A 55,938-nucleotide genomic window follows, 5' to 3' on the forward strand; every position below is an offset into this window, starting at 1 on the left:
CCCTTCGGACCGGAGCGGGCAGGCCCGGCGTCGCGGAGCATCACGCGGTCCGAGCGCAGTCTGCCGACCAGCACGACCGGCAGGTCCGCCAGGGCATGGGAGAGGTAGGCGACGTCGTAGCCGGAGTCCATGACGACCCAGATCTCCGGATCGCCATCGTGCCACTGCCCGGCCTGCACCAACCTGGCTACCACGTCGCGGAGTTGGTCGACGGTGACCGTGGTCGCGTCGTACGCCCGCCCCAGGCGCACGGCGTCCAGCAGGGCGGTCCAGGAGGTCCGGCCGGTCTCCAGGGCCGCGACGAAGGAGTACGGCCAGCCGGGCACGAACTGGTCCTTGCTGCGGTCCCCGCGCCCGTAGACGTGGCAGAACAGCCGGTCGTCGCTGGTGGGGGCGTCGGGCCGGAGCCAGTTGCTCACGTCAACGGCCAGCACGATCCGCCCATCGGCCGCGCGGGGCAGCGGCAGGTCGGCCAGGGTGCGGCGCAGGCGGGCGGGCTCGCACCAACCCCGGTCCAGCGCGGCGTACAGGGCTCCGTGCCCGCGCCGGTGCTCGAGGGCCAGCGACAGTTCGACCAGCGTCTTCACCGGCCCGTCCGTACACAGCACCGCGTCGGTGAGCTCGAAGAGCGCGTCCTGGCGGGCGTAAATGCAGTCGTAGAACTCGACCCGAAAGCGGGACAAGACATCCAATGCCGCACTTTCGGGCGCATCCACCCGGAGACTCATAGGCAGCGGCCGTTCTCTCGTGCTTCGTGACCAGACATCTCGAAGCGTGGAGAACGGCCGCCTCCGCTGTCCCGGGAAGAACCGCAGATCAGCAGGTCGGGTGACCCGCGGGGTTAAACGCCAAGCTTAGTACTCGAGTGTGACTTTGCGATCTCGCACATCCCCCTCGGCGTAGATCACAACGTGGGTGCGAGGCAACTGCGGCCGAGGCTGCCCGGCGGCTGGCGCCGGCCCGCCGTTCCAGGGGACAGCGCGGGCCTCCTCGGTTCGGAGTCCCGCGCTGTCGTCGCCGTCGTGGTGGGCTAGGTGCTGGTTCCCTCAGTGGTGGTGGTCGCAGTGCGGCCACCAGTGGCCGTGGTCGCAGTGGTGCCATCCCGAGCCGCGAACGACCGTGGTGGGGTCGGTGGCGGTGTGCGTGGCGGTGTCGCCGCCTCCGGTGACGGTGGCGGTATTGATGACGTGCGGTGCGGCGGAGCCCAGGGCGCGGACGGTCAGTGAGATGGGCGGGTAGCTACTCCCGTTGGCCAGGACGTCGCTGCGGGTGCAGGTCAGGCTGGACAAGGTGCAGGTCCATCCGGGACCGCTGATGCTGAGGGCGGTGAGTCCTCTCGGAAGCGTGTCGTGGACGGTGACTCTGGTGCCGTCGGTGGGGCCAGTGCCGTTGTTGCCGACGGTGATGGTGTAGGTGCCCGGCCTTCCTACCGCGAAGTTCCCGGTGTGGCTCTTGGTGATGGTCAAGGAAGGCACCAGGCTGACCGGGCTGATCGCGACACCGAACGGGCCGGTGACGGGGATGCTGGTGGTGACGGTGTTGGTGCTGGTGTCGATCACCGACACACTGTTCGAGGAGAAGTTGGTGACGTAGACATGCTTGCCGTCGGGGTTCATCCCGAGCTTGTAGGGGCTGGTCCCAACGGTGATGGTGGTGGTGACGGTGTTGCTGGTGGTGTCGATCACCGACACGGTGCCATCGGCGACGTTGCCGACGTAGAGCTGGTGGCCGTCCGGGGTGATCGCGTTGCCGTACGGGCTGTTGCCGACGGAGATCGGGGGGCCCACCACGGTGTTGGTGCTGGTGTCGATCACCGACACGGTGTTCGTGGCGAAGTCGTCGACGTAGGCGTGAAGGCCGTCCGGGGTGATCGTGATACCCGATGGCGCTACGAAGCCGGTGATGGTGGCGGTGATGGTGTTGCTGCTGGTGTCGACCACCTGCACCTGGCCGAGCCCGAGTTCGGTGACGTAGACGTGCGCGCCGTCCGGGGTGACCGCGAGGAACCGCGGATCGCTGCCGGTGGGAAGGGGGATGTCGGCGGTGACGGTGTTGGTGGTGGTGTCGATCACCGACAGGTCGTTCGTGAAGGAGGCGACGTAGACGTGCAGGCCGTCCGGGGTGATCGCCAAAGCCTGCGGGTCGTCACCGACGGGCAGCGGGATGGTGGTGGTGACGGTGTTGGTGGCGGTGTTGATCACCGACACGTTGTGCGAGTTGCGGTTGGCGACGTAGACGTGCTGGCCGTCCGGGGTGACCTTGACGTCCGACGGGGTGGTGCCGACGGGGATGCTCGTGGTGACGGTGTTGGTGGCGGTATCGAACACCGCCACCGTGTTGGTACCGATGCTGTCGACGTAGCCCTGCTGGCCCGTAGCGGCCATCGCAGGGGACGAAGCCAGCACCGGCAAGGCCAACCCGGCCGTCAGGACCAGTCCCGCCGCCAAGGCCCGCACCCGTGCCCACGGCCTGTGCCGAGGCCCACTGCTTTCGGCCTCCGGGCCGCACCGTGCGGACTCACCCGCGAAGTCGTGTTGACCGGCCAGACGCATCGCTCTCTCCTTGCAACCGGCGCCACGGTCCCGCGCCCCAACAGCGAGCTGCAAGGTCTGGGATCAGCAAAACCGTGAGCAGTGAAGAATCAGGGACAAGCGATGTATACGACGCATTGACGAAGAGTCAGCATGACACGCCCCCACTACGGCCGAAGGGGGGGATCACTCCTGAATTCAAGAGCGAGTGTCCGATCAGATCCGACGCGCACCGGCCAAGGGCCGAGCGCGCTCGAAACGCGCGGTTCACCCTGCGTCGGCCAGTCACCGGGTCGAGCTGGTAAGCCCGGACGATGAAGGCGGCCATCCCGTCATCGATGACCAGGGGCTGACCCTGGACGTCACCGGGTCCGTGGGACAGGTAGGCCTCGATCCAATCGATCGCGGTGAACCCCAGCGAGACGAACGCTTTCGGCTCAGCCTTCCGCCTGGCCATCGACGACCTTCAACACCCGGTCCCGCCGGGACGACGCCGCCCGGCTCTGCGCGGCCGGCCGACGCTCCGTGGCGTCCTCGGCCTCGGCCACCGTCCACCGCAGCCGGGCCCGGTCCACCGCGGTCGCGCCGAGCGCGGCCTCGTTCTTCGGCTCCTGCCAGTACTGCTTGACCAGTTGGGCCAGCATGTGAAGCCGCTGCCAGTCCGTGACCAGGAAGGTCGCGGCCTGCGGCACTCGCCAAGAAGACCGGCGCGACTGTGTCAACCGAAGAGACGGAGATTGGATGAAGTACGTCGGACCCGTGATCTTTGCTCTGCTGACCGGCGCGGTGGGGGTCATCCTGCTCTTCAACCCCCGTGGCATGGCGGACAGGTTCTTCAACCGTGTCTCTCCAGGGAGACGGGTTACCACTTGGCCCGGAGGTGTCACGTTGCTGATCATCTCGGCAATTTTTTGGGTGGGGATGCTGTCGAGTTGAGAGCGGGCCGCCACCGGGGCAGGTGGCGGCCCCGCTGGTCTACGAGGCTGCGGCGAGCCGTTCGCGGGCGATTGCCGCGTAGGTCTGGGTGATCTCGCAGCCGATGAACTGGCGCCCTTCGGTGAGGGCGGCGACGCCGGTGGTGCCGGATCCGGCGAACGGGTCGAGCACGGTGCCGCCGGGCGGGACGATGCGTACGAGTTCGCGCATGAGGTGGAGCGGCTTCTGGGTGATGTGCCGCCGTTCGGGTCCTCGAGGTTGCGAGCCTTCGAAGTGGCCGGGCAGGTAGACCGGGTTGTTCTCCGTGCTCATGGGGCCGTTGCTGCCCCAGACGATGAACTTGCAGTCCTGCTTGAGCCCGCCCTTCTGCGGGCGGGCGATGGGCGGCGGATGAGGGCGTCGCGGGTCTGTTCGGCAGCGGGAGTGATGCGGGTGCGCTGGGTGGAGACTTCGGCGATGGCTCGATCGAGCATGGGCAGGTAGTACGGGTCGAGCGGTGCCCGGGTGCCGAGGGCGCTGTAGGGCGACAGCGCGCTGTACGCCTCCTCGCGCATGGCGTCCCATGGCGGTGTGATCGGCGGCCTGGGCGTGGCGGCCGGTGCGGGCTCCGAGGGTGATCCGGTCGGGCTGCATGCCGGTGCTGAAAATACGCTGGACGGCGGAGCGCTGGTGGCCGTCCAGCGTGGTGGACAGCACGCCGTTGGCGAGGAAGGTGCCGGGGCCGGCGGTGCTGGTGATGGCGAGGGGGCCGCTCAGCGGGCCGGTATGCCTCCGTGCGGGCTGTTGACCACCAACGGCAGAGATCCCTCCGGGTCGTGCCCCGAGGTGTCGTTGACGCGGTACGCAGTCGGCGGCGATGCCAGCCGTGCTGGATCGAAGCGTGTCGAGGTCACCAGAACCGCCATGCGCTACATACGGTACCAATGGGATCACGCTAAGTGATCTCTGGCTTGTCGCCTCCGCCGTCGATGCGGCTGGCGCAGGCTGCTCCTTACGTGAGGTGGAGGTACCAGTGCTCAGGCAGGGGAGACAGCAGACCGGCTCGCATCGCGATGCGGGGCCCGAGGAGGCACATCGACCGCGGCCATGGACCTGGGCGTGGGTGCGGATCAGCATGGCGGGGCTGGCCGTGCTGGCGGGAGTGGCCTTGCCGGCCGCCGTCTCGTCCCCGGCCTGGGCCGCGCCAGGCCCGAACGCGTACGTCGCCAACTTCGAGTCGAACAGCGTGTCGGTGATCAATACCGGCACCAACACGGTCATCGCCACCGTCGGCGTCGGCAGCTCCCCCTTCGGTGTAGCGGTCACCCCGGACGGGATGCACGTCTACGTCGCCGACTTCGGATCGAACAATGTGTCGGTGATCGACAGCACCACCAACACGGTCATCGCCACCGTCGGAGTCGGTGGCGGGCCTAGGGGTGTCGCGGTCACCCCGGACGGCGCGCACGTCTACGTCGCCAACCAGAGCGACAACACGGTGTCGGTGATCGAGACCGCTTCCAACACGGTCATCGCCACCGTCGGCGTCGGCGCCGCCCCGACCGGCGTCGCGGTCACCCCGGACGGCGCGCACGTCTACGTCACCAACGCGCAGTCGAACACGGTATCGGTGATCGAGACCGCCACCAATACGGTCATCGCCACCGTCGGCGTCGGCGCCAACCCGGAGGGTGTCGCGGTCACCCCGGACGGCGCGCACGTCTACGTTACCGACGCAGGCTCAACCGTCGTCTCGGTGATCGAAACCGCCACCAACACGGTCATCGCCACCATTGGCGTCGGCACCAGCCCGGCTGGCGTGGCCATCACTCCGGACGGCGCGCACGCCTACGTCAGCAACGAGGGTTCGAACACCGTGTCGGTGATCGAGACCGCCACCAACACGGTCATCGCCACCGTCGGCGTCGGTGCCAATCCGCTGGGCGTCGCGGTCACCCCGGACGGCGCGCACGTCTACGTAACCAATGTGAGCTCGAACAGCGTGTCGGTGATCGAGACCGCTTCCAACACGGTCACCGCCACCGTCGGCGTCGGCGTCAGCCCGACCGGTGTCGCGGTCAACCCGATCAGCCTGGCGCCTTCCTTGACCATCACCAAGACCCACACCGGGAACTTCGTGGTGGGAAGGCCGGGCACCTACACCATCACCGTCGGCAACAACGGGTCTGGCCCCACCGACGGCACCAGAGTCACCGTCCACGACACGCTTCCGAGGGGACTCACCGCCCTCAGCATCAGCGGTTCCGGATGGACCTGCACCTTGTCCAGCCTGACCTGCACCCGCAGCGACGTCCTGGCCAACGGGAGTAGCTACCCGCCCATCTCACTGACCGTCCGCGCCCTGGGCTCCGCCGCACCGCACGTCATCAATACCGCCACCGTCACCGGAGGCGGCGACACCGCCACGCACACCGCCACCGACCCCACCACGGTCGTTCGCGGCTCGGGATGGCACCACTGCGACCACGGCCACTGGTGGCCGTACTGCGATCACCACCACTGAGGGAACCAGCACCTAGCCCACCACGACGGCGACGACAGCGCGGGACTCCGAACCGAGGAGGCCCGCGCTGTCCCCGTGGAACGGCGGGCCGGCGTCAGCCGCCGGGCAGCGCCTGGGCCGCCCCGCACACCCACCGCCAATCGGGCGTATCTGAAATTCGTAGGTATGCGCCTGAATCGGTTGGTGTATCTCGTGAACCATGACAGACCCCGAAAAACCCACCGAGGCGCGGGTTACTTGGCAAGGGCTGCTGGCTGGCGCAGCCGCCGCGCTCACACTGATTGCTGTACTGATCTATTTCGCAGGTGGGGTGGCGCTTGCTGCTCGGATGCAAGCAAGTGGCTTCTGGTGGGGGCTGGTGATCAGCCAGATGCCACGTGAGGTGTTGCAGGAGATCGCGGTTTCATCGGTCCTTCTGCCCGCTGTGCTCTTCGCCGGGCTTGGCTACCTGCTCCCGCAGACTCTCTTGGCGGGGAAGCAGGGGAAGCTGCACCAGAAACTCAGGGCGTTCTACGACCAGTTCCCCAGACTTGCCTTTCTCCTGCTGGCCATGGTGCTCACAGTGCCCGGCATCGTCTCCTGGCGCCTCCACCACGGTCACGCGCCCCATGTGTGGGTGCTCACCGTAGCGGCGATCGTCTTCGTCGCGTACGCGGTCGTGCTCGGCGCCGCAGTTCGGTGGATGTGGCGCTACCGGGAGAAGCATCGCGGTGTCTGGATTGCGGCGCTCACTGCCGCAATAGTGCTGGTGGCTGTGCCCGGAGCGGTGGTTGGAGCCGCGAGCCTCCCCCTGCTTTACGCCCGAGTCTGCGGGACAGGTTATGAGGTGGATGCCCGTTACATTGGCGCGGCCAGCGACTGGACCTACTTGGGGGGGGTACTACGTCAACGGCGAGGGACAGGTGACCGGCACGGTGCTGACACTGGTCCCGACCAGCCGGGTCGACGCAGTCGTTGTCGCCAAGACTCCGCACAACTGCACCCCGGCCACAGGAAAGCTCGGCACCAGCTCCGCCCGGTCCTGAGCCACCGCCAGGTTCGATACCCAGTAGGGCCTTGCGCAAGATCGCCAGGGGTCACTCGGGCATGCGATGGGTGCCAGACTGCAGCCATGTCGAACGAGGATCTTGATCCGGGCTGTCAGTGGGCACAAGATCCAGGCAATGGTGAAGATCCGCGCTGAGTTCGGAGTCGGTATCCATGACGGACCCCACCTGCTCGGGTGGCGCTACGAGAAGGGTGTGAAGCCGGGCGAGGTCGGACGCCCGTTGCCGCCGACTGGCAACGCCCGTTCGCCCGTCCCGGGTAGCAGGCGCCTGAACGACGTGTATTACTGGCGGCATGGCCGCTCAGGATTCGTCACAGAGCCTTCCGTCGGAAGGGGAGAAGCGACTTCGGAGCAATAAGTTAAGAAGTTGGCTCACGCCGACTTTGATGACTTTGGGCCTGGTGGTCAATGGTGCCGTGCTCGGCTCGCTTGGATTCGGCGTCGTGAGTGAGGCGCTGACTTATGCTGGCCGCCTGAGCGGCTTTATCGCGCTTGCCGTCGCTTTGATCTCATTCGTGGCCGCACTTGCGGTGGTGGACTACTGGCGAGAGAAGAACATCAGGATATCGGGCATTGTTGTTCTGCTTGGCGCCATGACGGTGCTGATTACCAACCTGGCATTGTTGGCAGTACAGGCGGAGGGGCACGAGCTCACGCCTTATCTGATCGTCTGGGCCGGCTTGACGGCCTGGTCGGTGTGGGCTTTGTGGATACTGCTGCACTGCAAGAAGGTGTGGAAGGACATCAGGGCCCCTCGAACGTTCGCGATCGGCGTTCTGGCGACGACACTTATCGCCATTGGAAATTTCGCATATTCGGAGATCTATAAGCCCTACGCCGAACCTGTCCTCGTTACGGTCGATGCCGAATTTGAGAAGCCGGTTGGAAGCTCGGCAACCGGCGGTACTGCAGTTCCGTTGCGGCTGACTGTGAAAAATGATGGGAAGATTGGCATGTATTTCGTTCACAGCCTCTTCGTCGTGTGGGGAGAGACTGTGCAGCCGAGTGGGCGCGAGCGGCTTGGGGCTGATTGGAAGAGGGATGCCGAGAATGGTGAAGCAGATTTCATGAAAAACTTTGACAGTCGCCAGAGACACTTGATCGATTCAGGTGTCTTTGCTTCCGCTGGTCGATGGATCGAAGCTGGGCAGACTGCCGTCACGAAACAGATTATCCAGTTGCCGAAATCGTATCCGTATCAGGTTCTGGCGGCCGAAGCGCAAGTATTCATGATCAGAAGGGATCGCGTGACGCTCGGGGTCATCGGGGCTCCGCAAATATCCTGGGATAGAAAGACTCTTCAGCATCAAAGGAGCGCTCCCGCATGGGTGTCCAACGACCCTGGGAGGGACTTTATTCGACAGGATATCAATTTCAAGGAGAGTAACTCGCTGTTGGCATCAACAAGGAAGCCCAAGCATGTGACTACCTGGATGGTGATGCCTGATCCAGAGCATTATCCTTACGTTGCGACGACCGTGGCCTCGGAAGGCGAGGAGGGTGTCAATCCGCAAAGCAAGGCAAACATGCTCAGCACTCGCTATGGCTTCACCTCGGCGGGTAGCGGGGTGGCCGAGGTGCCGGTGGGATCGGCCGCGAGCCCATGAGGCCATCCTGGTCAAGTACGGCCGAGAGCACGATGTCGGCTGTCTCGACTGCGAGTTCGCCTGCCCAGTGGGTGCGTTCGATGGCCAGCACGGTTGATCCCAGCGGGACGCCGAGCTGGCCGGCCTCCGCTTCGAGCACGGGCCGGGCCGTGACGTCCTCGGCCACCCTGGTGGCCGAGGATTCCGCACGTACGTGCCCGATCCCGGGCGCCCTTCGATCAGGCATTCATTGGTCAGCACCCGCAGGGCCTGCCGAACCGGTTGCTCGGAAAGGTCGTGAAGTCCGCCCCCGCAGTCGAAGTGACCTCGCGGGCTTCACCATGCTCAGTGACGGCGCCATGCGGCTGGTCGAGCGGTTCCATCTCGCCAACTGGGGCCAGGCGTTGAAGCGCGAACACGGGCCCATCGCTCTGATCCGGGAAGTCCGAGCCGCTGAACTCGGTGACGCCGAAGTCCGGCGCTGGCCCCGAGGCAAGGCCCACGACGACACCCGGCCGAAGATCGCGCCAACGCTGCCGTTCACACGTTCGCTCTCCGCCCACGATCTGCGGCCAGGGCGCGGTCACTCCGGGTGAGCCAGCCCGCTGGAGTACGCCGACGCGCAGACCGGGCCCTGCCGGGTGACGCTGGCACAAAGCAGGGGGCAACTGGAAGGAACAGCAACGATGACTAACGAGCACGACCTTTACGCAGTGGACCTGTCCAAGGTCCACTGGAAGAAGAGCAGCAAGAGCGCTACCGCACCTTATTCCGTGGAGGTCGCGTTCTTCGGGGATGACGCGGTCGCTGTGCGCGACTCGAAGGACCAGAAGCGTCCGCCGCTCCGCTTCACCAAGGCCGAGTGGATTGCCTTCACACATGGTGTGCGTAGTGGCGAGTTCGACCGGTAGTCCTGGCTGCCACGAAGCATAGGTGCCATTGGGGCCTCGGCTTGTCCGGGGCCCCATCTGGTGCTGTCCGTGCCCCGAGCGGTGCCCGATCGAGCGGGGAGCCACGGGGGAATCTCGGCCTCGGAGGCAATTCGGACCGCATCAGGCCAAAGGCGTAAGATCACCGCGCTTCTCAAGCGGTACAGGTCGCTGAAGCGTTAGAGGTAGACGGCGTGCTGCAGCCGTGCCAGATCGCGCGGTACATGACGGTCGCTCAGGGGTGTTGAGAGGTAGAGGCTTGTGACTGGCCCAAGGTGGGAGAGGCCGAGGTCAGTCGGGGTGCCTCACGTCCGCATGGACTGAATCATCTGCGCGACATCGCCATCTGCCGGCACGCCCCCAGCGGGGTGCGCCAGGCGCTCAAGGGCGAGCAGCGGATGACCGCCCGCGTTCTGCCCCGACAGCACGGTCACACGAAGAACGATGCAGCGCGCTGTCCCGGCGTCCACGAGCGTGGTCCATTGCCGGGTCACCCCGGCCGCCTGACCCGCCTGCACGGCCCGGGGCGGAGAGGACCGCACCCGCCGCCCCGAGCGAGCGACCAACCAGCACTGAGTAAGGGAACCCCTTGGCATCGTGCCAGGGGTGCGACCGAGCCGGCATGGGTCGTCTGACTGACAATCAATAACTCGTCGAATACGTGCTGTTGAGGATCTGATCCAACTGCGCGGGTGACGGGCCGCCAAGCGTCTCGCCGACCTCGCGCAGGGTTCGACCCACCCGGAGCCGGGCGGCTCCGCCGTCGTATCAACCTCGTCGTGGGCAGTGTAGGCAGTCTCTTCTGTGGCTTCAGCTCCGCAAGTGGGACTGTTTGGGGCATTTCAGTCCCGGGGTGGGGCTTTAAGGGGGAGGATCATATTCCGCTCAAATTTGCTGCACATCGGAATCATTCGTGTGAATATGTTTCATCAGGGCAAGGGCGGCACTCCGACAGGCAGAAGTTGTAGCGGGAGCGCGCGAATAGCGGGCGACCTCGTTCACCTCTTCCGGTCGTAGGCGGCGCAGTTCAGGGCGTTGTGGGAGAGTTGAGCCCCTGTGGTGCCCCGGCTTCCGAGGGGGAGGGCAAGAGTGGAGAAGGTGGAATGATCACCATCGGTTTTGCGATCCTGCAGTTACTGACTTTCGTGGCGGTTGCGGCAGCTCCCGTGCGCCACCCCATCGGGCCTCGTGCGCAGTACGTCAGACGATGGGGCATCTCCGTCTCCGTCACCGGAATCCTCGCCTTCCTCGCGGCTCTTGCACTCGACTGCACCGGCGTCGAGACGCTCCTGTGGGTTTCACTCTTCTTCTTCTGGATGGGAACCACCATCCTCATCTTCAGCAAGTGGTGGGCGGTTGCCAGGCAGCCGTCACTGCCGCAGAGGTGACCTCCGCCAGGTTCTGGTCGCAGGTGTGACGGGTCGGGATCATCCGTGCGGTGGACATCCGCAAGGAGACCGTCAGGACGGCCCTAAGCTTCCGGTATGGCGAAGCAGGAGTTCATCGTGGTGACCACCACCCACGACGACGAAGGCAAGGCGCGGGAGTTGGCCGCGAAGGTGGTGCGGGGGCGGCTGGCGGCTTGTGCGCAGGTGTATCCGGTGCGGTCGGTGTACTGGTGGGAGGGGGAGGTGCAGGAATCGGCGGAGTGGCGGGTGGATTTCAAGACTCGGGCGGATCTCGGGGAGCGGCTGGCGGAGTTCATCGGCGAGCAGCATGACTACGAGACGCCGGAGGTCATCGGTGTTCCCGTGGTCACCGGGAGCGAGACGTACCTGGGCTGGGTGGCGGCCGAGACCGCAGGCTGAGCGGAGGCCCACGCCGTCCCCTGAGCCGGCCCGGGCCAGGTCGTCAGGCCGGCGGCAGGTCGAAGGGCTCCAACGGCTGTCCCGACCAGATGCGCAAGGAGGCCTCCTCATGGCCGACACCATCCGCCGCAGCTGGGTCCGGCGGCGCACTCCATCGGAAGCAGGGTCGCGATGGAACCGGAACCGGCCGACTGCCCGCAGACCGTGACCCGGTCCGGGTCACCGCCGGAGCCGCGGATGTTCTCCCTGACCCACTCCAGCGCGGCGAGCTGGTCGAGCAGCCCCCGGTTGGTGGGAGCGTGGATCCACACCGGCACCGGCAGCCCGGCGTCGCCCAGGTCGGGGGACCAGACGTTGAGTGCCGCGTAGGGGATGCCGCGGAAGACGGCGAGACCGTTCCTCCGCTCGCCGCGGACCGTTCCGGTGGTGGTGCGGACCTGCGGGGACCCGAGGGCGAGGCGTTGCCGGCTCAACTCGACCGGGCGGCATCCTGCGTCGGCTCGTCCTTCCGGGCGGGCCCGGCGAGTGCGACCGTGAGTTCGCCGTCCGCGACATCGGCGCGAAGGGTGTCGCCCTCCTGGGCGGTGCCGTCGAGCAGCAGGTTGGAGATCCGGTTGTCCAGCTCGGACTGGATGGTGCGGCGCAGCGGCCGGGCGCCGAACTCGGGTCGGTAGCCCCTGTCGACCAGCCACTGCTTGGCCTGTGCCGTCACCTCCAGGCCGATCCCCTGGGCCTTGAGCAGGCGTTTGCTGCGGGCCAGCAACAGGTCGACCACCTTGAGCAGTTCGTCCCGGCTCAGCGCGTGGAAGACGATGATCTCGTCGATCCGGTTGAGGAACTCGGGCTTGAACTGGAGCCGCAGGTCGCGCATCAGGTCCTCGTGGATCTCGTCCACGTCGCCCTTGTGCTCCAGGATCCGCTGTGAGCCGATGTTGCTGGTCAGGATGACCACGGTGTTGCGGAAGTCGACCGTGCGGCCCTGGGCGTCGGTCAGCCGGCCGTCGTCCAGCACCTGGAGCAGGATGTTGAAGACGTCGGGGTGTGCCTTCTCCACCTCGTCGAACAGCAGCACGCTGTACGGTCTCCGGCGGACTGCCTCGGTGAGCTGGCCGGCCTCCTCGTAGCCGACGTAGCCGGGCGGGGAGCCGACCAGGCGGGAGACGGTGTGCTTCTCCTGGAACTCGCTCATGTCGAAGCGGATCATCCGGTCCGGGTCGCCGAACAGCAACTCGGCCAGGGCCTTGGCGAGTTCGGTCTTCCCGACGCCGGTCGGGCCGAGGAAGAGGAAGCTGCCGGTGGGACGCTGCGGGTCGCCCATGCCGGCCCGGCTGCGGCGGACGGCCTGGGCGACGGCGGTGACCGCCTGGTCCTGGCCGATGACCCGCTGGTGCAGGTGCTCCTCCAGCTTCAGCAGCCGGTCCCGTTCGGTCTCGTTGAGCTGGGTGACCGGGATGCCGGTGCGCGCGGAGAGCACCTGGGCGATGTCGTCCACGGTCACCTCGACCACGCCCTCGCGCCGCTCGGCGACCGCCGCCAACTCGTCCTCGACCTGCGTCAGTTCCTTCTTCAGGTTGGCTGCCCGGACGTAGTCCTCGTCGGCGACCGCCTCGTCCAGCTCGCGGCGCAGCTTGGTGCGTCGCTCCTGGGCCTCGACGGCCTCGCCGCTGCCGGAGAGGCTGCGCAGCCGTACCCGGGCGCCGGCCTGGTCGAGCAGGTCGATCGCCTTGTCGGGCAGGAACCGGTCGCTGATGTAGCGGTCGGAGAGGGCGGCCGCGGCGTCCAGCGCCTCGTCGGTGAACCGGACCTGGTGGTGTGCCTCGTACGCGTCCCGCAGGCCGTGCAGGATCTGGACGGTCTCCTCGACCGACGGTTCGGGCACCAGGACGGGCTGGAAGCGGCGCTCCAGCGCGGCGTCCTTCTCGATGTGCTTGCGGTACTCGTCCAGCGTGCTCGCCCCGACCAGGCTCAGCTCGCCCCGGGCGAGCGCCGGTTTGAGGATGTTGCCGGCGTCCATCGAGCCCTCGCCGCCCGCGCCGGCACCGACCACGGTGTGCAGTTCGTCCAGGAAGAGGATGATGCTCTGCTCGGTGCCGATCACCTCGTCGATGACGTTCTTCAGCCGTTCCTCGAAGTCGCCCCGGTACTTGGAGCCGGCCACCAGGCCGGTCAGGTCGAGGGCGACGACCCGCCTGTCCTTGAGGCTGCTGGGGACGTCGCCGGAGACGATCCGCTGGGCCAGGCCCTCCACGATGGCGGTCTTGCCGACGCCGGGTTCGCCGATCAGCACGGGGTTGTTCTTGGTGCGGCGGGAGAGGATCTCGATGGTCTGCTCGATCTCCCGGGCACGTCCGACCACTGGGTCCAGCCGGCCCGCGCGGGCCTCCTCGGTGAGGTCGCGGCCGTACTCGTCCAGGGCCGGGGTGTCGCTCCCGCCGGAGCCGGGCGCCCGTTCGCCGCCCGGGCCGCGGCTCTCCATCGCGGTACGCAGCGCCGCCTCGGACGGCGCGGCGTTGCGCAGCGCCTGGCCGGCGCCCGAGCGGTCCTCCCCGAACAGGGCGCCGAGGATGTGCTCGGGGCCGATGTAGGAAGCGCCGGTGCGCTGTGAGCGGGCGTGGGCGGCGAGCAGGGCGCGCTTGGCGGCGGGGGTGAGGGAGGGCTCCCCGCCGGGCTCGCCGCCCGTACCGGGGCCGGTGGGGAGCGCGTCCCGGAGGTCCTCGGCGAGCTGGCCGGGGTCGATCCCGGCGCGTTCCAGCAGGTGACGGGACTGCTCCACCTGGGTGGCGGCCCAGAGCAGGTGGGCGGTGTCGAGATCGCTGCTGCCGTCGGCGGTGGCCCGGTCGGAGGCGACCCCCAGCAGGGTCCTGGCGGAGTCGCTCAGCATCCGGCCGATCGGCACGCGCTGCACGGCGGGCGGCGAGGAGAGCGGGCTCATGCCGAAGAACCGGCTCAGCAGGTCGGAGAACGGGTCGTCGGAGCCGAACGGAGGCATTGTCACGGAGGATCACCTCTCCCGGGAGGGAGTTCGCGGGACGGCCGGGGCCGATGCTGTCCACACAAACACACCGGTCGGGCCCGCGCCCGCCGAGCGTTCCGCCGTGTGGGCATCCAACCGTGCGGCTCCCGATTCCTGCCGAGCGTTCCGCCGTTCGGGCGTCCGGTCGTGCGGCTCCGCGCGCCGCCGTACGCCTCACGCCGCACCGGGGCGTCAGCCGGTGACGGCGTCCCGGGGCGGGCGGCCGGCCAGGTACTCGGTCACGTTCCGGACGGCGGCCAGCGCGATCCGGACCACGGTCTCCCTGGTGACGCCGCCCACGTGCGGGGACAGTACGACTCCGGGGGCCCGCAGCAGCCGCAGGCCGGTGGTGGGCGGTTCGGGTTCGAAGACGTCCAGGCCCGCCCCGGCGAGTGCGCCGGCCGTGAGGGCGTCGGCCAGCGCCTCCTGGTCCATCAGCGCGCCGCGCGCGGTGTCGACCACGAAGGCGGTGGGCTTGAGAAGGGCTAGCCGCTCGGCGTCGAGCAGATGGCGGGTCTCCTCGGTGAGCGGCGCGTGCAGGGAGACGTGGTCGCTGGTCCGCAGCAGTTCGTCCAGCTCCATTCGCCGCGCACCGAGCTGGAGTTCGACCTCGGCGGGGGCGGGCCTGGGCCCGGCGTACAGGATGGTCATGTCGAACGCGGCCGCGCGCCGGGCGACTTCGCGGCCGATCGCGCCGAGGCCGATGATGCCGAGGGTCTTGCCGGAGAGTTCGGTGATGGACGGCTGGAGCCGGGGCAGTGCCCGGTCGGCCCGGGTGAGCGCGGTGTGGGCGGGGATCAACTGCTTGGCCAGGGCCAGCATCAGGGCGAAGGTCTGCTCGGCGACGTTCTTGCGTTCGGCGTCACTGGAGCCGATGGTGCAGACCGTGATCTTCCGCTCCCGTGCCCCGGCAAGATCGATGTAGTCGTAGCCGTGGCTGGCGCACTGGACCACCTCCAGCTCGGGCGCGGCGGCGAGATGCTCGGCGGTGACGGGGGACAGCGCGGTCTGACCGGAGCCGGTCCGATCCGGCCGCTTCGGCGCCGGCCGACCCGGTCGGGGCGGAGGCTTTCCGGCGGGGCGACCGGGCGCGGCTCAGGAGACTCCGCTCTGCCAACTGCTCTGCCAATCGCATGTCCTGACGAACCAGCTGAAGCAGCGTGGTGACCGTGCGTCCGGCGCCGCGCGCCGGAGCGGGCCCCTGCGGCCGAGGATGCGGGAGAAGTCGTGCGGGCCCTGCGGGGTGCCGCTGCAGTCGGCGATGCGCACGCCGTCGGCGGGGCAGGCGTTGTCGCGGCCCATCGACCAGTAGGCGATCAGCTGGATGCCCTTGTCGTCGGCGAAGTCCGCCAGGGTGGTGGCGTCCGCCAGTGAGAAGACCTCGTTGGTGTGGTCGTTGACGCCGATCATCGGGGTGTTGCCCTGCATGCGCCAGAGTTCCTCGGGGGTCTTGTGCGGCCAGATGGCGGCCATCTGGCGGTGGAGCCCTTCGGCGGCCGTGATGGCGATCCTTCCCATGTCGAGGTCGGGGCCGTAGTTCATGGTCATGATGTTGACCACGCTGACCTGCACACCCCGGTCCCTGGCGTTCTCCAGCAGCGCGATCGCGTTGGGTGAGAGGCCATTGGGGTTGACCGGGAGGGTGTAGTGCACGGCCAGCCGCCGCCCGGCGGCCGCGAACTCCCGCTGGAGCTCGGCCAGCGCCTGGTTGCGGCGCTCGTTGGCCGCGGTGTCGTCCAGGGAGGCGCCCTCGATGTCGAAGTCGATCCTGGTCAGGTTGAGGGCGTCGACCACTCTGCGGTACTCCACCTTCAGCGCGGCCACCGAGTCGCAGGCCCGGGCGAGTTCGGTGCCGGAACCACCGCCGAAGGAGGTGATCACGTCGCCACCGGCCGCCCGCAGGCCGTTCACGGCCGACTGCCAGCCCCGGTGCTCGACCGGGATGGTGCCGTCGAAGGCGCCGTTGCAGCCGCCGCCACTGATCACGAAGGCCAGGGTGAAGTACTTGAGCCCGGTGGTGCGGTGGAGCTCGGTCAGCTTCTCGGGGGAGCGCCAGGTCTCCAGGTACGGGGCGGTGTAGTGGGACGGGAAGCCGGGGCCGGGAGCGGCGTCGGCGTGGCCGGGTGCGGCACCGGCGAGCAGGGTTCCGACCGCCAGGGCGATCGGCGCAAGGGTCGAAGTCAGGCGGAGGGGGCTGAGCATCGGCGTCCTCGTGGTCGGACCGGACGGGGCGTCGGTCCCCCGGAGGCCGACCGCTCTGGGGTCGCGCGTTCCGCGGCGGCCCGAGCCTGCTGTCCCGTCGAATGGCTGATCAGGTGCTCATGAATATGAGATCCGTACCGGAACAGATTATTGACGCCTTGTCCTACCTGATACTCGAACGGTAGCCACGGGTGAACGCTTCGCCCATTCGGTCCACGAGGGGCCGGACGTCAGGATCCGAGTTGCCAGATGGTGCCGTGACCGGCCAGTACGGTAGCCGCGAGCACGGCCAGATCGGCGATGCCGAGGACCAGTCCGAGCAGGGCGCGGCCCCGGCGGCGGGTCTGTCGGGCCAGGGCGAGGACGGCGAGGGTGGCGGCGAGCGGGCCGAGCACCAGGTTGAAGATCAGCAGTCCGGGCAGGCCGAGGATGAAGGAGGCGACGGCCATCTGGTCGGCGTTCTCGGTGCGCTCGGAGTTCGCGGTGGCGGCCGGGGGGCGGGCGGTGAGCTGCTTCAAGGCGGTTCTCCTGCGGGAGAGGCGGTTTCCGGTGTGCGCGGGTGGGCCGCGTCCGTTGCGCCTGCCCGGGCTCGGGTGAGCGGCGGTTCCGGTGTGCGGGCGCGTCGCCCGATCGGCTACTCGTTCAGCTCCGGTGCGCGCGGGTGAGTCGGGTGCGGGCGAGGTGTTCCCGGGCGGCGAAGACGAGCAGCCATGCGGTGATCGCGGTGGAGGCGCTCAGGAAGACCGGCAGCGAGGTGTGGATGGCGGCGCCGGCCAGGAGGCCCATGGCGACGATGACGGCGAGGAGCATGGCCAGCCCTTCACGGATGGTCGGCGGATCCGGAGTCAGCTAACAACTGTTCGCTGACTTCTCCACTCTACGCTGGCGCGAGTCAGCAAACAGTTGTTTACTGAATGATGTGAGTCACACCGTGGGGGTCAGACAGGCCCAGAAGCAGCAGAGCCGCCGCGCGCTCCTCGATGCCGGGCTGCGCCTGCTGGAGCATCAGAACCTCAGCGGTCTCGGCGTACGCGAGGTCACCCGGGAGGCGGGCATGTCGCCGGCCGGTTTCTACCGGCACTTCCGGGATCTGGCCGAGCTGGGCGTGGTCCTGGTGGAGGAGTCGCTGGCCAGTCTGCACGGCCTGGTGCGGGGCGCGCTCGCCGAGCAGGCCGAGGCCGGTGAGCTGATCGACCGTACGGTCGAACTGATCGCCGGGCACGTCCGGGAGCGCCGGGCGTACGTCCGATTCCTGGCGCGCGAGCGGCACGGCGGGGTGCAGCCGGTGCGGGCCGCGATCGCCGCCGAGCTGGCGCGGTTCGCCGACGAGGTGGCCGAGGCGCTCGGCGCGCAGCCGGAGTCCGAGGGGTGGAGCGCGGCGGACGTGCGGATGCTCGCGGAGCTGTACGTCGACCACATGGTGGCGACCGCCGTCGCCTTCCTCGATGCCGCGGGGCCGGCGGACCGGGAGCGGATCGCCGCGACGGCGCGGACCCGGTTGCGGCTGATCAGCGTGGGGCGCAGGCATTGGCGCGAGGGCTGACAGGGGTTCGGGCGCCCGGTCATGGGCGTCCGCGGTCGGTCGCGGACTGACTTTCCAACAATGCTCCGGTCATCGCATCGTATTGACAACTCAACATGCCCACGCCAGCTTGGGAGGACCCCCACACCCGAGAGGCATGAGCATGAAGAAGCCGCTCATCGGAGCGTTCTCCGCACTTCTGCTGGCCGGGGCGACCACCCTGGCCGGCGCCTTACCCGCCTCGGCCGCGAGCTCCGCGCCGGTCGCGCCCGGCGCGGCCTCGGCCAAGGCGCCAGCCGTCAAGGTGGACTTCGCCGGAACCGTGGCGCTCAGCGACTGCTCCGGCTCGCTGGTGCGGATGCCGAACTCCGCGGCCAGCGACCCGGCGCTGGTGCTGACCAACGGGCACTGCCTGGAGACCGGGATGCCGGCCGCCGGCGAGGTGATCACCGACCAGCCGTCCAGCCGCAGCTTCACGCTGCTGAGCTCCACCGGTGGGCGGCTGGGCACGCTGCGGGCCACCAAGGTCGTCTACAGCACCATGACCGACACCGACGTGACCTTCTATCAGCTGAACACCAGCTACGCGTCGATCAAATCCCGGTACGGCATCAGTCCGTTGACGATGTCGACGACCCACCCGGCGGCGGGTGAAGCGATCAAGGTGGTCTCCGGCTACTGGAAGAAGACCTACTCCTGCAACGTCGACGGCTTCGTCTACCGCCTCAAGGAGGGTGACTGGACCTGGAAGGACTCCGTCCGGTACACCCCCAGCTGCAACACCATCGGCGGCACCTCGGGCTCGCCGGTGGTGGACACCAGTACCGGGCAGCTGGTCGCGGTCAACAACACCGGCAACGAGGACGGTGAGTCCTGCACCGTCGACAACCCGTGCGAGGTCGACGAGAACGGCAGTGTGGTGGTCCGCCAGGGCATCAACTACGCCGAGGAGACCTACTTCATCCCGTCCTGCTTCGCCGCCGGGAACCGGCTGGACCTCACGCTGCCGGGGTGCGCCCTGCCCAAGCCCTAGCCCCCCCGCACTCGCCCCCCGCACTCGCCGTCCGCCGAACGGGCCGCCCTCGGGCGGCCCGTTCCGCCTTCCGGGCGGAGGCCCTGGCTGAAGTTCTGAATCAGTGCTTCAATTCTTGGTGTGGCATACCGACGCACACCCGCCGTCCAGGCCCGGCTGGACGCCCAGCGCGAGGCGGTGCTCCAGGCCGCCGTCGAGCTGCTCGCCGAACACGGCTACGGCGGCTGCTCGGTGGCGGCGGTGGCGCGCCGGGCCAAGATCGCCACCGGCAGCGTGTACCAGCACTTCGGGGGCAAGGCCGAGCTGTCCGTCGTGCTGTTCCGCACCGTGGTCGAGCGCGAGGTGGCGGCCGTCGGCGAGGCCGTCGCTGACGCGGTCGACCGGGGCGAGGGGCCGCACGGGCGGGTGGCGGCCGTGGTCCGCACCTTCGCCGCGCGGGCGCTCAAGGCTCCTCGGCTCGCCTACGCCCTGCTCGTCGAACCCGCCGACCCGGTGGTCGACGCCGAACGCCTCGTCTTCCGGCGGGCGTTCCGCGATCTGTTCGCCGAACAGATCAGGGCCGCCATCGCCGCCGGTCAACTGCCGTACCAGGACGCCGAACTGACCGCCGCCGCACTGGTCGGCGCGGTCGGAGAGGCACTGGTCGGGCCGCTCGCCGCCGGATCGGACCCGGACGACGTGATCCCCGCCCTGGTCTCCTTCGCCCAGCGTGCCCTGGGCACGGGGCAGGGAGACGAAGCCACTCGGAGTTCCTGAGGAGGACGTGATGCCGTCCACGCACGAGGTCACCAACCAGGTGCCGGACCAGTACGGCCACGACGTTGCCGCCGACCCCACCCTGCTCGCCGCGCTCCACCGGGCCGGTGCCGACTGGGCCGAGCCCGAACTGCACCGCCTCGGCGAACTGGCCGGGACGGAACGGGCCGCCGAGTGGGGGCGGCTGGCCAACGAGTACGAACCGGTGCTGCGCACCCATGACCGCTACGGCCACCGGATCGACGAGGTCGAGTTCCACCCCGCCTGGCACGAGCTGATGCGGGTCGCGGTCTCGCACGGCCTGCACGCCGCGCCCTGGCGCGACGACCGGCCGGGCGCGCACACCGCGCGGGCCGCGAAGTTCTACGTCTGGGGCCAGGTCGAGGCCGGCCACACCTGCCCGATCTCGATGACCTACGCCGCCGTCCCCGCGCTGCGGCAGACGCCCGAACTCGCCGGTCGACTGGAGGCGTTGCTGGCGGCGCCCGAGTACGACTTCGGGCTGCGGGAGCCGAGCGGCAAGCGCGGACTGATCGCCGGCATGTCGATGACCGAGAAGCAGGGCGGCTCCGACGTCCGTGCCAACACCACCAGCGCCGTGCCGCAGGCGGACGGCAGCTACCGGCTGACCGGGCACAAGTGGTTCACCTCGGCGCCGATGTCCGACCTCTTCCTCACCCTCGCCCAGGCGCCCGGCGGGCTGAGCTGCTTCATGCTGCCGCGCGTCCTGCCCGACGGCAGCCGGAACCGGATCCTGCTGCAGCGGCTCAAGGACAAGCTGGGCAACCGCTCCAACGCCTCCGCCGAGATCGAGTACGACGGCGCGGTCGGCTGGCTGGTCGGCGAGGAGGGGCGCGGGGTCCCCACCATCATCGAGATGGTCAACATGACCAGGCTCGACTGCACCCTCGGCGCCGCCTCCTCGATGCGGCTGGGCGCCGTGCGGGCGCTCCACCACGCCACCCACCGGCGGGCGTTCGGCAAGGAGCTGGTCGACCAGCCACTGATGCGCAACGTGCTGGCCGACCTGGTGGTGGAGTCCGAGGCGGCGACCATCGCCGCCCTGCGGCTGGCGAACGCCACCGACCTGAGTCTCGCGGGTGACGAACAGGAGTCACTGGTGCGGCGGTTGGGTCTGGCCGTGACCAAGTACTGGGTCTGCAAGCGAGGTCCGGGGCACGCGGCGGAGGCGCTGGAGTGCTTCGGCGGCAACGGGTACGTCGAGGAGTCGGGCATGCCCCGGCTCTACCGGGAGGCCCCGCTGGTCTCCATCTGGGAGGGCTCGGGCAACGTCGCCGCGCTCGACGTGCTGCGCGCGATGGCCCGCAGGCCGGCCACCGTGGAGGCCTTCCTGGACGAGGTCGAGGCGGCGGTGGGAGCGGACCGGCGGCTCGACGCGGCCGTCGGTGAACTGCGCAAGCAGCTGGGCGACCTGAGCGAGGTCGAGTACCGGACCAGGCGCGTGGTCGAACTCATGGCGCTGGTCTTCCAGGGTTCGCTGCTGGTCCGCCACGGCGATCCGGCCGTGGCCGAGGCGTTCTGCGCCTCGCGGCTCGGCGGGGACCACGGCGGTGCGTACGGCACCCTGCCGACGGGGCTGGACACCGAGGCGATCCTCGCCCGCGCGCGGCACGCGTGAGCCCCGCGCCATGACCGAGGTGGCGGAGGTCCGGCGGTTCCGGCGGGAGCTGGGACTGCCGGGCCTGATCGACGTGCACACCCCTCGACCTGGCCGAACGCCACGACGGGGTGCACCTGGACACCACGATGGCGTTCACCGGGTTCAGCGAGGAGGTGGCGCCCTTCCCCAGGCACGAGCTGCCGCGGCTGGCCGCCCTCGGGGACCGCATCCTGCTGGGTACGGACTTCCCGAACATCCCGTACCCCTGCCCGGAGGCCCTGCGGGCGCTGGCGGGGCTGGAGTTGGGGGACGAATGGCTGCGGGCGGTCTGCTACCGGAACGCGGCGGCGCTCTTCGCGGTGACGGACCCGGGCGAGGACGGACCGGTGAGAAGTGGCGGGGTGTCCCGCACACCTGGAACGTCGCCCGGCCAGGTGGCGGATCAGGAGATCTGACCGAGCACGGCGACGGCGTCGGAGTGCAGCGAGGGGGCGGCGGCGAGGAAGCCGTCGGCGGCGGGCGTCCAGGGCGTGCCGTCGGTGGTGGTGACCCGGGCGCCCGCCTCGCGGGAGATCAGTGCACCGGGCAGCAGGTTGACCGGGTCCGCGCCGTACTGCCAGAAGAGGCTGAGATGGCCGGAGGCGACCTGGGAGATCTGGAGGCTGGTCGGACCGAGGTTGCGGACCGCCAGCACCCGGGGCAGCAGGGCCGACAGCGACTCGCCCGCCCGGCGCAGCGCGACCGGGTCCTCGGCGACGGTCGGAGGCTGGCTGGTGGTGGCGACCGCCGCCGACAGCTCGCGCACCTGCGGGCGGACCGGCCGCCCGTTCAGCCGGGCGCCGCCACCGAGGGTCGCGGTGTAGGTGAAGCCCTGGGCTGGCGAGTGCACCACGGCGAGCACCGGCTCGCCGCCTTGGATGAGCGTCGCGGTGACCGCCCACTGGGACAGTCCGCACAGGTACTGGATCGCACCGTCGGTGGCGTCGCAGCTCCACCACTCACCGTCGACCGGGATGGAGGTGGCCAGCTCATCGGCCAGCCAACCGGCCTGCGGCCTCAGGGCGGTGAGCCGCTCCCGCAGCAAGTCCGAGGCCGGGGCGTCCAGTTCGGCGAAGACGGCCATCGCCCCGGCGAGATCCCCGGCGGTCGCGGGCTCCGGGCGGTGCCGCTCGACAAGGTGGGCGCCCACGGCCCCGACGGCCTCGGTGGCGGCGGGCAGCAGGGCGGTGATCTCGTCCATCACGGGTTCTCTTCGGGTTCGGCGCTCGGGTTCGGCTCTCGTGCTCGGCTCTCGTGCTCGGTTTCCGGGCTCGGTTCTCGGGTTCGGTTCGCGGCCGAGCCATCGTGCTCGGCTCTCGTGCTCGGCTCTCGTGCTCGGCTCTCGTGCTCGGCCGAGACAAGAAGTACCGTGAGGTCAGCGGCTGCGGACGCTTCCTGCTGCTTTGACGGCGGAAATCAGACATGGGGGAGGTCGAAGTGGCGGATCAGGTCCTGGACGAGTTGGACCGGTCACTGGTCTGCGCGCTCCAGGTGGACGGCCGGGCCGAGCCGGGCCGGATCGCCGAGGTGCTCGGGGTCTCGGCGCGTACGGTGACCCGCAGGCTGGCCCGCCTCCAGCGGACCGGGGTGCTGCGGGTGGTGCGGCTGCCCGCGGTGGAGGAGGCTGCGCTCGGCGCGGTGCTGCTGCGGATCCGGGTGCTTCGCGGCAAGGTCGAGGCGATCGCGCACGCGCTCGCGACCCGTCCGGACGTGCCGTTCGTCGACATCATGCTGGGCGGACACGAGGTCAGCGCGGTGATGCTGGCCGACCCGGGCGCGCGGGACCACCTGGTGCACACCCAACTCCCGGCAACCGGCGCGGTGGTGGAGGCGAGCGCACACGCCGTCCTGCACGTCTTCGCGGACGCCGGCCGCTGGCGGGTCGGATGTCTGACGGAAGATCAGATCGCTGCACTTGAACCGGAGCCGCCGACCACCCCGCCGCCGGCGCTGGACGAGCTGGACCGGCTGCTGCTCGCGGAACTCGGCGAGGACGCACGGCGGTCGCACGCCGCACTGGCCTCCGCAGTGGGCGCGCCGGAGTCGACCGTCCGCCGCCGGCTCGCCCGGCTGGCCGCCGGCGGCCAGCTGCGGACGCACGCCACCGTGGACGCCCGGCTGCTCGGGATGGCGGTCGACGCCAACCTCTGGCTGGACGTCCCGCCGGGCCGCCTCGCCGAGGTCGGCGAACGGCTGGCCGGACACCCGCAGGTGCACGGAGTGCTCGCCACCAGCGGGTCGGCCAACCTGATGGCCACCGTGTTCTGCCCGGACCACACCGGGCTCTACCGCTTCACCACCGAGACGCTCGGCCCACTCGGGATCTCCCGGGCCGAGACCGCGATCGTCGCCCGGGCGGTGAAACGGGCCGGCGTACCACTGCGCGGCGAAACCGCGCCCGGCGGGTGGAGGCCCGGCAGGGCGAGTCGCTGACCGGCGACGACCGCCTCCGGCGGCGGCCCTGGGCCGGGCCGCGTGAACGAGTTCACCGCGTGAGGTGAGCCGGGCCGGGGGAACGGCGAAGCCCCCGGTGCGGGCGGGGGGCTTCGATGCGGCAGGTGCTCCGGGCGGACTCTTGCCGCGCGGGGACAGCCGTGGTGTTGGAGGTCAGGCGCCGGTGGTCGAGCCGGGGCGGACCACCATCATGACCGTCACCACGGCCCACAGAAGGTTGAACACCCCGGCGGTCATCGGCAGCAGGCGCAGACCGCCGGTCGCCCGGGTGTGCTCCTCGCTCTCGGGTGCGGCGTCGAGCGCGTCGACGGTGTTCTGCTGGGCGGGCACCACGAAGAGCAGCAGCGAGGCGGCCGCCAGCGCGGTGAGCACGATGGAGACGATCATCCAGGTCTGGCCGAGGATGCCCATCACCTGCGCGGTGCCCATGCCCAGCACCGGCACGGCTATCCCGGCCATCGCGTAGACCTGGGTGATGCGGTGCAGCAGCCTCACCGAGGCGGCGGCCGAGGCCTGGTCGGGGCCGGCGGCCAGGGCGGCTTTGGCGCGGGCCGGGAACATGCTCACGGCGACGGCGACCGGCCCGATGAACAGGACTGCGGCCAGGACGTGCAGGCTCAGCAGGAGCTTGGCCATGGGAGGAGACACCCTTCGCGGACGGTGGCCGGGCCCGGCGGACGGACGGCGGGTGACCGGCGGGGTCCGGTCGACGGAGCCCTCGGCACGCTAACACCAGGTGGTCGGCCGCCCGGTGGCCGGGGTGTCCGAGCACAGCGCGTGAGCAGCCGCTTCCGTCCTGGAAGGCGCCCTGGGGGTCGGTCAGTGCTGACGTGGCGGCTCCGTGCCGGGGTGCGGCCCGCTGAACAGGGAACCCATCTCGGCGACGGCGGCCCGCGGGAGGAGTTGTTCGGCCGTGGCCGGGGGAGGATGTCGAGGGACGCCTGCCGGCGGGCGGCCCCCGGCGTGGGAACAGTGGAGCATCCTCCGTCACCCGATAACCCGATGAATCGGTCACCCGCTCGGGGGGATCCGGCGGGAATCGGTGCGCGGCGAACCGGGCTGTGCGACGATCGCGTCAGGCTTCGTCGGACGGCCTGAAGTGCGAGCTGAGGGGGAAGTCGTGCCTGAGTATGCGGAGTTCGTGACCGTGGGCGGCGCCGTGGTACGCGTCGAGGGCGCCGAGACGGAGGGTCCGGGGGACGACGAGCCGTACGGCATGCAGCCGGTCGGTCGTGGTTCGTCGGCCGTCGCCGCCGGGGTGGAGCGCGCGTCCGCGACCTTCGAGCAGGCGCTCGCGGGTGTCCGGGTGGCTGCCGAATCGGCGCTCGCGGCGTTCCGTGACGGCAGTCTGAAGCCGGACGCGGTGGAGATCGCGTTCGGGGTCAAACTCTCGGCCGAGGCCGGGGCGTTGATCGCCAAGACCGCCACCGACGCCCATCTGACGGTCAAACTCGTCTGGGCGCCGGAGAGAATCCCGGCCGGGCGCGACGAACCCTGATGGTGGGACCGCGGACCCGGGACGACACCATGTTCGACGAGACGGCCAACTGCCTGCCGGACCAGGAGGTGACGAACCTCCCGGCCCCGGCGGGCTACGGCGATGGCTACGGCGATCCCACACGCGGCGAGCCCCCGTACCGCGACCCCGCCCCCGACGTTCCCGAAGCCCCCGCCTACGGCGTGCCGCTCCAGCGTGACCGCGGTGGTCGGCTCGACCCCGGTGCCGACTCGGCCCGGCGGGACGTCAGTTGGCTCACCCGGATCACCACCGAGGGCCCGTTCGCCACCACCGGCGCGGGGCTGCTGATCTCCGACCGCCGGGTGCTCACCTGCGCCCACGTGGTGCAGGGCTGCGTCCGGGCACGGGTCCATCTCGCCGCGCGCCCCGACCACCCGCCGATCGGCGCCACGGTCGCCGTGCGCGGCCCGTGGGTGGAACGGGCCGGCGGCACCGGCGACGTGGCGGTGCTGGAGCTGGACGCCGCGCTGCCGCCGTACACGGCCACCCCCGCCAGGTTCGCGCCGCTGCACGGTTGGAGCGGGCCGCACGCGCCGCAGTTGGCCGCGTACGGGTTCCCCGAGGGGCACGACGGCGGGCTGAGCAGCGAGGTCCGGCTGACCAGGGGCGCGCTGCGGATCGGCGGCGAGCTGGTCCAACTGGAGCACGAGGGCACGGGGATGCCGCTGGCGCCCGGCTTCAGCGGCGGCCCGGTGGTGCTCGCCGGGGCCGGGGAGGTGGTCGGCATCGTGACGGCGGCGCAGGACACCCTCTGGCGGGGCGTGGACGACCGGGCACGGCGGCACGGCGGTGTCCCGGCGGTCCGGCTCGGCCAGATGCTGCCCGGCGAGGCGATCGCCCGGTACGCGCCCGAGGTGGCCGACCGGCTCCCGGGGGCGGCCGTACCAGCGGACGCGGTGAGGGCGTTGCGGCTGCTGCTGGCGGACGCCGAGGTGGCGGCCGATCCGCTGGAGCTGTACCGCGCGGCGGCCGGCCGGCTGGGCTGCCCGGACCCGCCGACCCGGCCGCACAACCTCTGGGAGGCGGCCTGGTACCTGCTCTCCGAGGTTCCGCAGCCGGTCGGCCGGCCGCATCCGGTGCTGGACTTCGTCGGCCGGCTGGCCGAGTCGGCCGAGGACGATCGGCTGCGCGCCGGGCTCTCCCGCTGGCTCGCCGCCGGCACGCCGTACGCCGGTGCGCTCCGAGGCACCGTCCCCGCACCAGGGGAGCCGGTGCCCGCCGCCCCGCGCCGGGAGCGCTGGCGCCCGATCCTGGTGGACATCCAGCCGAGCGGCGCCGGGACCAGGATGTTCCACGTGTCGATCTCCGCCATCCGCGACGGCGTGCTCGGCGAGCCGCACTCGCGGACCATGCTGAGCTCGATGCTGCCGGGTTTCGTCCGGGAGCGGATCGAGGAGGAGATCGGCCGACTGGAGCCGGACGGCGCCGAATTGATCATCTTTGCGCTGCCCCGGAAGTGGATCACCCAGCCCGTGCACAGCTGGGCCAGGCGCAAGGACTTCGGTCCGCTCGGCGCAGACCACGCCGTCGTGGTGGTGGACCAGCTGCGTCGGGCCAACGCCGCCGACCGGCGCCATCTGGAGATGAAGTGGGCCAGGATGCGGGAGGACCACAGCGCCGCCCTGTACCCGATCCCGTGCCTCGCCGTCCCGGACAGCAAACGGCTCTACCAGCGACTGCGCCCGGTGGCCCGCGGGGACCTGCCCGTGCTGCCCGGCCCGCCCAAGGGCACCCCGTACGAACCGTTGCTCGCGGCGGCGCTCAAGGCCGGTGCGCCCGCCGTCATGTGGACCCAACACACCTGTACCACCGACCACACCTACGTCGAGACCTGCCGGAACAGGCGGTTCCTCGACAGACTTGCAGCCGAGCTGGCCGATCTCCAGCCGGACGACCTGCCGCGCCGGGTGAGGGAGTTGCGCCACCAGGCGGAGGAGGGCGAGGACCCGGGCGCGCACTGGTCGGCCGGGCTCGTGCTGCTCTGGGAGGACCCGCAGGTCGTGCCGAGCCCCCACCGGCCCTACGGGGTCGCCCCGACCGCCCAACCACCCCGCCACCCGAGCGACTAGCACGAGAGGGCCGCAGCATGCCGCTCAAGCCGATCTACCGGGGCGTCGAGGAGCCCCACGACGCGCTCGCCGAACTCCCCCCGCCGCCGCCCTGGCGCGCCTTCGACGGCGGACCGCCGCTGGACGGTCCGGCCGGCCGGGCGGACGGCGCGGACCAGCGCTGGGCCACCACCGCGGGCCACCGGGCGGGCACCTTCCGGCCGACCCCAGAGACCGTCGAGCTCGTCAACGCGGCCCTCTACCTGCGCCGCCCGCTGCTGGTCACCGGTCCGCCCGGCAGCGGCAAGTCCAGCCTCCCGTACGCCGTCGCCCGCGAGCTGGGCCTCGGCCCGGTGCTCCGCTGGAACATCACCAGCCGCTCCACCCTGCGCGACGGTCTCTACCAGTACGACCCGCTCTCCCGCCTGTACGCCGCCAACCAGGCCGGGCCCCGGACGTACGGCGCGGGCCTCGACGAGCACCTGCGCCTCGGCCCGCTCGGCACCGCCCTGCTCCCGTACCGGCGGCCCCGGGTGCTGCTCATCGACGAGATCGACAAGGGCGACCTCGACCTGCCCAACGACCTGCTGCACGTGCTGGAGGACGGCCAGTACGAGATCGACGAACTCGTCCGGGCCGCACCGCAGCAGCCCGAAGCCCGGGTGCTCACCGCCGACGGCTGCCACCGGGCGCCGATCAGCGGCGGCCGGGTGCGCTGCCGGGCCTTCCCGTTCACCGTGCTGACCAGCAATGCCGAACGCGAGTTCCCGGCGGCCTTCCTGCGCCGCTGCGTGGTGCTGGAACTGCGCCGTCCCGAAGGCGCCGAGCTGGAGGAGATCGTCAAGGCCCATCTGCCCGAGGCCGACGCCCGGCTGGTCGGCGAGATCGTCGAGGTCTTCCTGGGCCGTCGGGAGGACGGCGAACTCGCCACCGACCAACTGCTCAACGCGATCTACCTGACCTCCCGCCCCGAACTCGCCGAGGCCGCCGACCGGGCGGCCCTGGCCGCCCAGGTGATGCCGTACCTCAGCAGAGGCCAGGACGACGATGTCTTCTGACCAGCCGCCGGGCACCGCCGGACCGCTCGACCAGCTCGCCGCCCTGCTCACCGAGCTCGGACTGGCCGATCCGGGGCCGGTGGAACTCGCCGAACTGCTCTGGCTCGCCGCCCGCGGCCGCGAGGGCGGCGCGGGCCAGGAGGAGGGCGGTGGTGCCGCGGGGACGGGCGCCCGCCGCCAGGACCGCCGCCTGACGGACCCGCACCGGACGGCCGGCCACAGCACCGGTACCGCGGCCGGCGCCGGGCAGGGCGTTCGCACCGCCCTGCACCTGGCCTCCGGCGATCCGGAGGACGCGGTGGCCGCCGTCGCGGCCGTCCCCACCCCGAGCGTGCCGATGCTGGCCCGCCCGCTCACCCTGCAGCGGGCGCTGCGCCCGCTCAAACGGCGGGTCCCCGACCCCAGGCACGTCCAACTGGACGAGGACGCCACCGCCAACCGGCTGGCCGACGCGGCCACCGCGGACCGCCTGGGGTACGGGACGGGGTGCGCGCAGGGCCGGCGCCCGGTGCTGCCGGTGCTGCGGCCAAGCACCGAGCGCTGGCTCGACCTGCACCTGGTCTTCGACTGCGGCCCCACCATGGCGCTCTGGCGCCCGCTGCTCCAGGAACTGCACACCCTGCTGGTGCAGACCGGCGCCTTCCGCCAGGTGGTGCGGACCCGCCTCGACGCGAGCGGACGGCTGGCGACCCGCCCGATGGCCGACGCCCGCACGGTGGTGCTGGTGCTCAGCGACTGCATGGGCCCGCAGTGGCGGCCCGGCTCGGCCGGCAACCACTGGTACCGGACCCTGCACACGCTGGCCCGCCGGGCCCCGGTCGCCGTGGTGCAGCCGCTGCCCGAGCGGCTGTGGCAGCTGGCCGCGCTGCCGCCCGAGGTCGGCCTGCTGTCCGCGCCCGAGGCGGGGGTCCCCAACTCGGCGTACGGCTTCGCGCCGTTCAGCGAGCTGCCGCCCGGGCCGGGTGAGCTGCCGCTGCCCGTCCTGGAACCGAACGCCGGCTGGATCGCCAACTGGGCGCGCCTGGTGGGCAGTCCGGCCGGCGGCCAGGTGGTCGGCTCGGCGCTGCTGGTCGGCCCCGCACCGGCCGAGTGCGCCGACGACATCGAACCGCTGCCCGAACCGCATGAACTCGGCCCGGAGGAACTGGTCCTGCGCTTCCGCTCGGTGGCCTCCCGGGAGGCCTTCACCCTGGCCGGGCTCACCGCGCTCACCACCCCCGCCCTGCCCGTGATGCGGCTGCTACAGCGCGCCAGCTTCACCCGCCCGCAGCCCCAGCACCTTGCCGAGGTGGTGGTCAGCGGGTTGCTCAAGGAGCGCGAGGGCCGCCGAGACCACTTCGAATTCCGTTCGGGGGTGCGGGAGTTGCTGCTGCACACGCTGCCGCGCTCGACCACCCACCAGGCCGTCGGGCTGCTCGCCAGGGTCGGCGAGCAGATCGCCGAACGGGCGGGACGGGCGCCGGGCGAGTTCGCCGCCCTGGCGGCCACCGACACCGGGGGAGCGGCGGTGGCGCTGGAACGCCGCGCCTTCGCCCTGATCAGTCCCGCCGCGCTGCGGCTGCTGGACGGCCCGACCGCACCCGTGCTCCAGCAGGTGCCGCAACCGGACCGGCGGCCGGTCCCGGTGCCGCAGGCCCCGCCCGGCCTGCCCGATCCCGAGCGGTCCCGGGCCGTGCTGCTGCTCACCACCTCGCGCGCCTCGACGGCCGAGCCGCTCGCCGAGCACGAGTTCCGCGCCAACGGCGACATCACCGGCCTCGCCGCCGCGCTCTCCAGCCGGGCCCTGGTCGGGCTCGCCCCGGAACACGTCTGGGCCGGCGTGGACGACCCGGTCGGGTTCCAGCGCGCACTGCGGTCCGCCATCGCCGAGGCGGAGGACGTCCTGATGGTCTACGTCGGCGGGGAGGCGGCCGGGCCGCCGGTCGAGCGGCTGACGCTGGGCCCCGCGGCCAGGTCGGTGGACTGCGTGGCGATGCTGGAGACCATGGCGGCGGCGCGGGCCCGCAGCCGGCTGCTGGTCATCGACGGCTGGCAGGAGGTGCTGCCCGACGAGCCCGCGATCGTGGAGGACTCCTCCGACACGCACGTGGTGGTGAGCATGCGGCAGCCGTCCGCGCGCTCCTACGCCGGTCGGCTCGCCCGGGTTCTGCGCGACGGAAGTCCAGAATCTCCAGGCGAGTTGACGGTCGGCCAGCTCATCCGGGAGGTGCACGAGCGCGGCATCCGCGAGGTGGACCTCGCCCAGTCGCGGATCTTCTCCTGGGGGGACCGGCCCTTCCTGTTCTCCCGCAACCCAGCCGTCACCGGGGAGACGGGACGGCCCTCGCCGCGCTCCTCGCAGAGCGTGCCGACCCGTCGGCCGAACGTCGCCTCGCACTCGCGCAACTTCCGCCAGGAGACGGCGTGGGACGCGGAGCCGCCGGGGCCGGTGCAGCCGTACTTCTTCCTGAGCTACCCGGTGACCGAGCGCCCGCAGCCGCTGGTGGAGCAGCTGTTCGCCGACCTGACCGAGGAGGTGCTGCAGCTGACCGCGCTGCCGGGCGCGGTGCCCGCCGGCTTCATGGACCGGCTGGACCCGGCCGATCCGGAGGCGGACCGGCGGGTGTCCGAGGCGCTGGCCAACTGCCGGGTGCTGGTGCCGCTGTACTCGCGGAGCTACTTCCGGTCCGAGCGGTGCGGGCGGGAGTGGACGGCCTTCGAGCGGCGGGGGCGGGCGACCGGGTGGGCCAGCGGGATCGTGCCGGTGCTCTGGTCGCCGGTGCCGCTGTCCGAACTCCCGCCGGTGGCGGCCAGACTGCAGTACGTGCAGAGCGGGCTCGGCTCGTCCTACGCCGAGGAGGGGCTGTACGGGATGGCGAGCCTGCGCAAGTACCGGCAGCAGTACGAGATGGCGGTGCACCGGATCGCGGTGCGGATAGTGGACGTCGCGGACCGCACCGCGATCCTCCCCGGCACGCCGCTGCGGCTCGACGGTCTGAAGAGCGCTTTCGCACCGTAGCGGCACGCACCGTAGTGGCACGGGGAGGGCGCACCCCCGATGCGCGCCCGCTCAGAGCTGGTCGCGGACGGTCCAGAGCTCGGGGAAGACGTCCTGGTCGGCGGACTGCTTCAGCCAGGCCAGGCCGCTGGAGCCGCCCGTGCCGGGCTTGGCGCCCATGGCGCGCTTGACGGCGGACAGGTGCCGCTGGCGCCAGCGCGTCACCCGTTCGGCGGTGTCGAGCAGCGCCTCGCCGAGCCGGGCCAGCTCCGCGTGCCCGGCCTCGGTGTACACCTGCCGCCAGGCCGTCTCGACCTCCGGGGTGGGCCGGTAGCGGGCGGTGCCGGGCCGGTGCGCCACGGCGAGTCCGCGCCGCGACAGCAGGGCCAGTACGTCGTCGTACAGGCCGGGCGCGTGCAGGGCGGCGGTGAGCTCGGCGTGCACGGCGGGGTCGGACTCGTACATCCGCAGCAGCGACTCGCTCTTGTTGCCGAGCAGGAACTCCAGCCGCAGGAAGGCCGAGGACTGGAAGCCGGAGGCCTCGCCGAGCAGCGGCCGGAAGGCGCCGAACTCCCGCGGGGTCATGGTCGCCAGCAGGTCCCAGGAGGAGTTCAGCACGTCCTGGACGTGGGTGCCGCGCCGGAGCGCGGCGAGCGCGGCCGGCACGTCGTCCCCGCGCAGCGACCGCTGGGCCGCCGTCCACTCGTGCCGGAGCAGGTCGAAGAGCAGCTCCATCACCTGGGTGGCGATGATGAACGACAGCTCGGCGTCCTCGGTGCTGCGCGGGTGCTGAAGGCTGTGCAGGATCTCCAGCCGGGCGTACTGGGCGTACGGGGTGCCGTGGACCACGTCCTCGGCCGGGCGGAAGGAGAGTTTCGGGGTGGTGATGCCGTTCTGGACCATGCCGGTTCCTCCTGGACGCGCGGGTTGCCGCGGTCACCGCAGAGCCATCGGCTGCTGATCACCCGCGACACCATTGTGCGGCGGCCGCAGTGACCTTTGAATGGGCAGTGCACACCGGATCGGCGAAACCGGTTTACGTTCGGAACCCGTTGGCCCGATCAGACCTTATGGAACGAAACCCTCACTCCGGAGCAGCCGTGGACGCCGTCGACCGTCTCCTGATCGCCGAGCTGCAGGGCGACGCCCGGCTCTCCTTCAACGAGCTGTCCCGCCGGGTCAAGCTCTCCCCGCCGGCCGTCGCCGAGCGGGTCCGGCGGCTGGAGGCGGACGGGGTGATCAGCGGCTACCACGCGCACATCGACCTCGACGCGGCCGGGCTGACCGTCACCGCGCTGGTGCAGATGCAGTGTTACGGCCGGCGTTGCGTGCTGCGCGACCCGGAGGCCGCCCGCTGGCCGGAGGTGCTCCAGCTGCACCGGGTCACCGGCGGGGCCTGCTGCGTCCTGCTGGTGGCGGCCCGGAGCATGGCCGACTTCGAGCAGCTGATCGACCGCCTGGCGGTCTACGGGCAGCCGTCCAGCTCGATGATCCTGTCCACCCCGGTCCCCTGGCGCCCGGTCGAGCTGCCCTGACCTGCGGTCAACGACCGTCAGTGGTGCTGGAAGTGGGCACCGAGGCTCTCCAGGCCGGCCAGGAACAGCTCCACTCCCACGGCCGCCAGCAGCAGCCCGAGCAGTCGGGACAGCACCTGGAGCGAGGTCTGGTGGCTGCGGTGCAGCACGCCGGAGAGGGCCAGCACGCAGACGCAGTTGATCAGCACCACCGCGAGATAGGCCCCGGCGATGGTGCTGTGCCACGACCAGGTGTCCTTCTGCAGCGACTCGACCAGCACCGCGGTGACCGCCAGCGGGCTGGCGATGTACGGCAGCAGCAGCTCGCGCAGCCCCTCGGCGAGCGGGTTGTCCCACTCGGTCCCCGCCGCCTCCCCGCCGACGAGGTGCATGCCGAGCACCAGGGCGACGGCGTAGATGAAGAAGATCACCCCACCGGCCAGTAGCAGCGACTGGTCGCTGATGTGGAAGAACGTGGTGAGGAAGTTCGCCGCGTACGCCAGGATGACGCCGATCAGCGCGGCCAGCACGGTGCTCGCCAGGACCAGCCGGCGCAGCTCGGCCCCGGTGCGCTTTCGGGCGAGGTGGGCGAAGGCCAACAGGACCTTCGGCGGGCCCACCACGGCGAAGAACGTGATGAAAGCGCTGCTCAGGTTGAGAACGGACATGGCCCAAGGATGCGTCAGCCCGGGGCGGCCACCCTGACACCGACATTCCTCGTGGCCGGTCGGCCTGAGGGCGGTTCAGTCTGCGGCCGCCGGATGGAAGCCCGCGCCGTCCACGGTGGTCGCGGCCCAGCCCGCCTCGTCCGCCGTGAGCAGCCGCTCGATCAGGGCGGCGGGCGGAAGCTCGCCGAGCTCGCCACGGGCTGTGAGGGCGGCCGCCGCTGCGAGATGTCCGAGCCGCAGTCGCTGATTCTCCGTCAAGTTCCTCACTGTTCCTGCCAGATAGCCCGCCGCGAAGGCGTCACCCGCGCCGGTCAGCTCCGCCGGGGCCACCCGGAGGGCGGGTTCCGAGACGGTCGAGCCGTCCCGGGTGATCGAGGTGGCCCGGTGCGCCTCGTCCTTCAGTACCAGGACGGTCGGACGGGGGAGCAGCTTGCGAAGTGCGGCCGGGTCGTCGGTGCCGAGTACCTCGCGCGCCTCGTCGGCGCCGAGCAGCACGATGCCGGAGGCGTTCATCAGGAAGCGCAGCGCCTGCCGGTCCCGCCCGGCCCAGAGTGCGGGGCGCCACTTGAGGTCGAAGCTGACCAGCTTGTCCGGGACGGCCAGCAGGGTGCGCACCAGTCGGTGGCAGCTGTCGGAGAGTGCCGGCGTCACTCCGGTCAGATGGATCAGCGGTGCGGCGGCCAGCAGGGCGGCGGCGGCCGGCTCGGCCAGCAGCTCGGGGCCCATCGCGGAGGCTGCCGAGCCGCGCCGGTAGTAGTGCAGCCGGCTGCGGCCCGCGCCGAGGTCGTGCGGGTGGTCCTGGCCGGAGCCGGCCTCCTTGAGGTACAGGCCGGTGGGGCGGGACTCGTCGTAGCCGACCGCCGAGGTGTCCACACCGTGCGCGGCGACCCACCGGACCAGCTGCCGTCCGAAGCCGTCCGCGCCGACCCGGCTGATCCAGGCGGCCGGGACGCCGAGTGCGGCCAGGGTGCACGCGACGTCGGACTCCGGGCCGCCGAAGCCTGGGTGGAAGCTCTCCACCCGCTCCAGCGGCCCCGGTCGGTCGGGGAGGAGGGCGGCCATCGACTCGCCGAGGCAGACGGCGGCGGGCGGTGTCACCTGGGGTGCTCCTGGGAGAGTGCGTTGACCTCGGTCCAGCGCTGAGGTTAGATCAGCAAAGGCATAATATGCGACGAATATGCATATTATGCGGCGCCGAGTTCGGAGGAGGACAGCCATGGTGCAGATCCCGCAGGTCATCGACCGTGCCCGGGTGGCGGCGCTCGCCGAGGAGCGGCTCGACTGGCGGTTCAAGGCCGTCCCCGCCGCGGCCTGGGGCGCGACCGTCGCCGAGTACCTGGCCACCCGCCCCACCCTGGACGACCTGGCCACCCCCCTGGTCACCCTCGACGCGGGCGCCCTCGACCACAACCTGGCCACCATGGCCGAGTGGTGCGCCAAGGCCGGCGTCGGCCTCGCCCCGCACGGCAAGACCACCATGGCTCCCGTCCTCTGGCAGCGCCAGCTCGATGCCGGGGCCACCGCCATCACCCTCGCCAACCTGCCCCAGGTCAACGTCGCCCGCGCCTTCGGCTTGCGCCGGATCCACCTCGCCAACACCCTGCTCGACCCCGCCGGGCTGCGCCGCCTGTCCGCGGACCTCGCCGCCGACCCGGAGTTCCGCTTCGCCTCCTGGGTGGACTCCGTCCGCTCGGTCGAGCTGATGGACACCGCACTGCGCGGCGCCCCGGCTCCCGTGGACGTCTGCGTCGAACTCGGCTCGCCCGGCGCCCGCACCGGCTGCCGCACCCTCGCCGAGGCCCAGGCTGTCGCCCGGGCCGTGCACGCCGCGCCCGGCCTGCGGCTGGCCGGTGTCAGCGGGTACGAGGGCGCCATCGCCCACGACGCCACCGCCGACTCCCTCGCCGCGGTTGCCGGCTGGGTGGCCGACCTGGCCGAGCTGTACCGGCTGCTGGACGCCGAGGGGCTCTTCGACCAGGCCGACGAGGTCTGGGTCACCGCGGGCGGCAGCGCCTACTTCGACACCGTCACCGAACTCCTCGCCCCGCTCGGCGACTCGCGCACCCGGGTGGTGCTGCGCTCCGGTGCCTACCTGGCCCACGACGACGGCTTCTACCGGGGCATCTCCCCGCTCGCCCGGGCCCACTCCGACCGGCCGTTCCGCTCCGCCCTGCACGCCTGGACCAGGGCGGTCTCCCGCCCCGAGCCGGGCCTCGCCCTGCTCGACGGCGGCAAGCGCGACCTCTCCTACGACTACGACCTGCCCGAGCCCCAACTCGTCCGCGGCGGCGGCCGGCTGGCGGGCGGGCGGATCACCGCGCTCAACGACCAGCACGCCTTCCTACGGGACACCGACGTCCGGGTCGGCGACATCGTCCGGCTCGGCCTCTCGCACCCCTGCACCGTCTTCGACAAGTGGACGATGATCCCGGTGCTCGACGACGCCGACGCCGAACTCCCGCGCGTGGTCGACCTTGTGCGGACCTTCTTCTGATACGTCGTGCGGCCCGGACGGGACGCGGGAAGACCCCACTGCCGATGGAGCGGCGGTGGGGTCTTCGGGCCTGTGCGGGCGGTCAGACCTCGCCGAACTCGCCGTTCCTGACGCCTGCGACGAAGGCGGCGAAGGCTTCGGTGGAGAAGACCAAGGCCGGGCCTTCGGGGTCTTTGGAGTCGCGGACCGGGACTGCACCGGGGAAGCCGGGAGCTACTTCGACGCAGGAGCCGCCGTTGTCGCTGTGGGAGGACTTGAACCAGGAAGCGCCGGTCAGATCAAGGTCGTTCATGGGAACAGTTCCTTCCGTACTGCGCGGATCATTGCCGTGGATGCAGCCTGGGACAGCGCTTCAACCTGAAGTCGATGGTAGTCCCTCTCCCATGACCTGACCGTTGCGGAGTCGCGCACCACGTACCCGCGCTCAAGCGATTCCGAGTAGCCGAACACGGATCGGTCGGCGAACGTCAGCAGCGTCACAAACCCTCGGAACGGGGTGTGTTCGGCCAGACTGAAGGGTGCTACCTGAATGATCACGCTAGGGCGCTCCGTCAGGCCCTCAAGGTGCTTGAGCTGGTCTCTCATGACGTCTGCACCTCCTATTGGGCGGCGAATGCAACTCTCGTCCAGGACAGCGTGAACGAGGGGCGGAGCGGCGCGCCTGAGCAGACGTTGACGGGCGGCCAGGAACTTCAGCCGCTCGTCGGCTTGGTCCTGGGCGATACTGCCGCGCCGCACGGCCGCTGCTGCGAGTGCTGCCGCGTAGGGAGTCGTCTGAAGCAGCCCAGGGACGATGTTCGCCTCGAACACCCGGATCTCGGCCGCCCGCGCTTCCTGGGCCGCATGCTCCGGGAAGCCCTCAAGTAGTGCGCTGTTCTTGAGGCCCCACCACATGACTTCGAGTGTCGCGCCGGTTCCGAGGGCCGTGTCCGCCTTCTGAGCGAACTCAAGCGTGGGGGATTTCAGGGCTGTTTCTACAGCCGAGATGTGGGTGTCCGAGTAGTTGATGAGGTTGCCGAGCTCACTCTGAGACAACCCACGAGCCTCCCTGGAAGTGCGGAGTTGTGACCCGAAGGCCGCACGAGGTGATGACTGAGGATCAAGTTTCTTGCGGTTCAAGATCTCCACCTAATCCCCTCGGAGGACTGGAAGGTTGAGGATCTATCGATGGTAGGGGACAGTGAGCCATCCTGTAACCGGCTCACTACGGAGAGGAGTTGCAATGGCTGTGCGGAGAGGGGATGCGACTCAAAGGGGTGAACCGACCTGCCCCGGCGGAGAATGTCGTAACTCAACTCGGTGGGATGAGGCGGAAGTTGACGGAGTCGCCCCCTGGCGATGCCCCTGTGGCCGGTTCGGGGTCCGCTGGCCGGCCGACGTGGCCACCTTGCACGGTGTGCCGGTCGTGCAGGTGCTGGGCGGCCCGCTGGAAGGGGAGTTGCCGAAATGACGTACCGCCCCACCACCTTCATGAACACCGACTACGGCGCCTGGTCGGATCCTCCCGAGCGGGCCGACCTCGCCTCCGCCCAGTACTCCCCGATCCGGATGGAGTGCCAGGCACTGATCACCGACCTCCGAGGATTCGTTCTGCTCGTCAACCCCGACGACCGCGACGGCTGGACCCTGCCCGGCGGCCCCACCCGCGCCGGCGAGCTGCCGCACCTGGCCGCCACCCGCAACGTACGCGCGGAGACCGGGCTGGACCTGCACTTCAGCGACGCCCTCATCGTGGACATCACGCCGCACCCGCACTTGCCGCAGACCGTCCACCACGTCTTCGCCGGCCAGGTCACCGCCCAGGCGGCAGCCACCGCCACCATCCCAGCCAAGGCGCTCGCCCGGATCGGCGAGATCGCCTGGACCGGACCCGACCACCTCTCCGACCGCTGCACCGACGAACAAACCCGCCGCATCCGGTCCGCCCTGCGCCGCCTCGCCGACCCGTTCGCGCCCGTCTACCACGTCGACGGCCGAGCCTCGCGGCCTGAAGGCGGGCGTCGCCGTCGTACTACTGGAGACGGACGGTGACTCCGTACTCGCAGAGGATGTCCAGGATGGCGTCGAAGTAGCTCTGGCTGCGAGCGCCGGGAGTCGGGAGGCGGCGGGTGAGGTGGCGGCGGGCGTGGGCCGAGTCCTCCCAGACCAGGGTGAACGGCGGCTCGGGGCCGAAGCCGCCGCGCAGGCAGTCGGCCAGGGCGTCCAGGTTGCTGCCGTAGTAGCCGTCCGGGGCGCGGAGAGCGCGGCCCAGCGCGGTGTAGAACGACGGCTCGTCGGACACCGTCCGGCCGTCCAGGTGGTACTCGGGCTGCTGCTCTGGCATCGGTGCGTCCTTGCGTTCGGGGCACTCGGCCGACCGGGTCGGGTTCGCCCGGATGGCGTTCCCGGGTCGTTCCGGGCCCGCCCTTCGGCTGGTATGGGAGGCGCACCGTCAACCGGCACGATCCGAGGGCCCATCATGACCTGTCTCAGCCGTAAGGACCTAGGGCTGTTCGCCCTGCGCGCCGCCGTCGGCGGGGTGCTCATCGCTCACGGTACCCAGAAACTGTTCGGCTGGTTCGGTGGTGGCGGTCTGGACGGGACCGCCAAGGCGATGGAGCAGATGGGCTTCCAACCGGGCCGCCGCAGCGCCCTCGCGGCGGGTCTCGGCGAGGCGGGCGGCGGCGCCCTGTTGGTCGCCGGGCTGGCCACCCCGGCCGCCGGGTCGATCGTCGCGGGCACCATGGCCGGGGCGATCTCGGTCAATGCTCCGGGCGGCTTCTTCGTCACCTCGGGCGGCTACGAGTACCCGGCCCTGCTCGGCGCCTGCGGTCTCGCCCTCGGAGTCTCCGGGGCGGGCCGTCTCTCCCTGGACGAGGTCACCGGGCACTGTCTCGACCGCGTCTCGATCGGCCTGTTCTCCTTCGCCGCCGCCGCGCTCGCCGCCGCTGCCGTGGTGACCCGGCGGAAGGACGTGATCCGCCGCCGCGAGGCCCGCGCCGCCGACGAGGCGGCCTTCCAGGTCGAGGGCACGGGCCTGTCCTGAGCGGTGGGGTGGGGAGAGCCGGACGAGGAGAAGCCATGAAACGCCGTCAGGTCCAGCGCGCGCTCGCGGCGGCCGCAGCCGTGCTGTGCGCCGGAGGTGGGCTCGCCGGGTGTGCCTCGTCCGGCAGGCCGCCGGTTTCGCCGGCCTCCTCGGCGGTCTCGGCGGCCCAGTCGGCGCTCTCCTCGGCTGCAAGCGGTTTGGCGTCCCAGGCCGCCTCGGCGCTGGCCTCCGCCGAGGCCGCCGCCTCGTCCGCGCTGGCCGGGGTGAAGGGCGGTCTGAACGCCACGGAGGACGTGACGATCGGGCCGGTGGTCCGGGGCGTCGACGGGACCACGGACGCGCCGCTCACCGTCGCCAACCACCAGTCCAAGCCGGTCCGTTACATCATCGAGGTGGACTTCAAGGACGAGTCGGGCAAGCTGCTGGACGCCGTGGTGGTCAACGTCCCCGAGGTCGCGCCGGGAGCCACCGCCGAGGCGGCTGCCCGCAGCCACCGCGAGTTCCCCGGCCAGGTGACGGCCGTGGTGGTGACCGCGCTGCGCTACTGAACCTTCCTTGAGAGTGCCGTTTCGGTGGTACTCGCTCGGTACGCTGGCCCTGTCGGCCAGGATCGCGCCCATGGGAGTAACGATGACTGCCGTACCAGAGTGGCTCATCCCGCCGGAGGGCGGTTTCACCGCCGACGATCTCGACAACATGCCTGGCCTCCCGCCGCACACGGAGTTGATCGACGGGAGCCTCGTCTTCATGAGCCCGCAGAAGTACTTTCACAGCCTTGCCGTGGACCTGCTGGCGTACCGGCTGCGGTTCGGGTGCCCGGCCGACCTTCGAGTGGTGCGCGAGATGAGCGTGGTGCTCGGAAAGCACAACCGGCCGGAACCGGACGTTTCGATCGTGCGCGCCGAGGCGGTCACCGAGGACGCGGAGGAGACCGGCTACCGGGCGCAGGACGTGGTCCTCGCGGTCGAGGTCGTCTCACCGGACTCGGCCGAGCGGGACAGGGAGACCAAGCCGCGCAAGTACGCGCAGGCCGGGATCCCGCACTTCTGGCGGGTGGAGAAGGGCGAGGGGCGGCGGCCCGTCGTCTACGTCTACGAGCTCGACCCGGCCACCGAGACCTATGTCCCCACCGGCATCTTCCACGACCACCTCAAGGCCGTCGTCCCGTTCGAGATCGACCTCGACCTGACCGAGATCGACAAGCTCTGAGGCTTCCCCGCCGGGCGTGGGCAGTGCGCTCCGACGCCCACCGTGCCGGGGGTGACAAAAGGCAAAGGCAAGGAGGTCGCTCACTCCTTGCCACTCTCAACCGCCGCGGGCACGACGACGACGGCCGCCCGGCCGTCAGTGTCCGCCTGATCCGTCTCGAGATCGCCGCCGGCTGCTGACATCCGCATGCGCCGGTCCCGCGCAGCCGCGGTGCCGGCGTCGTGCCGTCCGGACCCGAGCGGAACCTTAAGTCGGGGTCAAGTGGCAACTCGGTCTCTTGACGGCGGAGTTGGTCTAGTCCATTTTTGAGGGCAGGTGCAGGGAGCCCTGGCCGGCGCCGGTGGTCCAGACCTCCGGCGCCGGTTCCGCGCACCCGTGTGCCGTTCGCAGCACCGTGCCTGTCCGCATTTCACTGTCTTGCCCCTGGCCACGTGGTGCCACCCCGCGTGCGCTCCCCCAAGGGGGCGGCAGTTCCCCCACGACGAGGAGTCATGCACTCATGGACCGTGCTCTCCCCATGCTCCAGCAGCCGCCCCGCAGAGGGCGGGCGAAGAGCCTGACCGCGCTGGCGGCCGGCACCGCGGCGTCCCTGCTGCTCGGCGCGGGCCTCGCGCTCGGCTCGGGGGCCGCCGCCCAGGCCGCGCCGACCAATTCCACCGGAGCCCCGGCGACCAGTGGCGGCATCAAGGTGGCGTACTTCGACCAGTGGTCGATCTATGCCAACGCGTACTACCCGAAGACGGCCCAGGAGACCGGCGCGGCCTCCAAACTGGACTACCTGATCTACGACTTCGCCAACATCGACCCGGTGAACCTCACCTGTTTCGAGGCCACCAAGGCCGCCTCGCAGGACGAGAACAACCCCAGCGCCGGCGACGGCGCGGGCGACGCCTACGCCGACTACCAGAAGACGTACGACGCGAGCACCAGCGTGGACGGCGTCGCCGACACCTGGAGCCAGCCGCTGGTCGGCAACTTCAACCAGCTGAAGAAGCTGAAGGCGAAGAACCCCAACCTCAAGGTCCTGCTCTCGATAGGCGGTTGGACCTACTCCAAGTACTTCTCCGACGTGGCCGCCAGCGACGGCTCGCGCAAGAAGCTCGTCTCCTCCTGCATCGACATGTTCATCAAGGGCAACCTGCCCGCGCAGGGCGGCTTCGGCGGGCCCGGCACGGGTGCGGGCATCTTCGACGGCTTCGACCTCGACTGGGAGTACCCGGGCGGCGGCGGCCACCTCGGCAACCACGCCTCGCCGGCCGACAAGCAGGACTTCACCGCGCTGCTGGGCGAGTTCCGCTCCGAGCTGGACGCCCAGGGCAAGGCGGACAACAAGACCTACGCACTCTCCGCGGCGGTCGGTGCCGGCCAGGACAAGATCCAGAACGTCGAGACCGACAAGATCGGCCAGTACCTCACGTTCCTGGACGTGATGACCTACGACATGCACGGCGCCTGGGATCCGACCGGACCCACCAACCACCAGGCCCCGATCTACTCCGGCCCGAACGACCCGATGACGCCGGTCAAGCCGGGCAACGGCAAGTACTCGATCGACAACGCCATCAAGGCCTGGACGGTCGGCGACCCGCAGTACGGGATCCCCGGCGGCTTCCCCGCCAACAAGATCAACATGGGTGTCCCGTTCTACTACCGCGGCTGGACCGGGGTGCCCGCGGGCGACAACCACGGCCTGTTCCAGAGCGCGACGGGGCCGGCCACCGGCGCCCCGATGTCCGGCAACGTGAACGGCACCCGGATGTACAAGGAGCTGAACGGCTTCGTCGACAGTCCCGCCTACACCTACTGGGACGACGCCGCCAAGACCTCCTACTTCTACGACGGCACCACCTTCTGGAGCGGTGAGAACGCCCGGTCGATCCAGGCCAAGCTGGACTACGCGCACTGCAACGGCCTCGGCGGTTCCTTCGCCTTCTCGCTCTACGACCTGGGCACCCAGACCTCGCTGTTCGACACCATGGTGAGCGCGACCAACGGCTCCGCGGCCAACTGCCCGGCGCCGCCGACCTCCTCGCCGTCGTCCTCCACCAGCAGCTCTCCGTCCGGCTCGCCGAGCAGCTCGCCCTCCTCCTCGCCGTCGTCCTCCCCGAGCGGCTCGTCCAGCCCGTCGCCCACCTCCTGCGCGGGCGCCCCGAGTTGGAACCCCTCGACGGTCTACGCGGCCCCGGGGACCAAGGTCTCCTGGAAGGGCCACTACTACACCAACAAGTGGTGGACCCAGGGCGAGGACCCGTCGCTCAGCGGCCAGTGGGGCGTCTGGGCCGACAACGGCCCCTGCTGACCGGCCCGCCGGCAGGTTTCAGGCCGTCCCGGATGCCGATGCGCCCGGGACGGCCTCGACGATCCGGCCGTCGGCGAGCTCCACCACCCGGTCCGCGAGTTCCATCAGCGCCGGATCGTGGGTGGCCACCAGAGCGGTGACGCCCTCGCTGCGGACGACCGCTCGCAGCAGCTCCATGACGGACCTGCCGGTCTCGGAGTCCAGCTGGCCGGTCGGCTCGTCCGCGATGATCAGGGACGGCTCGTTGGCCAGGGCGCGGGCGACGGCGACGCGCTGCTGCTGGCCGCCGGAGAGTTCGCCCGGACGCTGCTGTGCGTGGTCCGCCAGGCCGACCAGGGCCAGCAGGGTGCGCGCCCGCTCCTCGCGTTCGCGCACCGGGACGCGGCGCAGCCGCATCGGAACGCCCACGTTCTCGGCGGCGCTGAGGATCGGGATCAGCCCGAAGGACTGGAACACGAAGCCGATCCTCTCCCGCCGCAGGGCCAGCCGGCCCTCCTCGTCCAGCCGGGTCAGATCGGTGCCGTCGAGTTCGATCTCACCGCTGGTCGGGCGGTCCAGGCCGCCGACCAGGTTGAGCAGCGTGGTCTTGCCCGATCCCGACCGGCCCTTGAGCGCGGTGAGTTCGCCCCGCCGCACCTCGAAGGAGACCCCACGCAGGGCGAACACCTCGCCGGCGCCGGAGTCGAAGCGCCTGGTCACGTTCCGGACCGTCACCATCGGTGCGGGGATGGTCTGTTGCGGGATCGTCATGCTCAAGTGTGTGCTTCTGTCGCATGATTCGCGCAAGACTCTTTCGTAGTCGGATCGAATCCGGCCATAATCTCCGCTATCCGGTGACAGTGGGCCCGGGCGGGGGAGGCGCGTAGATGGTCGGCTTCGTGGTGCGCCGACTCCACGGGCGGCTCCTGACGGCGGTCGCCGCGACGCTCACCGTGCTGATCACCACCGCCTCGCTCACCGCGCTCACAGCGTTCAACCGGAGCGTCGGCGAGGCCGGGCTGCGCCACGCACTCCAGGGGCCCGGCTTCTCCCGCACGGTCGTACTGGTCCGCGGACACGGCGGCGTCGGCGCGCGGGCCGCGGAGGAGGCCGCCGTCGCGAGGCTGGGTCGGGGGCTGTTCGCCCCGCTGCCCGACAGCGTCCGCAGCGTGGCCATCAGCCGGTCCTTCGCCCTGCCCGGTGCTCCGGTGGACGGCGCCGCGGGCGCCAACCCCGACATCACCCACCTCGCCTCACTCGACCGCTCCAGGGCCCGGCTGCTCGCCGGGCGGTGGCCGCAGGCGGCCACCGCCGCCACCGCGCCGATCGAGGCGGCCGTCCCGCAGGCGGCACTCGACCGGCTGCACCTGACCCCGTCGGCCCTCCCGGCGGTGGTGAACCTCGCCGACCGGTACGACGGCACCGCGCACGCCGTCAGGATCACCGGCGTGTACCAGGCCGTGGACCGGGACGGCCCCTACTGGAAACTGGACGAACTGGGCGGCCGTGGCGTCCAGGTCCGGTCCTTCACCACCTACGGGCCGCTGCTCGTCGACGACACCGCCTTCACGGCGGCCGGGCTCGCCCAGGACGGCCGCAACTACCTGCTCGCCGCCGACTTCGACACCCTCCGGGCAGCCGACACCGAGGCGCTGCGGGAGCGGGCCGGCCACCTGGCGCTCGACGGCCTGCAGGTCGAGACCGACCTCCCGGCCTTCCTAGGCGAGTTGGAGTCGGACCGGCTGGTGGCCAGGTCCACCCTGCTGATCGGACTGCTGCAGCTGGCGGTGCTCGCCACCGCCGTACTGCTGCTGGTGGTACACCTACTGACAACACGTCAGATGGCCGAGAACGCGCTGCTGTCGGCCAGAGGCGCCTCGCGGCTGCGGATCGGCGCGCTCACCGCCGCCGAGGCCGCCCTGCTCGCGCTGCCGGCCGCGCTGCTCGCCCCGCCGCTCACCCCGCTGCTGGTCCGGCTGCTGGCTGACTGGGGGCCGTTGGCGGGCACGCGGCTGAACACCGCCCTGCCCTGGACCAGTTGGCCGCTGGCGGCCGCCTGCGCACTCGGCTGCATCCTGCTGGCCACCGTGCCCGCACTGCTCCGCTCGGCCGGCAACGCGGCACTGCGGCGCGCCGGACGGCGTCAGGCGCTGGTCGCCGGCGTGGCCCGATCCGGCGCGGACCTCGCCCTGCTCGCGCTCGCCGTGGTGGCCTACCGGCAACTGGCCCACTACTCCGGCGGCGGCCTGAGCGCGGACCGTGCCGGCCGGCTCGGCATCGACCCGCTGCTCGTCGTGGCCCCCACCCTGGCACTGACCGCCGGCACCGTCCTGGTGCTGCGGCTGCTGCCGCTGGTGGCCAGGCTGGGGGAGCGGCTGGCCAAGCTGCGGCCGGGCCTGGAGGTGGCGCTGCTCGGCTGGCAGTTCGCCCGCCGGCCCGGGCGCAGCGCGGGGCCGGTGCTGCTGCTGGTGCTCGCCGTCTCGATCGGCATGCTCGCGCTGGGCCAGCGCGCCGCCTGGTCCGGCTCCCAGGGCGACCAGGCGGACTTCGCCACCGCCTCGGGCCTGCGGATCTCCAACTCCGGCCTGGCGTCGATGGGGCAGGGCGGCCGGTACGCCGCACTGCCGGGCGGCGACCGCCTGATCCCGGTCGCCCGCAAGCACCTGATGGTGCCCGGCGGCAATGACGCCCAACTGCTGGCGCTGGACACGGCGGCGGCCGCCCGCCACCTGCGGATCCGTCCGGACGTGCTCGGCGGCCGGGCCGTCGCCGACCTGTTCGGGCCGCTGGCCGGGCCGGTGCCCGCAGGCCCGCAGGCGGGGATCGTGCTGCCGGGCCGCCCGCGCCGGATCGACCTGGACCTGAGCCTCACGCTGAGCGGCCAGGCCGCCGTCCCGCAGGGCCCGGGAGTGATCCTGCTGCTGCGCGACCGGTTCGGCGTGCTGTACGAGGAGCGGCTCCCCGAGCTGCCGGTCACCGGTGACCGGACGGTCTCCGTCGACCTCGGGCCCGCGTTGGGCGCACCGCTGGGCTCGGCGGCCGCACCGCTGACCGTCGCCGGGATCCAAGTCACGCCCGCTCCGGCCCAGGAGGGCTGGCTCAACGGTGAACTGACGCTCCATCGGATATCCGCCGCCGACAGCGCGGACGGGCCCGCCACCGCGGCGACCGTGCCGGCCGGCCTCGGCTGGTCCGTCGGGACGGGCGCCGGGCAGCAGGGCCAGGCGTCCTCCGGCGGCACCGCCGGCACGGACGGGCACAACCCGCTGGTCTTCCGCTACCGCACCGGAAGCACGTCCCGGGGCGCCAGTTCGCTGATCCCGGCCGATGCGCAGGGACACCCCGCGCCGGTGCCCGAACTCACCGGGATCGCCACCCGCGGCTATCTGACGGCGGTCGGTGCCTCGGTCGGCGACCGGATCCTGGTCCCGGTGGACGGCACCGCGGTCGGCGTGCGGATCACGGCCGCCGTGGCCGCGCTGCCGACGGCCGACGGTCCTGCGCTCGCGGTCGATCTGGCGGCGCTGGACCGCGCCCTGGTCGACCAGCAGAGCCTGCCCTCGGCCCCGGACGAGTGGTGGCTGCCCGGCACCGGACGGGGCGATTCGGTGCCGGCGAGGGCCGCGGCCGCGCTGCGGGCCGGAACCGGTGCCCAGACGCTGCGGCTGCGGGACGAGGTGGCGGCCGCCCTGCGCGACGACCCGATCGGCGCGGCCCCGCAGAACGCCCTGGCGGCCCTGGCTGCGGCCGCCGCCGTACTGGCCGCGATCGGCTTCGCCGCCGCGGCCGCCGGTGCCGCGGCCGAGCGGGCGGGCGAGTTCGCGGTGCTGCTGGCGCTGGGCGCCTCCCGGCGCCGGCTGGCCCGGACGGTGGCGGCCGAGCAGGCTCTGCTGGTGCTGCTCGGGTTGGGCGTCGGGCTGGGCCTCGGCGCGCTGCTGGCGCACTTGGTGCTCCCGCTGATCGTGCTGAGTCCGGCGGCCCGCCGCCCGGTGCCCGGGGTGCTGGTGCACCTCCCGCTGGGCCAGGCCGTGCTGATGGCTCTGCTGATCGCGGCCCTTCCGCTGCTGCCGGTGCTCCTCGACCCGCGCCGTCACCGGGACCTGACCGCACGGCTGCGGTACGTGGAGGAGACATGAGCGAGCCGCTCGCCCGGGGTCTCACCGGGGCGCCGTGGGTGCGGACCAGGCTGCGGACGGCGCCGGCCGCAGCACTGCTGACGGCCGCCCTGGTGTTCGTCTCCGCCTTCCTGGCCGCCGCCCTGCCCCGCGCACTGGACCGGGGTGCGGACCAGGCACTGCGCGAACTGATCCGCCGCCACGGGCCGTTGGCCGGCTCGCTGACGGTGACGGTCGATCAGTTCGCGTCTGCCGCGAGCCCGGAAGCCGCGCCGGGTGACTCCGGCCGGCCCGCCGCCGACCTGGACCGCAAGGCCGGGGCGATCGCCGGTGACGTCCCGGCCCCGCTGCGGCTGGCGGCCGGCGGCCCGGTGTACGGCTCGGCCGGGAGGTTCCCACGCGAGCTGCCGGACGGCGGACTGCCCCGCCCCGGTGGGCTGCCGCCCAAGCTCGGGCTGGTCTATCTGAACGCCGCCGCCGGGCACGCCCGCCTGGTGGCCGGCCGGTGGCCCACCGGAACGGCGCCGCACGGACACGTCGAGGTGGCGCTGTCCGAGGCCACCGCCGCGACCCTGGGCGTACACGCGGGCTCGACCCTGAACGCCGGGGCCCTGGGGGCGGAGACCGGTGCCGGGGTGAGCGCCGAGGTGGTGGGCCTGTACCGCCCCGACCAGGTGGACAGTGCGTTCTGGGCGGGCACCCCGTGCCTGACCGCGGCCTGCCTGAGCACCGAACGGATCGGCTTCGAGGCCGTCCCGTTCTGGTCGGCCACCGGTCTGGTCGGCCGCGACGGGCTGCTGGGGTTGGGCGCCTGGGGCGCCGGCAGCACGGACTTCTACCAGCTCCCGTTCGACCTCGCCGCGCTGCACGCCGACGAGCTGCCCGCCGCCCGGAGCGCGGTGGCCTCGCTGATCGCCGGACCGGCGAACGCCGGGTTGGTCGCGGAACTCGGGCAGTCGGGCAGCCAGGTCGCCTCGACGCTGCCGCAGCTGTTCGACGAGGCCGCCCACCGGCAGGCCGCCGCCGCACCGCTCACCGAGGTCGGGCCCGCGGGCGCTGCCGGAGTTGTCGTCGCGGTGCTCTGCCTGGCCGCGGCCCTCGCCGCCGAACGCCGGGCCGGCGAACTGCGCCTGCTCCGCGCCCGCGGCGGTTCGCGGGCCGGAGTGCTCGGCAGACTGCTCGGCGAGACGGCGGTGACGGTGCTGCCCGCCGGGCTCGCCGGGACGCTGCTCGCGCTGGTGGTACTGCCGACCGGGCGCTGGGCCGCCTCGGTGTCGGCCGCCCTGGCGGTCGCCCTGGTCGCGGTCCTGGGCCTTCCGTTGCGGGCCCTCGTGCTGTCGACGGGTCCGCGCCCGGGAAGCGGCCGGCGCCGCCTGGTCGTCGAACTCGCGGTGGCGGCGGCCACCGCCGGCGCGCTGGCCGCCGTCCGGCGGCGCGGGGTGGCCTCGGGCGGCGACGGGGTGGACCTGCTGCTGGTCGGCGCCCCCCTGCTGCTCGCGCTGACCGGAGCGCTGGTGCTGGCCAGGTTCCATCCGGTGCTGATCGGCTGGGCGGCCCGCCAGGCGGGCCACCGCCCCGGGCTGGTGGGCTTCCTGGGGCTGGCCCGGGCCGCCCGGGGCGACGGCCGACGGCAGCGGCCGAGTGTCCTGCCGCTGCTCGCCCTGCTGCTCGCGGTGACCACGGCGGGCTTCGGCGCCACCGTGCTGGACTCGGTGGCCGCGGCGCGCGAGCGGGCCGCGCTCACCACGGTGGGCGCCGGGGCCAGGGTGGCCGCCGTCTCCGCCGCCGCGCTGCCCGAGGGCTTCGCGACGGCGGCTGCCCGGCTGCCCGGCGCCGGCGCGGCCACCGCCGTCTGGACCTTCGACGGAGCACCGGTGGGCACCCCCGGCGGTGTGCTGATCTCCGACGTCACGGTGATCGTGATCGACCCGGTGGTGTACGCCGCGCTCGCCCGCGACCTGGGGCAGGGCGTCTTCGACCCGGCGCTGCTGGCCGAGGACGGCCGGGTCGACTCCCCGGTCCCGGCGCTGGCCAGCCCGGATGTGGCCGAGCGGCTCGGCCGCGCGCCGCGCGCCGCGCGCCTGCGGTCCGGGGAGCTCCAGGTCCGGGTGGCGGGAGTGGTGGACGGCACCCGGGCGGTGAACGGCGCGGGCGGGAGCAAGACCATGGTGCTCCCGGCCGGGCCGGTCGCCTGCCGGTTCCCGGGGATCGGCCGCCCCAACCTGTGGCTGGCCACCGGCCGGCTCGCCGCCGACCCGCTGCGGGAGCTGCTCCAGCGGCTCTCCCCGGCCGACGCGGCCGCGACCGGCCCCGCGCGCGCGAGTGCCGCTGCGTCCGTGACCGGTGCCGGGTCCGTGACCGGTGCCGCGTCCCGGCAGCAGGGCAAGGACTCCTACTCCGTACGGACGAAGGCCGAGACTGCCGAGGAGCTGGCCGCCGACCCGCTCCAGCACACCGCCGCCCGGCTGTTCTGGACGTCCGTCGCGGCGGCGGGCGGCTTCGCGCTGCTGGCCGTACTGCTGACCCTGGTCCGGGCGGCGCCGGAACGGGCCGCACTACTGGCCCGGCTGCGCACCATGGGCCTGCGGCCGCGGCAGGGGCTGGCCCTGATCCTGGCCGAGGCGCTGCCGCAGCCGCTGGTGGCCGCCCTCGCAGGGGGTCTGGTGGCCCTCGCCGCAGCACCGCTGCTGGGCCCCGCGGTCGACCTCGCGGCGCTGGTCGGCGCGCCCGTGTCCGCCGGGCTGCGGACCGCCTGGCTGCCGGTGCTGCTCCAGGTACTGGCCCTCGTGGCGATCGCGACCGCCACGGTCGCCGCGGAGGTGGCGGTGTCCGGGCGGCGACAGATCACCACCGAGTTGAGAGCGGGGGACGTGCGATGAGCGCCGACCAGGCGGCACCCAGCTACCAGGACCTGCGGCGGGCGGCGCTGGCCGCCGCCGAGCCGAGCGGCCACGGGGCGGACGCGGCGATCGTCTGCGACCGGCTGGTGCGGATCTTCACCGCGGACCGGGTGGAGGTGCAGGCCCTCCAGGGCCTCGACCTGGTGGTGGACCGGGGTGACCTGGTGGCGCTGGTGGGCGCCTCGGGCAGCGGCAAGTCGACGCTGCTGAACATCCTGGCGGGCCTGGACGTGCCGACCGCCGGCAGCGCCCGGGTGGCGGGCCGCGATCTGCTGGCGATGTCGGCCGGGGACCGGCTGCGCTACCGCCGGGAGGTGGTCGGCTTCGTCTGGCAGCAGACCGCGCGCAATCTGCTGCCGTATCTGACGGTCGCTCAGAACATCGCGCTGCCGCTGCAGTTGCGCGGACGCGCCCGCCGGCGCGGGGCCGCCGCGCGCCGCTCGGCCCGGGTGGCCGAACTGCTGGAGGCGCTGGGCATCGGTGAACTCGCCCACCGCCGGCCGGCCCAGCTCTCGGGTGGACAGCAGCAGCGGGCGGCCATCGCGGTGGCGATGGTGGGCGACCCGGCGGTGCTGCTGGCCGACGAGCCGACCGGCGAGCTGGACTCGGAGACCGCCGCCGGGATCTTCGACGCGCTGCGCACCGTCAACCGGGAACTGGGCGCCACGGTGGTGATCGTCACCCACGATCCGATGGTGGCGGGCGAGGTGCGCCGCACCGTGGCGATCCGGGACGGCCGGACCAGCAGCGAGGTGCTGCGGCGGACGGTGGTGGACGAGCACGGCGCGGAGACGGTCAGCGAGCGCGAGTACGTGATGCTGGACCGCACCGGCCGGGTGCAGCTGCCCCGCAAGTTCCTGGAGGCGCTGGGCATGGAGCACCGGGTGGCGGTGGACCTGGAGCCGGACCATGTCGCCGTCCGGCCGGACGACCTGACAGTCGGCCGGGCGGGTAGCGGTCCTGTCAGTCGCGATCGCGGGCCTCGAAGTAGTTGAGGATCAACTCGCGCTCGGCGGTGGGCCAGTGGGCCAGGCGCAGGGTGGCGTCCAGGGTGTCGGCGAGGAGTCGGCGCAGGAAGCCGGTGTCACCGGCTTCCTGCGCCCAGGTGTCGGCCGGCCGGACGGCCTGACGGCGACCTGGTCCGTGCCCCGGGCGCCGGCCGGTCTCAGTCCAGGTCGTCGGTGCGGCCCAGGGCGTCCGGTTGGGTCTCCTCGATCCGGCGCAGCATCCGGCCGAGCAGCGTGGAGAGGGCGGGGCGCTCGGCCTGGGCGATGTCCTGGAGCAGTTCCTCCTCGAAGACCGCGGCCATCCGCATCGACTCCAGCCACTTGTCGCGGCCTTCCTCGGTCAGCTCGATGATCACCCGGACCCGGTTGGCCTCGTCGCGTTCCCGGGTGACCAGGCCCTCGGTGACCATGCGGTCGATCCGGTGCGTCATCGCGGCGGGGGTGAGGCCGAGCCGCTTGGCCAGCTCGCCCGGGCCCATCCGGTACGGGCTGCCGGCGACCACCAGCGCCTTGAGCACCTCCCACTCGGCGGAGGTGATTCCGAGCACAGTGAGCTGCCTGCCGTAGGCGACGCTCATCCGTCGGGCGACCCGGGACAGGGTCGAGACGATGGTCTCGACCTGTGGGTCGACGGTGGGGAACTCCCGTTGGTAGATGGCCACTTGGTCGGCGATGGCCAGCTCGCCGGCGGTCTCCTGTCCGGGCTTCGGTGCGCTCATGGCGCTCATTCTCCCACGAAGGGCTGCAGGCGTTAAGCCTTTGACGCTTCAGGCTTCCGATGCTTAGAGTTTAGCTCCGAAGTTTAGCTCTGAAATCTTCTTTGTTGAAGACTATCCAGTGAAAGGGTGTGCACGGTGACCGGCACGGTGAAGCAGCAGAGGCAGCAGCGTCAAGGGGCGGGCGGCCCGCTGCGCCGCGTCCAGATCGGCAATGCGCTCAGCGCGTTCGGCAGCGGATTCACGATGCCGTACATGTTCGTCTACGTGGACCAGGTCAGGGGCCTGGGCTCGCTCGCCGCCGGGATGGTCTTCACCGTCTTCGCGCTGGCCGCGCTGGCCGTGCTGCCCTTCACCGGCCGCGGGATCGACCGGTACGGTCCTCGCCCGGTGCTGCTCGCCGGTACCGCCCTGGCGGCCTCCGGTGCCTTCGCGTTCGGCCACGCCACCGGCACGCCCGAGCTGATGATCGCGTCCTTCCTGTTCGGCGCCGGTGTCACCACCTGCCAGCCGGCCCTCGCCACCATGGTCGTGCGCTGCTCGACCCGGGCCACCCGCTCGCGGGCCTTCGCGCTCCAGTTCACCCTGGTCAACCTGGGGATGGGCATCGGCGCCCTGGTCGGTGGCCAGATCGTGGACGTCGCCGAGCCCGCCACCCTGACCCGGCTGTTCACCATCGAGGCGCTGACCTTCGTGGGTCTGGCGATCGTCACCGGCACCGCCCGCGTCCCGGGTGCCCAGCCGGTCGTGGTGGAGGTCGAGCAGGGCGAGGCCGGCCCGCAGGGGCTGCGCGCGCTGTTCGCGGACAAGGCCATGATGCGGCTCTGCCTGCTCGCCGGGCTGATCTTCTTCACCTGCTACGGCCAGTTCGAGTCCGGTGTCGCGGCCTTCGCCACCAACACCGTGGGCACCGCGCCGTCCACCCTCGGCCTGGCCGTCGGCGTCAACGCGCTGACCATCGTGGTGCTCCAGATGTTCGTGGTGAGGCTCACCGAGCGCCGCCGCCGCACCACCGCGATGGCCGCCGCCGGTGTGGTCTGGCTGGGTGCCTGGGTGATGGCGCTCACCGCCGGGCTGGTCCGCTCCGACGCGATGGCCGCGACCGTGGCGATCGTCGCGGTGTACTCCCTGTTCGGCGTCGGCGAGTCCCTGCTGGCCCCCACCCTGGGTCCGATCGTCGCCGACCTCGCGCCGGCCCGGCTGCTCGGTACCTACAACTCGGCGCACGCCCTGGTGAAGCAGATCGCCGTCGCGGTCGGCCCGGCCGTCGGCGTGCTGCTGGTCGGCTCCGGCACCTGGCCGCTCTACCTGGCGGTGATGGTGCTCTGCACCCTGCTGATCGTCACTCTGGCCCTGCGGCTGCGGGACCACCTGACGCCGGCCCAGGACAACGCCGTGCTGCCGGCAGGCTTCCCGGCGAACCGGGTCCCGGTCCGGACGTCGCTCACCTCGACCGGGGAGCTCCAGGCCGTCGCCTGACGCCGACCTCCGGCCGCCGTCCGCAGATTCCTCGGGGGAGGTGCTGCCGGAAGGCGGCCGGAACCGTTCACCCCCGGCCGATCCCCCGGGCCTTCCGGCCGGCGCCCCCGAGCACCGGCCGGAAGACCGGTCTCAGGACAGTGTGGTGGGCATCAGCAGGGAGAAGGTGTCCGCACGGTCGGGGAAACGGATGGCGAGCGGGGCGATGGGGCCGCCGAGCTCCAGCACCAGCTGCTTCCCGCCGCCCGCCGCGACGGCCTCCAGCAGGAAGTCGCGGTTCACGCCCACCCGCAGGCCGTCCGTCGGACCCTCCGGATCGGCCACGGTGAACGAGCCGTCCGCGGACACCGCCAGGACCGAGAGCTCGAACGCCACCCCGTCCTGGCCGCGGACCGTGCTGCGGGTGGCCCCGGCCGCCAGTGCCTCGCGCAGCTGGACGGTGTCCAGGCTCAGCCGGTGGGTGGGCTCCAGCCGGATCAGTGCACGGTAGTCCGGGTAGTCCTGGTCGACCCGCTCGCCCAGCACCGACCGGTCGCCGACGGTCGCGATCAGCCGGTCGCCCTCCGCCAGCAGGCGGACCTCCCCGGCGCCGTCCAGCAGCGGGCGCAGCTCGTCCACGAACGCGGTCGGCGCGACCACGCTCATCGTGCCCTCGGCCGGACCGGTGGGCGGCACCTGGGCGACGGCGAGGCGGTAGCGGTCGGTGGCGACCAGCCGCAGCAGCTCGCCGTCCGCCTCCAGCAGCACTCCGCCCACGGCGGGCAGTTCCGGATCGGTGCTCACGGCGAACCGCACCGCGTCCAGTGCAGCCGCCAACTCCTTCGCCGCAACGGTCAGTCGGGTCACGGAAACAGGATTCATCGGGTTCTCCCTCAGGTCGATCAGTGTCCGTACCGCGGAGAGCTCGCGACGCGCGTCGGCCAGGCCGTCCTCCAGCCGGCGCAGATGCCCCTCCAGCACCCGGTGGGCCGCCCCGGTGGGCCCGCCCAGCACCCGCGAGATGTCCGCGAGCGGCAGCCCGACCCGGCGCAGCCGGGCGATCAGCCGGGCGTCGGCCACCTGGTCGGGGGCGTACCAGCGGTACCCGCTCTGCGGATCCACCCAGGCCGGCCCGAACACCCCGGCCCCGTCGTAGAACCGCAGTGCACTCACGCTCAGCCCGCTGTCCCTGGCCATCTCACCGATGCTGCGCATCGCGCTGCCCTGCGTCACTCCGCTCTCCACGCCGACGACTCTGCGGCCTCGACCAGGTCGAGGGTCAACCCGGACGCCCACCGTAGTACGAGGTGCAGCCGGACCTGGCGCGTCGGATGCTGGCTAGGGTTTCGGCCTCGGGGCGACATAGTGTCAGCCAGGGCCGTCCACCACAGCGATCGAAGCGAGGAACCGGCGAGGCCATGGCGTACCCGACAGTCACCGGCACCGACCCCCTGCCCCCTCCCGCCGCGGCGGCGCCGGCCGCCCGGTACCTGCGCGCGCCGCAGTGGGCGGTCCGGCACTCGGGCTGGCTCGGGCCGGTCGCGGTCGCGCTGTTCGCCGGAGTCCTGCGGTTCTGGAACCTCGGCCACCCGAACGCCTTCGTCTTCGACGAGACCTACTACCCCAAGGACGCCTGGTCGCTGCTTCACCAGGGCTACGAGGGCGTCTGGCCGGACAGCGCCAACTTCCAGATCCTGTCCGTCCCGCAGACCATCCCGCTCACCGCGGCACCCGAGTTCATCGCGCACCCACCGCTCGGCAAGTGGGTCATCTCGCTCGGCGAGGCCGCCTTCGGGCTGCACCCCTTCGGCTGGCGGGTGGTCCTCGCGCTGCTCGGGACGCTCAGCGTGCTGATGCTGGCGAGGATCGGCCGCCGGCTGTTCTCCTCCACCCTGCTCGGCTGCACCGCCGCGCTGCTGATGGCCGTGGACGGCCTGCACTTCGTGATGAGCCGGGTCGGGCTGCTGGACGGGGTGGTGATGTTCTTCGTGCTCGCAGCCTTCGGCTGCCTGCTGATCGACCGTGACCGCACCCGCGCCGTGCTGCGCGCCGCCCGCGCCGAGGGCGGGCGGGCCGGCGACGAGGTCCGGCTGGGAGTGCGCCCCTGGCGGATCGCCGCCGGGCTGCTGCTCGGCGCCGCCTGCGCCACCAAGTGGAACGGCCTGCAGATCCTGGCCGCCTTCGGCCTGCTGACGGTGGTCTGGGACCAGTCCGGCCGCCGCTGGGCCGGGGCCGCCCGCCCCTGGCGCTCGATGCTCCGCCGGGACGCGCTGCCCGCCTTCCTCTCCATGGTGGGCGTCGCGGTACTGGTGTACCTGGCGTCCTGGAGCGGCTGGTTCGCCACCGACGGCGGCTTCGACCGCCACTGGGCCGACGGCCGGGCCGGACTCTCCCCGCCCCGCACCCCGGTGGTGGACGTCCCGCTGCCCCAGCTCCCGATGACCTGGGTCCCGGCGGCACTGCGCGGCTGGTGGCACTACCACGCGCAGATGTACGACTTCAACACCGGCCTGACCAGCCCGCACAAGTACCAGTCCAACCCGTGGAGCTGGCTGGTCCAGGGCCGCCCGGTCAGCATGTACTGGGAGCAGGTGTCGCAGGGCGATCACGGCTGCACCGCCCCCGACGGCTGCGGCAGCCAGATCCTGGCGCTCGGCACCCCGCTGCTCTGGTGGACCGCCTGCTTCGCGCTCGTGTACGCGCTCTGGCGCTGGTTCTTCCGCCGGGACTGGCGGGCCGGGGCGGTCCTGGCGGGCGTCGCCGGGATCTACCTGCCCTGGTTCCAGTACCAGCAGCGGACGATCTTCTCCTTCTACATGGTGGTGCTGGTGCCCTTCCTCTGCCTGGCGGTGGCCCTGATGCTGGGAGCGATGCTCGGCCCGCCCGGCTGCTCACCGCAGCGCCGCCGCTCGGGCGCCATCGGCGCGGGCGCCGTCGTGCTGGCGATCGTGGCCTGCTTCGCGTACTTCTA

General features: G+C 71.6%; 48 protein-coding genes and 4 pseudogenes (1 of these 52 only partly in view). 30 read left to right on the plus strand and 22 right to left on the minus strand.

The window, feature by feature from the left end:
• The 3 genes from ACZ5ON_RS00005 to ACZ5ON_RS00015 form a co-directional block, all read right to left on the minus strand.
• A partial coding sequence (locus ACZ5ON_RS00005) for a transposase (protein ID WP_465582197.1) occupies positions 1 to 728 on the minus strand: 728 nt, incomplete at its 3' end.
• A 318-nt stretch (positions 729 to 1,046) separates the two neighbouring features.
• A complete protein-coding gene (locus ACZ5ON_RS00010; protein WP_465582200.1) occupies positions 1,047 to 2,384 on the minus strand; it encodes a beta-propeller fold lactonase family protein in 1,338 nt (445 codons plus the stop codon).
• Between the two features lie 584 nt (positions 2,385 to 2,968).
• Positions 2,969 to 3,223, minus strand: coding sequence for a phage terminase small subunit (locus tag ACZ5ON_RS00015; RefSeq protein WP_465582203.1), 255 nt, complete (start codon positions 3,221 to 3,223; stop codon positions 2,969 to 2,971).
• Between the two features lie 49 nt (positions 3,224 to 3,272).
• On the opposite strand from ACZ5ON_RS00015, the gene ACZ5ON_RS00020 reads away from it, so the two are divergent.
• Entirely contained in the window at positions 3,273 to 3,467 is a 195-nt protein-coding gene (locus tag ACZ5ON_RS00020; RefSeq protein ID WP_465582206.1) for a hypothetical protein, read from the plus strand.
• 39 nt (positions 3,468 to 3,506) lie between these two features.
• On the opposite strand, the pseudogene ACZ5ON_RS00025 reads toward ACZ5ON_RS00020, so the two are convergent.
• Positions 3,507 to 3,851: pseudogene (locus ACZ5ON_RS00025) on the minus strand (DNA methyltransferase); the annotation flags it as partial.
• A 718-nt stretch (positions 3,852 to 4,569) separates the two neighbouring features.
• Between ACZ5ON_RS00025 and ACZ5ON_RS00030 the strand changes: the two are divergent.
• The 5 genes from ACZ5ON_RS00030 (at position 4,570) to ACZ5ON_RS00050 (ending at position 9,515) form a co-directional block, all read left to right on the plus strand.
• A complete protein-coding gene (locus ACZ5ON_RS00030; RefSeq protein WP_465582209.1) occupies positions 4,570 to 5,970 on the plus strand; it encodes a YVTN family beta-propeller repeat protein in 1,401 nt (466 codons plus the stop codon).
• A 199-nt stretch (positions 5,971 to 6,169) separates the two neighbouring features.
• Positions 6,170 to 7,153 carry a TgpA N-terminal domain-containing protein gene (locus ACZ5ON_RS00035; RefSeq protein WP_465582213.1) on the plus strand — a complete coding sequence of 328 codons (984 nt, stop codon included), beginning with the start codon at positions 6,170 to 6,172 and terminating at the stop codon, positions 7,151 to 7,153.
• A gap of 158 nt (positions 7,154 to 7,311) precedes the next feature.
• A complete protein-coding gene (locus ACZ5ON_RS00040; protein ID WP_465582215.1) occupies positions 7,312 to 8,625 on the plus strand; it encodes a hypothetical protein in 1,314 nt (437 codons plus the stop codon).
• A gap of 320 nt (positions 8,626 to 8,945) precedes the next feature.
• Positions 8,946 to 9,200 (plus strand): hypothetical protein, encoded by a 255-nt coding sequence (locus tag ACZ5ON_RS00045; protein WP_465582220.1) that lies wholly within the window; start codon positions 8,946 to 8,948, stop codon positions 9,198 to 9,200.
• 90 nt (positions 9,201 to 9,290) lie between these two features.
• The gene (locus tag ACZ5ON_RS00050) at positions 9,291 to 9,515 is read left to right on the plus strand and encodes a DUF397 domain-containing protein (protein WP_465582223.1); all 225 of its coding nucleotides are present in this window, start codon (positions 9,291 to 9,293) and stop codon (positions 9,513 to 9,515) included.
• 323 nt (positions 9,516 to 9,838) lie between these two features.
• On the opposite strand, the gene ACZ5ON_RS00055 is transcribed toward ACZ5ON_RS00050, so the two are convergent.
• Entirely contained in the window at positions 9,839 to 9,967 is a 129-nt protein-coding gene (locus ACZ5ON_RS00055; protein ID WP_465582226.1) for a hypothetical protein, read from the minus strand.
• A gap of 669 nt (positions 9,968 to 10,636) precedes the next feature.
• Between ACZ5ON_RS00055 and ACZ5ON_RS00060 the strand changes: the two genes are divergently transcribed.
• Entirely contained in the window at positions 10,637 to 10,921 is a 285-nt protein-coding gene (locus tag ACZ5ON_RS00060; RefSeq protein ID WP_465582229.1) for a hypothetical protein, read from the plus strand.
• A 96-nt stretch (positions 10,922 to 11,017) separates the two neighbouring features.
• Positions 11,018 to 11,341, plus strand: a complete 324-nt coding sequence (gene cutA / locus ACZ5ON_RS00065) for a divalent-cation tolerance protein CutA (protein ID WP_465582233.1) — start codon at positions 11,018 to 11,020, stop codon at positions 11,339 to 11,341.
• A gap of 137 nt (positions 11,342 to 11,478) precedes the next feature.
• Here the strand turns inward: cutA and ACZ5ON_RS00070 are convergent.
• From ACZ5ON_RS00070 to ACZ5ON_RS00095, 6 genes and pseudogenes are all read right to left on the minus strand, one after another.
• Positions 11,479 to 11,814 (minus strand): annotated as a pseudogene (locus ACZ5ON_RS00070) (carboxylesterase family protein); the annotation flags it as partial.
• The gene (locus ACZ5ON_RS00075; RefSeq protein ID WP_465583907.1) at positions 11,811 to 14,330 is read right to left on the minus strand and encodes an ATP-dependent Clp protease ATP-binding subunit; all 2,520 of its coding nucleotides are present in this window, start codon (positions 14,328 to 14,330) and stop codon (positions 11,811 to 11,813) included. The pseudogene ACZ5ON_RS00070 and the gene ACZ5ON_RS00075, both read right to left, overlap by 4 nt.
• A 216-nt stretch (positions 14,331 to 14,546) precedes the next feature.
• Positions 14,547 to 15,362 (minus strand): annotated as a pseudogene (locus ACZ5ON_RS00080) (2-hydroxyacid dehydrogenase); the annotation flags it as partial.
• Between the two features lie 87 nt (positions 15,363 to 15,449).
• Positions 15,450 to 16,556, minus strand: coding sequence for a chitinase (locus tag ACZ5ON_RS00085; RefSeq protein ID WP_465582238.1), 1,107 nt, complete (start codon positions 16,554 to 16,556; stop codon positions 15,450 to 15,452).
• A gap of 230 nt (positions 16,557 to 16,786) precedes the next feature.
• On the minus strand, positions 16,787 to 17,074 hold the full coding sequence (locus ACZ5ON_RS00090; protein WP_465582241.1) for a DUF4190 domain-containing protein: 288 nt from the start codon (positions 17,072 to 17,074) through the stop codon (positions 16,787 to 16,789).
• A gap of 124 nt (positions 17,075 to 17,198) precedes the next feature.
• A complete protein-coding gene (locus tag ACZ5ON_RS00095; RefSeq protein ID WP_427393848.1) occupies positions 17,199 to 17,366 on the minus strand; it encodes a hypothetical protein in 168 nt (55 codons plus the stop codon).
• A gap of 109 nt (positions 17,367 to 17,475) precedes the next feature.
• Here ACZ5ON_RS00095 and ACZ5ON_RS00100 point away from each other — a divergent pair, with 109 nt between their 5' ends.
• The 5 genes and pseudogenes from ACZ5ON_RS00100 to ACZ5ON_RS00120 form a co-directional block, all read left to right on the plus strand.
• Positions 17,476 to 18,099 carry a TetR family transcriptional regulator gene (locus ACZ5ON_RS00100; protein WP_465582246.1) on the plus strand — a complete coding sequence of 208 codons (624 nt, stop codon included), beginning with the start codon at positions 17,476 to 17,478 and terminating at the stop codon, positions 18,097 to 18,099.
• A gap of 142 nt (positions 18,100 to 18,241) precedes the next feature.
• Positions 18,242 to 19,111 (plus strand): trypsin-like serine peptidase, encoded by an 870-nt coding sequence (locus ACZ5ON_RS00105; protein ID WP_465582249.1) that lies wholly within the window; start codon positions 18,242 to 18,244, stop codon positions 19,109 to 19,111.
• 120 nt (positions 19,112 to 19,231) lie between these two features.
• Complete coding sequence (locus ACZ5ON_RS00110) at positions 19,232 to 19,867, plus strand: TetR/AcrR family transcriptional regulator (protein WP_465582251.1); 636 nt, start codon at positions 19,232 to 19,234, stop codon at positions 19,865 to 19,867.
• 10 nt (positions 19,868 to 19,877) lie between these two features.
• Complete coding sequence (locus ACZ5ON_RS00115; RefSeq protein WP_465582254.1) at positions 19,878 to 21,506, plus strand: acyl-CoA dehydrogenase family protein; 1,629 nt, start codon at positions 19,878 to 19,880, stop codon at positions 21,504 to 21,506.
• 83 nt (positions 21,507 to 21,589) lie between these two features.
• Positions 21,590 to 21,943: pseudogene (locus tag ACZ5ON_RS00120) on the plus strand (amidohydrolase family protein); the annotation flags it as partial.
• Here the strand turns inward: ACZ5ON_RS00120 and ACZ5ON_RS00125 are convergent.
• Positions 21,931 to 22,728, minus strand: coding sequence for an inositol monophosphatase family protein (locus ACZ5ON_RS00125; RefSeq protein ID WP_465582258.1), 798 nt, complete (start codon positions 22,726 to 22,728; stop codon positions 21,931 to 21,933). The pseudogene ACZ5ON_RS00120 and the gene ACZ5ON_RS00125 sit on opposite strands and share 13 nt — an antisense overlap.
• Before the next feature lie 236 nt (positions 22,729 to 22,964).
• Here ACZ5ON_RS00125 and ACZ5ON_RS00130 point away from each other — a divergent pair, with 236 nt between their 5' ends.
• A complete protein-coding gene (locus ACZ5ON_RS00130; RefSeq protein WP_465582261.1) occupies positions 22,965 to 23,960 on the plus strand; it encodes an Lrp/AsnC family transcriptional regulator in 996 nt (331 codons plus the stop codon).
• A 174-nt stretch (positions 23,961 to 24,134) separates the two neighbouring features.
• Here ACZ5ON_RS00130 and ACZ5ON_RS00135 read toward each other — a convergent pair whose 3' ends face one another.
• On the minus strand, positions 24,135 to 24,617 hold the full coding sequence (locus ACZ5ON_RS00135; protein ID WP_465582264.1) for a DUF2269 family protein: 483 nt from the start codon (positions 24,615 to 24,617) through the stop codon (positions 24,135 to 24,137).
• Positions 24,618 to 25,101: 484 nt separating this feature from the next.
• Between ACZ5ON_RS00135 and ACZ5ON_RS00140 the strand changes: the two genes are divergently transcribed.
• Genes ACZ5ON_RS00140 through ACZ5ON_RS00155 form a run of 4 tightly spaced genes read left to right on the plus strand, consistent with a single transcriptional unit; the run spans position 25,102 to position 31,604 of the window.
• Positions 25,102 to 25,479 carry a CU044_2847 family protein gene (locus ACZ5ON_RS00140; protein ID WP_465582267.1) on the plus strand — a complete coding sequence of 126 codons (378 nt, stop codon included), beginning with the start codon at positions 25,102 to 25,104 and terminating at the stop codon, positions 25,477 to 25,479.
• 29 nt (positions 25,480 to 25,508) lie between these two features.
• Complete coding sequence (locus ACZ5ON_RS00145; RefSeq protein ID WP_465582270.1) at positions 25,509 to 27,569, plus strand: VMAP-C domain-containing protein; 2,061 nt, start codon at positions 25,509 to 25,511, stop codon at positions 27,567 to 27,569.
• Positions 27,570 to 27,586: 17 nt separating this feature from the next.
• A complete protein-coding gene (locus tag ACZ5ON_RS00150; RefSeq protein ID WP_465582273.1) occupies positions 27,587 to 28,606 on the plus strand; it encodes an AAA family ATPase in 1,020 nt (339 codons plus the stop codon).
• Complete coding sequence (locus ACZ5ON_RS00155) at positions 28,596 to 31,604, plus strand: TIR-like protein FxsC (RefSeq protein WP_465582276.1); 3,009 nt, start codon at positions 28,596 to 28,598, stop codon at positions 31,602 to 31,604. Before ACZ5ON_RS00150 ends, ACZ5ON_RS00155 begins: the two co-directional genes overlap by 11 nt.
• Positions 31,605 to 31,655: 51 nt before the next feature.
• Here the strand turns inward: ACZ5ON_RS00155 and ACZ5ON_RS00160 are convergent, their stop codons facing one another.
• Positions 31,656 to 32,486: a tryptophan 2,3-dioxygenase gene (locus ACZ5ON_RS00160; RefSeq protein WP_465582279.1), complete on the minus strand. Its 831-nt coding sequence runs from the start codon at positions 32,484 to 32,486 to the stop codon at positions 31,656 to 31,658.
• Between the two features lie 197 nt (positions 32,487 to 32,683).
• Here ACZ5ON_RS00160 and ACZ5ON_RS00165 point away from each other — a divergent pair, with 197 nt between their 5' ends.
• Positions 32,684 to 33,118 (plus strand): Lrp/AsnC family transcriptional regulator, encoded by a 435-nt coding sequence (locus ACZ5ON_RS00165; protein WP_465582282.1) that lies wholly within the window; start codon positions 32,684 to 32,686, stop codon positions 33,116 to 33,118.
• Between the two features lie 17 nt (positions 33,119 to 33,135).
• On the opposite strand, the gene ACZ5ON_RS00170 is transcribed toward ACZ5ON_RS00165, so the two are convergent.
• A complete protein-coding gene (locus ACZ5ON_RS00170; RefSeq protein WP_465582285.1) occupies positions 33,136 to 33,765 on the minus strand; it encodes a MarC family protein in 630 nt (209 codons plus the stop codon).
• Positions 33,766 to 33,840: 75 nt separating this feature from the next.
• Positions 33,841 to 34,863 carry a sugar kinase gene (locus ACZ5ON_RS00175; RefSeq protein WP_465582288.1) on the minus strand — a complete coding sequence of 341 codons (1,023 nt, stop codon included), beginning with the start codon at positions 34,861 to 34,863 and terminating at the stop codon, positions 33,841 to 33,843.
• A gap of 118 nt (positions 34,864 to 34,981) precedes the next feature.
• On the opposite strand from ACZ5ON_RS00175, the gene ACZ5ON_RS00180 reads away from it, so the two are divergent.
• Positions 34,982 to 36,259 carry an alanine racemase gene (locus ACZ5ON_RS00180; RefSeq protein ID WP_465582291.1) on the plus strand — a complete coding sequence of 426 codons (1,278 nt, stop codon included), beginning with the start codon at positions 34,982 to 34,984 and terminating at the stop codon, positions 36,257 to 36,259.
• Positions 36,260 to 36,341: 82 nt separating this feature from the next.
• Here the strand turns inward: ACZ5ON_RS00180 and ACZ5ON_RS00185 are convergent, their stop codons facing one another.
• Positions 36,342 to 36,551, minus strand: a complete 210-nt coding sequence (locus ACZ5ON_RS00185; protein ID WP_465582294.1) for a DUF397 domain-containing protein — start codon at positions 36,549 to 36,551, stop codon at positions 36,342 to 36,344.
• The gene (locus ACZ5ON_RS00190) at positions 36,548 to 37,387 is read right to left on the minus strand and encodes a helix-turn-helix domain-containing protein (RefSeq protein WP_465582297.1); all 840 of its coding nucleotides are present in this window, start codon (positions 37,385 to 37,387) and stop codon (positions 36,548 to 36,550) included. The genes ACZ5ON_RS00185 and ACZ5ON_RS00190 overlap by 4 nt, the downstream gene beginning before the upstream one ends.
• 318 nt (positions 37,388 to 37,705) lie before the next feature.
• On the opposite strand from ACZ5ON_RS00190, the gene ACZ5ON_RS00195 reads away from it, so the two are divergent.
• The gene (locus ACZ5ON_RS00195) at positions 37,706 to 38,290 is read left to right on the plus strand and encodes an NUDIX domain-containing protein (RefSeq protein ID WP_465582300.1); all 585 of its coding nucleotides are present in this window, start codon (positions 37,706 to 37,708) and stop codon (positions 38,288 to 38,290) included.
• Here ACZ5ON_RS00195 and ACZ5ON_RS00200 read toward each other — a convergent pair.
• Complete coding sequence (locus ACZ5ON_RS00200) at positions 38,271 to 38,582, minus strand: barstar family protein (RefSeq protein ID WP_465582303.1); 312 nt, start codon at positions 38,580 to 38,582, stop codon at positions 38,271 to 38,273. The two genes, ACZ5ON_RS00195 and ACZ5ON_RS00200, sit on opposite strands and share 20 nt — an antisense overlap.
• A gap of 135 nt (positions 38,583 to 38,717) precedes the next feature.
• Between ACZ5ON_RS00200 and ACZ5ON_RS00205 the strand changes: the two genes are divergently transcribed.
• The 4 genes from ACZ5ON_RS00205 to ACZ5ON_RS00220 all read left to right on the plus strand — a co-directional run bounded on the left by ACZ5ON_RS00205 (position 38,718) and on the right by ACZ5ON_RS00220 (position 42,792).
• Positions 38,718 to 39,284, plus strand: coding sequence for a DoxX family protein (locus ACZ5ON_RS00205; RefSeq protein WP_465582306.1), 567 nt, complete (start codon positions 38,718 to 38,720; stop codon positions 39,282 to 39,284).
• Between the two features lie 35 nt (positions 39,285 to 39,319).
• Entirely contained in the window at positions 39,320 to 39,832 is a 513-nt protein-coding gene (locus tag ACZ5ON_RS00210) for a hypothetical protein (RefSeq protein WP_465582309.1), read from the plus strand.
• 82 nt (positions 39,833 to 39,914) lie between these two features.
• Positions 39,915 to 40,493 carry a Uma2 family endonuclease gene (locus ACZ5ON_RS00215; RefSeq protein WP_465582312.1) on the plus strand — a complete coding sequence of 193 codons (579 nt, stop codon included), beginning with the start codon at positions 39,915 to 39,917 and terminating at the stop codon, positions 40,491 to 40,493.
• Between the two features lie 499 nt (positions 40,494 to 40,992).
• Positions 40,993 to 42,792 carry a glycosyl hydrolase family 18 protein gene (locus ACZ5ON_RS00220; protein WP_465582316.1) on the plus strand — a complete coding sequence of 600 codons (1,800 nt, stop codon included), beginning with the start codon at positions 40,993 to 40,995 and terminating at the stop codon, positions 42,790 to 42,792.
• Positions 42,793 to 42,810: 18 nt separating this feature from the next.
• Here ACZ5ON_RS00220 and ACZ5ON_RS00225 read toward each other — a convergent pair whose 3' ends face one another.
• Positions 42,811 to 43,509 carry an ABC transporter ATP-binding protein gene (locus ACZ5ON_RS00225; RefSeq protein ID WP_465583910.1) on the minus strand — a complete coding sequence of 233 codons (699 nt, stop codon included), beginning with the start codon at positions 43,507 to 43,509 and terminating at the stop codon, positions 42,811 to 42,813.
• A gap of 149 nt (positions 43,510 to 43,658) precedes the next feature.
• On the opposite strand from ACZ5ON_RS00225, the gene ACZ5ON_RS00230 reads away from it, so the two are divergent.
• From ACZ5ON_RS00230 to ACZ5ON_RS00240, 3 genes are read left to right on the plus strand one after another with little or no spacing between them, the layout of a single operon-like run.
• Positions 43,659 to 46,907, plus strand: coding sequence for an FtsX-like permease family protein (locus ACZ5ON_RS00230; RefSeq protein WP_465582319.1), 3,249 nt, complete (start codon positions 43,659 to 43,661; stop codon positions 46,905 to 46,907).
• Positions 46,904 to 49,765: a hypothetical protein gene (locus ACZ5ON_RS00235; RefSeq protein ID WP_465582322.1), complete on the plus strand. Its 2,862-nt coding sequence runs from the start codon at positions 46,904 to 46,906 to the stop codon at positions 49,763 to 49,765. The genes ACZ5ON_RS00230 and ACZ5ON_RS00235 overlap by 4 nt, the downstream gene beginning before the upstream one ends.
• The gene (locus ACZ5ON_RS00240) at positions 49,762 to 50,781 is read left to right on the plus strand and encodes an ABC transporter ATP-binding protein (protein WP_465582325.1); all 1,020 of its coding nucleotides are present in this window, start codon (positions 49,762 to 49,764) and stop codon (positions 50,779 to 50,781) included. Before ACZ5ON_RS00235 ends, ACZ5ON_RS00240 begins: the two co-directional genes overlap by 4 nt.
• A gap of 170 nt (positions 50,782 to 50,951) precedes the next feature.
• Here ACZ5ON_RS00240 and ACZ5ON_RS00245 read toward each other — a convergent pair whose 3' ends face one another.
• A complete protein-coding gene (locus tag ACZ5ON_RS00245; protein WP_465582328.1) occupies positions 50,952 to 51,512 on the minus strand; it encodes a MarR family winged helix-turn-helix transcriptional regulator in 561 nt (186 codons plus the stop codon).
• Between the two features lie 135 nt (positions 51,513 to 51,647).
• Here ACZ5ON_RS00245 and ACZ5ON_RS00250 point away from each other — a divergent pair, with 135 nt between their 5' ends.
• Positions 51,648 to 52,988, plus strand: coding sequence for an MFS transporter (locus ACZ5ON_RS00250; protein WP_465582331.1), 1,341 nt, complete (start codon positions 51,648 to 51,650; stop codon positions 52,986 to 52,988).
• Between the two features lie 132 nt (positions 52,989 to 53,120).
• On the opposite strand, the gene ACZ5ON_RS00255 is transcribed toward ACZ5ON_RS00250, so the two are convergent.
• Complete coding sequence (locus tag ACZ5ON_RS00255; RefSeq protein WP_465582334.1) at positions 53,121 to 54,212, minus strand: DNA polymerase III subunit beta family protein; 1,092 nt, start codon at positions 54,210 to 54,212, stop codon at positions 53,121 to 53,123.
• A gap of 173 nt (positions 54,213 to 54,385) precedes the next feature.
• On the opposite strand from ACZ5ON_RS00255, the gene ACZ5ON_RS00260 reads away from it, so the two are divergent.
• Positions 54,386 to 55,938 carry the 5' portion of a dolichyl-phosphate-mannose--protein mannosyltransferase gene (locus ACZ5ON_RS00260; RefSeq protein ID WP_465582337.1) on the plus strand. 73 nt of this gene lie beyond the right edge of the window, so the window shows 1,553 of its 1,626 coding nt (coding positions 1–1,553); its start codon is at positions 54,386 to 54,388; the stop codon falls past the right edge of the window.

The organism is Kitasatospora sp. NPDC032150 (genome assembly GCF_055579945.1).

Bases quoted from the DNA above. Each gene is read 5' to 3' on its own strand.
- ACZ5ON_RS00010 (WP_465582200.1), bottom strand. From the start codon at position 2,384: ATGGCCGCTACGGGCCAGCAGGGCTACGTCGACAGCATCGGTACCAAC.
- ACZ5ON_RS00020 (WP_465582206.1), top strand. From the start codon at position 3,273: ATGAAGTACGTCGGACCCGTGATCTTTGCTCTGCTGACCGGCGCGGTG.
- ACZ5ON_RS00035 (WP_465582213.1), top strand. From the start codon at position 6,170: ATGACAGACCCCGAAAAACCCACCGAGGCGCGGGTTACTTGGCAAGGG.
- ACZ5ON_RS00040 (WP_465582215.1), top strand. From the start codon at position 7,312: ATGGCCGCTCAGGATTCGTCACAGAGCCTTCCGTCGGAAGGGGAGAAG.
- ACZ5ON_RS00045 (WP_465582220.1), top strand. From the start codon at position 8,946: ATGCTCAGTGACGGCGCCATGCGGCTGGTCGAGCGGTTCCATCTCGCC.
- ACZ5ON_RS00050 (WP_465582223.1), top strand. From the start codon at position 9,291: ATGACTAACGAGCACGACCTTTACGCAGTGGACCTGTCCAAGGTCCAC.
- ACZ5ON_RS00060 (WP_465582229.1), top strand. From the start codon at position 10,637: ATGATCACCATCGGTTTTGCGATCCTGCAGTTACTGACTTTCGTGGCG.
- cutA (WP_465582233.1), top strand. From the start codon at position 11,018: ATGGCGAAGCAGGAGTTCATCGTGGTGACCACCACCCACGACGACGAA.
- ACZ5ON_RS00075 (WP_465583907.1), bottom strand. From the start codon at position 14,330: ATGCCTCCGTTCGGCTCCGACGACCCGTTCTCCGACCTGCTGAGCCGG.
- ACZ5ON_RS00085 (WP_465582238.1), bottom strand. From the start codon at position 16,556: ATGCTCAGCCCCCTCCGCCTGACTTCGACCCTTGCGCCGATCGCCCTG.
- ACZ5ON_RS00095 (WP_427393848.1), bottom strand. From the start codon at position 17,366: ATGCTCCTCGCCGTCATCGTCGCCATGGGCCTCCTGGCCGGCGCCGCC.
- ACZ5ON_RS00105 (WP_465582249.1), top strand. From the start codon at position 18,242: ATGAAGAAGCCGCTCATCGGAGCGTTCTCCGCACTTCTGCTGGCCGGG.
- ACZ5ON_RS00115 (WP_465582254.1), top strand. From the start codon at position 19,878: ATGCCGTCCACGCACGAGGTCACCAACCAGGTGCCGGACCAGTACGGC.
- ACZ5ON_RS00125 (WP_465582258.1), bottom strand. From the start codon at position 22,728: ATGGACGAGATCACCGCCCTGCTGCCCGCCGCCACCGAGGCCGTCGGG.
- ACZ5ON_RS00135 (WP_465582264.1), bottom strand. From the start codon at position 24,617: ATGGCCAAGCTCCTGCTGAGCCTGCACGTCCTGGCCGCAGTCCTGTTC.
- ACZ5ON_RS00145 (WP_465582270.1), top strand. From the start codon at position 25,509: ATGTTCGACGAGACGGCCAACTGCCTGCCGGACCAGGAGGTGACGAAC.
- ACZ5ON_RS00150 (WP_465582273.1), top strand. From the start codon at position 27,587: ATGCCGCTCAAGCCGATCTACCGGGGCGTCGAGGAGCCCCACGACGCG.
- ACZ5ON_RS00155 (WP_465582276.1), top strand. From the start codon at position 28,596: ATGTCTTCTGACCAGCCGCCGGGCACCGCCGGACCGCTCGACCAGCTC.
- ACZ5ON_RS00160 (WP_465582279.1), bottom strand. From the start codon at position 32,486: ATGGTCCAGAACGGCATCACCACCCCGAAACTCTCCTTCCGCCCGGCC.
- ACZ5ON_RS00170 (WP_465582285.1), bottom strand. From the start codon at position 33,765: ATGTCCGTTCTCAACCTGAGCAGCGCTTTCATCACGTTCTTCGCCGTG.
- ACZ5ON_RS00180 (WP_465582291.1), top strand. From the start codon at position 34,982: ATGGTGCAGATCCCGCAGGTCATCGACCGTGCCCGGGTGGCGGCGCTC.
- ACZ5ON_RS00185 (WP_465582294.1), bottom strand. From the start codon at position 36,551: ATGAACGACCTTGATCTGACCGGCGCTTCCTGGTTCAAGTCCTCCCAC.
- ACZ5ON_RS00195 (WP_465582300.1), top strand. From the start codon at position 37,706: ATGACGTACCGCCCCACCACCTTCATGAACACCGACTACGGCGCCTGG.
- ACZ5ON_RS00200 (WP_465582303.1), bottom strand. From the start codon at position 38,582: ATGCCAGAGCAGCAGCCCGAGTACCACCTGGACGGCCGGACGGTGTCC.
- ACZ5ON_RS00205 (WP_465582306.1), top strand. From the start codon at position 38,718: ATGACCTGTCTCAGCCGTAAGGACCTAGGGCTGTTCGCCCTGCGCGCC.
- ACZ5ON_RS00210 (WP_465582309.1), top strand. From the start codon at position 39,320: ATGAAACGCCGTCAGGTCCAGCGCGCGCTCGCGGCGGCCGCAGCCGTG.
- ACZ5ON_RS00215 (WP_465582312.1), top strand. From the start codon at position 39,915: ATGACTGCCGTACCAGAGTGGCTCATCCCGCCGGAGGGCGGTTTCACC.
- ACZ5ON_RS00220 (WP_465582316.1), top strand. From the start codon at position 40,993: ATGGACCGTGCTCTCCCCATGCTCCAGCAGCCGCCCCGCAGAGGGCGG.
- ACZ5ON_RS00225 (WP_465583910.1), bottom strand. From the start codon at position 43,509: ATGGTGACGGTCCGGAACGTGACCAGGCGCTTCGACTCCGGCGCCGGC.
- ACZ5ON_RS00230 (WP_465582319.1), top strand. From the start codon at position 43,659: ATGGTCGGCTTCGTGGTGCGCCGACTCCACGGGCGGCTCCTGACGGCG.
- ACZ5ON_RS00235 (WP_465582322.1), top strand. From the start codon at position 46,904: ATGAGCGAGCCGCTCGCCCGGGGTCTCACCGGGGCGCCGTGGGTGCGG.
- ACZ5ON_RS00240 (WP_465582325.1), top strand. From the start codon at position 49,762: ATGAGCGCCGACCAGGCGGCACCCAGCTACCAGGACCTGCGGCGGGCG.
- ACZ5ON_RS00245 (WP_465582328.1), bottom strand. From the start codon at position 51,512: ATGAGCGCACCGAAGCCCGGACAGGAGACCGCCGGCGAGCTGGCCATC.